General features: G+C 43.8%; 49 protein-coding genes and 1 tRNA gene (2 of these 50 cut by a window edge). 24 read left to right on the top strand and 26 right to left on the bottom strand.

The features are described 5' to 3' along the window. Positions 1–86 carry the final stretch of a ligase-associated DNA damage response DEXH box helicase gene (locus tag SNE26_RS21060; RefSeq protein ID WP_321555865.1) on the top strand. 2,893 nt of this gene lie to the left of the window's left edge, so the window shows 86 of its 2,979 coding nt (coding positions 2,894–2,979); its start codon lies off the left edge, out of view; it ends in the stop codon at positions 84–86. A gap of 69 nt (positions 87–155) precedes the next feature. Here SNE26_RS21060 and abc-f read toward each other — a convergent pair whose 3' ends face one another. Together abc-f and SNE26_RS21050 are read right to left on the bottom strand one after the other, a co-directional pair. Next, positions 156–1,745, bottom strand: coding sequence for a ribosomal protection-like ABC-F family protein (gene abc-f, locus SNE26_RS21055; protein ID WP_321555864.1), 1,590 nt, complete (start codon positions 1,743–1,745; stop codon positions 156–158). A 242-nt stretch (positions 1,746–1,987) separates the two neighbouring features. Continuing rightward, positions 1,988–2,602 carry a DUF1349 domain-containing protein gene (locus SNE26_RS21050; RefSeq protein WP_321555863.1) on the bottom strand — a complete coding sequence of 205 codons (615 nt, stop codon included), beginning with the start codon at positions 2,600–2,602 and terminating at the stop codon, positions 1,988–1,990. 159 nt (positions 2,603–2,761) lie between these two features. Here SNE26_RS21050 and SNE26_RS21045 point away from each other — a divergent pair, with 159 nt between their 5' ends. The 3 genes from SNE26_RS21045 to SNE26_RS21035 all read left to right on the top strand — a co-directional run bounded on the left by SNE26_RS21045 (position 2,762) and on the right by SNE26_RS21035 (position 4,311). Beyond that, on the top strand, positions 2,762–3,019 hold the full coding sequence (locus tag SNE26_RS21045) for a hypothetical protein (protein WP_321555862.1): 258 nt from the start codon (positions 2,762–2,764) through the stop codon (positions 3,017–3,019). A gap of 108 nt (positions 3,020–3,127) precedes the next feature. Further along, positions 3,128–3,448, top strand: a complete 321-nt coding sequence (locus tag SNE26_RS21040) for a hypothetical protein (protein WP_321555861.1) — start codon at positions 3,128–3,130, stop codon at positions 3,446–3,448. An 86-nt stretch (positions 3,449–3,534) separates the two neighbouring features. Beyond that, a complete protein-coding gene (locus tag SNE26_RS21035; RefSeq protein WP_321555860.1) occupies positions 3,535–4,311 on the top strand; it encodes an SDR family oxidoreductase in 777 nt (258 codons plus the stop codon). Positions 4,312–4,369: 58 nt separating this feature from the next. On the opposite strand, the gene SNE26_RS21030 is transcribed toward SNE26_RS21035, so the two are convergent. After that, positions 4,370–5,410, bottom strand: coding sequence for a methyltransferase (locus tag SNE26_RS21030; protein WP_321555859.1), 1,041 nt, complete (start codon positions 5,408–5,410; stop codon positions 4,370–4,372). Between the two features lie 441 nt (positions 5,411–5,851). Between SNE26_RS21030 and SNE26_RS21025 the strand changes: the two genes are divergently transcribed. The 4 genes from SNE26_RS21025 (at position 5,852) to SNE26_RS21010 (ending at position 10,298) form a co-directional block, all read left to right on the top strand. Next, the gene (locus SNE26_RS21025) at positions 5,852–6,616 is read left to right on the top strand and encodes a DUF4382 domain-containing protein (protein WP_321555858.1); all 765 of its coding nucleotides are present in this window, start codon (positions 5,852–5,854) and stop codon (positions 6,614–6,616) included. Between the two features lie 253 nt (positions 6,617–6,869). Further along, entirely contained in the window at positions 6,870–8,504 is a 1,635-nt protein-coding gene (locus SNE26_RS21020) for an ABC-F family ATP-binding cassette domain-containing protein (RefSeq protein ID WP_321555857.1), read from the top strand. A gap of 172 nt (positions 8,505–8,676) precedes the next feature. Further along, the gene (locus SNE26_RS21015) at positions 8,677–9,258 is read left to right on the top strand and encodes a DUF6438 domain-containing protein (protein WP_321555856.1); all 582 of its coding nucleotides are present in this window, start codon (positions 8,677–8,679) and stop codon (positions 9,256–9,258) included. Between the two features lie 251 nt (positions 9,259–9,509). Further along, a complete protein-coding gene (locus tag SNE26_RS21010) occupies positions 9,510–10,298 on the top strand; it encodes a hypothetical protein (RefSeq protein ID WP_321555855.1) in 789 nt (262 codons plus the stop codon). A 100-nt stretch (positions 10,299–10,398) separates the two neighbouring features. On the opposite strand, the gene SNE26_RS21005 is transcribed toward SNE26_RS21010, so the two are convergent. Continuing rightward, positions 10,399–10,470: transfer RNA gene (locus SNE26_RS21005), tRNA-Arg, on the bottom strand. A gap of 137 nt (positions 10,471–10,607) precedes the next feature. Then, positions 10,608–12,680, bottom strand: a complete 2,073-nt coding sequence (gene metG / locus SNE26_RS21000) for a methionine--tRNA ligase (RefSeq protein ID WP_321555854.1) — start codon at positions 12,678–12,680, stop codon at positions 10,608–10,610. Positions 12,681–12,817: 137 nt separating this feature from the next. Here metG and SNE26_RS20995 point away from each other — a divergent pair, with 137 nt between their 5' ends. The 4 genes from SNE26_RS20995 (at position 12,818) to SNE26_RS20980 (ending at position 17,186) form a co-directional block, all read left to right on the top strand. Continuing rightward, a complete protein-coding gene (locus SNE26_RS20995) occupies positions 12,818–13,720 on the top strand; it encodes an LD-carboxypeptidase (protein WP_321555853.1) in 903 nt (300 codons plus the stop codon). 243 nt (positions 13,721–13,963) lie between these two features. Continuing rightward, positions 13,964–15,049, top strand: coding sequence for a ligase-associated DNA damage response exonuclease (locus tag SNE26_RS20990; RefSeq protein ID WP_321555852.1), 1,086 nt, complete (start codon positions 13,964–13,966; stop codon positions 15,047–15,049). Next, complete coding sequence (locus SNE26_RS20985) at positions 15,046–16,662, top strand: ATP-dependent DNA ligase (protein WP_321555851.1); 1,617 nt, start codon at positions 15,046–15,048, stop codon at positions 16,660–16,662. Before SNE26_RS20990 ends, SNE26_RS20985 begins: the two co-directional genes overlap by 4 nt. A gap of 62 nt (positions 16,663–16,724) precedes the next feature. Beyond that, positions 16,725–17,186 carry a MaoC family dehydratase gene (locus SNE26_RS20980; protein WP_090534746.1) on the top strand — a complete coding sequence of 154 codons (462 nt, stop codon included), beginning with the start codon at positions 16,725–16,727 and terminating at the stop codon, positions 17,184–17,186. Positions 17,187–17,470: 284 nt separating this feature from the next. On the opposite strand, the gene nadD is transcribed toward SNE26_RS20980, so the two are convergent. The 3 genes from nadD to SNE26_RS20965 all read right to left on the bottom strand — a co-directional run bounded on the left by nadD (position 17,471) and on the right by SNE26_RS20965 (position 19,691). Further along, complete coding sequence (gene nadD, locus SNE26_RS20975; protein ID WP_321555850.1) at positions 17,471–18,043, bottom strand: nicotinate (nicotinamide) nucleotide adenylyltransferase; 573 nt, start codon at positions 18,041–18,043, stop codon at positions 17,471–17,473. A gap of 92 nt (positions 18,044–18,135) precedes the next feature. Continuing rightward, the gene (gene gmk / locus SNE26_RS20970) at positions 18,136–18,717 is read right to left on the bottom strand and encodes a guanylate kinase (RefSeq protein WP_321555849.1); all 582 of its coding nucleotides are present in this window, start codon (positions 18,715–18,717) and stop codon (positions 18,136–18,138) included. 98 nt (positions 18,718–18,815) lie between these two features. Then, complete coding sequence (locus tag SNE26_RS20965) at positions 18,816–19,691, bottom strand: YicC/YloC family endoribonuclease (RefSeq protein WP_321560049.1); 876 nt, start codon at positions 19,689–19,691, stop codon at positions 18,816–18,818. A gap of 247 nt (positions 19,692–19,938) precedes the next feature. On the opposite strand from SNE26_RS20965, the gene SNE26_RS20960 reads away from it, so the two are divergent. Next, complete coding sequence (locus SNE26_RS20960; RefSeq protein ID WP_321555848.1) at positions 19,939–20,748, top strand: hypothetical protein; 810 nt, start codon at positions 19,939–19,941, stop codon at positions 20,746–20,748. 21 nt (positions 20,749–20,769) lie between these two features. On the opposite strand, the gene rnc is transcribed toward SNE26_RS20960, so the two are convergent. Genes rnc through SNE26_RS20945 form a run of 3 tightly spaced genes read right to left on the bottom strand, consistent with a single transcriptional unit; the run spans position 20,770 to position 23,015 of the window. After that, positions 20,770–21,495: a ribonuclease III gene (gene rnc, locus SNE26_RS20955; protein WP_321555847.1), complete on the bottom strand. Its 726-nt coding sequence runs from the start codon at positions 21,493–21,495 to the stop codon at positions 20,770–20,772. Positions 21,496–21,505: 10 nt separating this feature from the next. After that, the gene (fabF, locus tag SNE26_RS20950; RefSeq protein ID WP_321555846.1) at positions 21,506–22,759 is read right to left on the bottom strand and encodes a beta-ketoacyl-ACP synthase II; all 1,254 of its coding nucleotides are present in this window, start codon (positions 22,757–22,759) and stop codon (positions 21,506–21,508) included. A gap of 19 nt (positions 22,760–22,778) precedes the next feature. Continuing rightward, positions 22,779–23,015, bottom strand: a complete 237-nt coding sequence (locus tag SNE26_RS20945) for an acyl carrier protein (protein ID WP_031266521.1) — start codon at positions 23,013–23,015, stop codon at positions 22,779–22,781. 154 nt (positions 23,016–23,169) lie between these two features. Between SNE26_RS20945 and SNE26_RS20940 the strand changes: the two genes are divergently transcribed. Together SNE26_RS20940 and pyk are read left to right on the top strand one after the other, a co-directional pair. Next, complete coding sequence (locus SNE26_RS20940) at positions 23,170–23,589, top strand: IPExxxVDY family protein (RefSeq protein WP_321555845.1); 420 nt, start codon at positions 23,170–23,172, stop codon at positions 23,587–23,589. 65 nt (positions 23,590–23,654) lie between these two features. Continuing rightward, positions 23,655–25,094, top strand: coding sequence for a pyruvate kinase (gene pyk, locus SNE26_RS20935; protein ID WP_321555844.1), 1,440 nt, complete (start codon positions 23,655–23,657; stop codon positions 25,092–25,094). Positions 25,095–25,785: 691 nt separating this feature from the next. Here pyk and SNE26_RS20930 read toward each other — a convergent pair. Further along, complete coding sequence (locus SNE26_RS20930; RefSeq protein WP_321555843.1) at positions 25,786–28,512, bottom strand: ATP-binding protein; 2,727 nt, start codon at positions 28,510–28,512, stop codon at positions 25,786–25,788. A gap of 352 nt (positions 28,513–28,864) precedes the next feature. On the opposite strand from SNE26_RS20930, the gene aroE reads away from it, so the two are divergent. The 3 genes from aroE to SNE26_RS20915 all read left to right on the top strand — a co-directional run bounded on the left by aroE (position 28,865) and on the right by SNE26_RS20915 (position 30,993). After that, positions 28,865–29,671, top strand: coding sequence for a shikimate dehydrogenase (aroE, locus tag SNE26_RS20925; RefSeq protein ID WP_321555842.1), 807 nt, complete (start codon positions 28,865–28,867; stop codon positions 29,669–29,671). Beyond that, positions 29,635–30,246, top strand: coding sequence for a gliding motility lipoprotein GldD (gldD, locus tag SNE26_RS20920; RefSeq protein ID WP_321555841.1), 612 nt, complete (start codon positions 29,635–29,637; stop codon positions 30,244–30,246). Before aroE ends, gldD begins: the two co-directional genes overlap by 37 nt. A gap of 186 nt (positions 30,247–30,432) precedes the next feature. Beyond that, positions 30,433–30,993, top strand: a complete 561-nt coding sequence (locus SNE26_RS20915; protein WP_321555840.1) for a hypothetical protein — start codon at positions 30,433–30,435, stop codon at positions 30,991–30,993. Between the two features lie 81 nt (positions 30,994–31,074). Here SNE26_RS20915 and SNE26_RS20910 read toward each other — a convergent pair whose 3' ends face one another. The 13 genes from SNE26_RS20910 to SNE26_RS20850 form a co-directional block, all read right to left on the bottom strand. Then, positions 31,075–31,593: a dihydrofolate reductase family protein gene (locus tag SNE26_RS20910; protein ID WP_321555839.1), complete on the bottom strand. Its 519-nt coding sequence runs from the start codon at positions 31,591–31,593 to the stop codon at positions 31,075–31,077. A gap of 4 nt (positions 31,594–31,597) precedes the next feature. Then, positions 31,598–32,986 (bottom strand): LutB/LldF family L-lactate oxidation iron-sulfur protein, encoded by a 1,389-nt coding sequence (locus SNE26_RS20905; RefSeq protein WP_321555838.1) that lies wholly within the window; start codon positions 32,984–32,986, stop codon positions 31,598–31,600. Positions 32,987–33,201: 215 nt separating this feature from the next. After that, entirely contained in the window at positions 33,202–34,761 is a 1,560-nt protein-coding gene (locus SNE26_RS20900; RefSeq protein ID WP_321555837.1) for a M28 family peptidase, read from the bottom strand. Positions 34,762–34,869: 108 nt separating this feature from the next. Continuing rightward, positions 34,870–35,307: a ribose 5-phosphate isomerase B gene (rpiB, locus tag SNE26_RS20895; protein ID WP_321555836.1), complete on the bottom strand. Its 438-nt coding sequence runs from the start codon at positions 35,305–35,307 to the stop codon at positions 34,870–34,872. Positions 35,308–35,474: 167 nt separating this feature from the next. Then, on the bottom strand, positions 35,475–36,341 hold the full coding sequence (gene tatC, locus SNE26_RS20890) for a twin-arginine translocase subunit TatC (RefSeq protein WP_321555835.1): 867 nt from the start codon (positions 36,339–36,341) through the stop codon (positions 35,475–35,477). 74 nt (positions 36,342–36,415) lie between these two features. Continuing rightward, positions 36,416–37,750 carry an acetyl-CoA carboxylase biotin carboxylase subunit gene (gene accC, locus SNE26_RS20885; RefSeq protein WP_321555834.1) on the bottom strand — a complete coding sequence of 445 codons (1,335 nt, stop codon included), beginning with the start codon at positions 37,748–37,750 and terminating at the stop codon, positions 36,416–36,418. A 141-nt stretch (positions 37,751–37,891) separates the two neighbouring features. Continuing rightward, entirely contained in the window at positions 37,892–38,365 is a 474-nt protein-coding gene (gene accB / locus SNE26_RS20880; protein ID WP_321555833.1) for an acetyl-CoA carboxylase biotin carboxyl carrier protein, read from the bottom strand. Between the two features lie 257 nt (positions 38,366–38,622). Beyond that, the gene (locus tag SNE26_RS20875; RefSeq protein ID WP_321555832.1) at positions 38,623–39,612 is read right to left on the bottom strand and encodes a beta-ketoacyl-ACP synthase III; all 990 of its coding nucleotides are present in this window, start codon (positions 39,610–39,612) and stop codon (positions 38,623–38,625) included. Between the two features lie 10 nt (positions 39,613–39,622). After that, positions 39,623–40,561, bottom strand: coding sequence for a phosphate acyltransferase PlsX (plsX, locus tag SNE26_RS20870; protein WP_321555831.1), 939 nt, complete (start codon positions 40,559–40,561; stop codon positions 39,623–39,625). Positions 40,562–40,577: 16 nt separating this feature from the next. Further along, positions 40,578–40,769 carry a 50S ribosomal protein L32 gene (rpmF, locus tag SNE26_RS20865; protein ID WP_090534782.1) on the bottom strand — a complete coding sequence of 64 codons (192 nt, stop codon included), beginning with the start codon at positions 40,767–40,769 and terminating at the stop codon, positions 40,578–40,580. Positions 40,770–40,785: 16 nt separating this feature from the next. Further along, on the bottom strand, positions 40,786–41,310 hold the full coding sequence (locus SNE26_RS20860) for a DUF177 domain-containing protein (protein ID WP_321555830.1): 525 nt from the start codon (positions 41,308–41,310) through the stop codon (positions 40,786–40,788). 162 nt (positions 41,311–41,472) lie between these two features. Next, positions 41,473–43,122 carry a S8 family serine peptidase gene (locus SNE26_RS20855; protein ID WP_321555829.1) on the bottom strand — a complete coding sequence of 550 codons (1,650 nt, stop codon included), beginning with the start codon at positions 43,120–43,122 and terminating at the stop codon, positions 41,473–41,475. A gap of 325 nt (positions 43,123–43,447) precedes the next feature. Further along, complete coding sequence (locus SNE26_RS20850; RefSeq protein WP_321560048.1) at positions 43,448–44,989, bottom strand: aldehyde dehydrogenase family protein; 1,542 nt, start codon at positions 44,987–44,989, stop codon at positions 43,448–43,450. Positions 44,990–45,227: 238 nt separating this feature from the next. Between SNE26_RS20850 and SNE26_RS20845 the strand changes: the two genes are divergently transcribed. The 6 genes from SNE26_RS20845 to SNE26_RS20820 all read left to right on the top strand — a co-directional run bounded on the left by SNE26_RS20845 (position 45,228) and on the right by SNE26_RS20820 (position 55,124). After that, on the top strand, positions 45,228–46,631 hold the full coding sequence (locus SNE26_RS20845) for a tetratricopeptide repeat protein (protein ID WP_321555828.1): 1,404 nt from the start codon (positions 45,228–45,230) through the stop codon (positions 46,629–46,631). Positions 46,632–46,925: 294 nt separating this feature from the next. Beyond that, entirely contained in the window at positions 46,926–47,687 is a 762-nt protein-coding gene (locus tag SNE26_RS20840; RefSeq protein WP_090534791.1) for a phosphosulfolactate synthase, read from the top strand. 470 nt (positions 47,688–48,157) lie between these two features. Then, positions 48,158–51,487 (top strand): vitamin B12-dependent ribonucleotide reductase, encoded by a 3,330-nt coding sequence (locus SNE26_RS20835; protein WP_321555827.1) that lies wholly within the window; start codon positions 48,158–48,160, stop codon positions 51,485–51,487. Positions 51,488–51,671: 184 nt separating this feature from the next. Beyond that, the gene (locus SNE26_RS20830; RefSeq protein WP_321555826.1) at positions 51,672–52,685 is read left to right on the top strand and encodes an LLM class flavin-dependent oxidoreductase; all 1,014 of its coding nucleotides are present in this window, start codon (positions 51,672–51,674) and stop codon (positions 52,683–52,685) included. Positions 52,686–52,841: 156 nt separating this feature from the next. Continuing rightward, the gene (locus SNE26_RS20825) at positions 52,842–53,576 is read left to right on the top strand and encodes an acyl-CoA desaturase (protein ID WP_321555825.1); all 735 of its coding nucleotides are present in this window, start codon (positions 52,842–52,844) and stop codon (positions 53,574–53,576) included. Positions 53,577–53,867: 291 nt separating this feature from the next. Then, on the top strand, positions 53,868–55,124 hold the full coding sequence (locus tag SNE26_RS20820; protein WP_321555824.1) for an aminotransferase class I/II-fold pyridoxal phosphate-dependent enzyme: 1,257 nt from the start codon (positions 53,868–53,870) through the stop codon (positions 55,122–55,124). Between the two features lie 140 nt (positions 55,125–55,264). Here the strand turns inward: SNE26_RS20820 and SNE26_RS20815 are convergent, their stop codons facing one another. Next, positions 55,265–57,671: the 3' portion of a DEAD/DEAH box helicase gene (locus tag SNE26_RS20815; RefSeq protein ID WP_321555823.1), read on the bottom strand. Its footprint extends 488 nt past the window's final position; only the last 2,407 of its 2,895 coding nucleotides appear in the window; its start codon lies off the right edge, out of view — the gene reads right to left on this strand; it ends in the stop codon at positions 55,265–55,267.

The raw sequence follows: 57,671 nt of genomic DNA, 5'->3' as shown, positions 1-57,671 counted from the left end.
CCCGCAGCTACGGCGCCGAAGGTGTTCCTGAACCGGCAGAACGCAAAAGCAGGAAGCCGGGGATCACAAGGAAGAAGGGTTTTTAAATAAATGAAAAGCAAAAACAGGCCAGCTGTATGCAAAACAAACCGGTAGCCCCTCTTTTTTCTATCTTTTTACCCTATCAAAATCTCCCGTTCCACGCTTATCTCCTTTAAAAAATATTCATCATGAGATACAACGATGAGCGTTCCCTGGTAATCGTTAATAGCAGTTGTTAAAATTTCGATGTTTTGAATATCGAGGTTATTGGTGGGCTCATCCAGGATGATCATATCGGGGGCCTGGTTGCTGATGGTTAACGAACAGAGCATCAGCCGCATTTTTTCGCCGCCGCTCAGGGCGCTGCATGGTTTATTCCAATACTCTTTAGTAAACAAAAATCTGTTGAGGCGAATTTTGATATCATGTTCCTGCAATACGCCCGAGTTATATTCTTCCGCCTGTTCATAAACACTGAGCTTGTTGTTGATGAGTGAATAATCCTGGTCGATATAAATGGCTTTAACCGCCGCGCGTTCTATTGTGCCGGATTGCGGTTCCAGTGAGCCCAGCAGCATCTTTATCAGCGTTGTTTTGCCCGAGCCGTTTGCCCCTTTGATCACCAGCCTTTCGCCGCTGGTGATTTGAAAACTTAACGGCGACATCCAAAGCTGCTGATCCCCGTATCCAAAGTTGAGGTCCTTAGCGGTAACCAGCACCTTTCCTTTATGAAGTGCCGAATTGTCAAAACCCATCTTCATTTTATCAATATCCGGCAACCGTGTACGCAGCTGGCTCAGTTCCTGTGCAATAGCATCAGTTTTTTCGGCATGGACACCCTTCATCTTCGAGGTGCTTTTTTCGGCACTGTTTTTAAGCGTTTTCATCATGATGGTTGGCACACCGGCTTTTTCCTGTTTCTTTTTACCGCGGGCATCCAGCTTTTGCTGCCGTTCAACCGATTCCCTTTCTGTTTCCTTAGCCTTGCGGAGCGCTTTCTCCCTGCTTCTTACATCCTGGTTCAGGGCATCGCTCTCCATCATTTTTTGTTCGGCATAAAAATCGTAATTGCCGCCGTAAACAGTTATGCCCCGCTTGCTGAGTTCGCAAACCGTATTAAGTAAGTTGAGTAAGGTTCGGTCGTGACTAACCACCACGAGGGTATTATTGGTCGACCGGATATAATTATACAACAGTTCCCGGCTTGTGTTATCCAAATGGTTGCTCGGCTCATCCAGCAAAACTATTTCGGGGCGATGAATGGCGATGCCTGCTAAAAATACTTTTGTTTTTTGCCCGCCGCTAAGTGTACCCATTTTTTGCGACAGATCAATATCCCTAAGCTGCCAATGGATAAAAACTTCCCGGCAGCGTTCCTCAATAGCCCAATCGTCATTGAGCAGGGCCATATTTTCATCGGTAACATTGCCTTCAAGGATCTGCTTTAAGGCGTTTAGTTTATCGGCTATTTGCAAGGCTTCGGCAACGCTGAACGCATTGTACTGTCCAAAAATCTGGGGTACATAATATGGCTTAGAGCCGGTTTTTACTACACCGCTTGCGTGTCGTAAGTTTCCGGCTAATATTTTAAGCAGCGTTGATTTACCGGTGCCGTTGTTGCCTATTAGTGCAATTTTATCATGTTTGTTGATTACGAGATCAATACCGGCAAATAAAAGATCACGGTTGGGGTGTATATAGGTAATATCGTGAAGAATAAGCATAATTTCTTTCTTTAAAGCGTGAATAATTACAGCGTGCGTTGTGGTAACGGCGCTGTTTATTTGTCCTGAAAGAAATTTTTATCACATAGAGGGAATGGTTGGTTACCGGGGCAAAAATAATAAAAATGGTGGAAATATAATGAGGGAGATATTCATTGCTCTTTCTGCCACATTGGTTTCAAAATAAAAAAGCCTTCAAACTCCCGTTCAAAGGCCTAATTGTATATCGATCTCCGGCACAATTACTTGACGATCTTTTGTACTTTAAAATCTTCAAACTTTACATCAAAGCTTTGTTTGCCGGGTGCTGCCGCTACCATGCCTATCATCGCTTTTACATTGGGCGGGAAGTAAGCCAGGCGGAGCATATCATATTTTTGACCGTCGAACGAATATTTGATCTCCACAAAATCACCTTTGCGCAGCAATTTCAGCCAAACAGATTTGGGGCTGTCATGCCTCGGCACTACCGACCAGTCCGAAACTTCGCGGGTAACCACGGCACTTACGTTTTGCACGCCGTCAACATACTCAATCCCGGTTTTTATCCAATTTTTGTTATCTATCCTTACCATTAACCCGGCTTGGTGAAACAGCTCTTTGTAGGTTCCGGTAATTTTTACGCTGGCTTCAAAATCGCCGTCCTGTTCGGTAAAATAAAATGGACCGTTATCCCTGATAAAGCCATAATGTGTTACCCGCCAGTAATCGGTTGCGGGGTCAACGGTCATGTGCAGCGTACTGCCTTCTATAAATGATTTTTGAGGTTTACTGTACCACTGCATACTGTTTAAGTTTTGTGCGAAACCAAATTTGCTGAGCAGGGCAAACAAGGTTAAAAAGGTTAGTTTTTTCATGGAGGTAAATTTATGATAATAAGAATGAAGGTAGTTTTACTCTATAACTTTTGTTTGATCAGTCCGGATCACGCCTGCCTGATAAGGCCTGAGAGGGTGTGATATTTATTAATTGTTAAAATATACTTAACTTAGTATTAAACAACATAAGCAAAATGTATGTCGAAGAACAAACTGCCGCTTTATGCTATAGTTGAATTATTGATGCGCGTTACCGGCATTAATCCCCAGATTGGGAATTATAAAAACCATGCGGAACGCGGGGAACAAGTAGTTGTTAAAACCAGTAACGGCACTATTCAACTTTCAAGAGCCCTTGTTTTATCCCAGTTTCATAGGCCTGAAGACATTGAGAAACGCGATCTGGAGTCCTTAGCTTCAAGGTTTAGAAGGAAACTGAGCAGAGCAAACGGCTGAAAGGGTTAGTTATTATCCGTTAGAATTTAATCAGCCGGTTACCGCATTGTTTTATTTCTCATTTAGCCTGCTTTCAATTATTATAAAGAAACACGCTAAATTTATGGCATGAAATTAAGCAATTCGTTTAGCGGCGCATTAAGAACATTTACCTATTTCATGGCAAGCGGTAGTCAGTATACACTTGAAGGAATTGATTATCTTACGTTATATGGTAATGAGCCAAGCGCCATTGAACAGGTATTTGCAATTTATGCCAATGTGATTGAACTGGATGATACCGGAAAGGTACTGAACGCCAAATACGCAGAAAAAAGGGCAACGGATTATCTTCGGGCATATTGTGATCCCTCTTTTGTTGTAGGGCCTCCGTTTGAAGATTGGGAACTTGCGCTTCATGAGCCGCCACCATTAAAAGATCAAATCTAAGTAGTGATGGTATTCGAATCATTTTTTTGGAACAGCAGGCCTTATAACTAAAAATTCAAGAAATTTGCTTCTTAAAAGATTTGCTTATGAACCTCGGATTAGATCAAAAGGTGGCTGTCGTATTGGCCGCAAGTAAAGGATTAGGAAAAGCTTCGGCAATGGCTTTATCAGCAGAAGACGCAAAAGTCATCATTGGCTCCCGTAACGCGGCAGAACTGAACGGAGCCGCAGAAGACATCAGATCAAAAACGGGCAATGAAGTGTCCTGCTTCCCGGTAGATGTTAGCGATAGCGAACAATTGACCTCTTTTATTAACCAGGCAGGGAGTATATACGGGCGGATAGATATATTGGTTAATAACGCCGGCGGGCCGCCCTTTGGAAAGTTTGAGAGCTTTGACGACACACAGTGGCAGCAGGCCTATGAACAAAACATGCTCAGTTTCGTCCGGACATCCCGGTTGGTATTACCATTCATGAAAACGACAGGCAGCGGCCGTATTATCAATATCGTTAGTGGTTCGGTTAAGTCGGTATTGACCAACTCGGTGCTGTCTACCGCAATGCGTATGGGTGTAGTTGGTACGGCAAAAATGCTGGCCGACGAACTGGGCGTTTATGGAATTACCGTCAATAATATTGCGCCGGGCCTTATTTTGACAGACCGGATCAGGCACACACTGCCCCAGGACCTGGACCCCGAAGAGGCAATTAAGGAAAAAGCTAAAAGTATTCCGCTCGGACGCATTGGTAAGCCGGAAGAGTTTGCAGCCCTGGTAGCATTCCTTTCATCTGCCCAGGCAGCATACATCAGCGGGACAACCATACAGGTAGACGGAGGCGCCAGTCGTGCTATTTTTTAATAAAATTCGAACTTGTTGTCTGTATTTCTTTTTCCTCTCAGTAATATCGACCCCTGATCTATTTGTATGCGATTGCCGCGCCTGATGGCCCGGTTAATGGAATAATTGAAGTTGATTTAAACCCGGCAATATTTGCCCACCTGTTAAAATCGGCAAATGTGTAATCAAATCCGGTACCTGTTTCAATAAGCATATTCAAACTCATCATCATTCCAAAAACATTTTGCTTTCGCTCATCATCTATTATGTTTTCGATAGCTACAAATGCCCCGTTGGCGGGGAGCGCATCATAAGCTTTTTTCATTAATGATATTTTATTTTCCTCGTCCCAATCATGCAGGATATTTCCCATTACAACAATATCTGCATTGGGTATTGGCATAGTGAAAAAGTTGCCGCTTGCTGCTTTTACCTGGTCGGATAGCCCGAATTGCTGTATAGTTGCGTTTGCAACGGGCTCAACCGGCGGCAGGTCAAAACTGGTGCAATGCATATGGGGATTATGCCTTGCAACCATCAATGAAAGCAGCCCGGCCGAACCGCCTACATCAATCAGCGTTTTATATTTGGTAAAATCAAATTTTTGAGCAAATGCCATAAAGTTTCCCATTTGAATGCCGCTCATTGCATTAATAAACTCTTTCAATTTTTCAGGATCTGAATATATTAAGCCAAAAAAATCCTCGCTCTTTTTTATTTCGTTTTGCGGAAGCCCGGTAAGCAGCCCTTCGCCAAGGTTGCCCCAAAAGCCATATAACCTATTGTTCATCATTTCAAGGATGCCTCCGATATATGACGGCTTGTTCTTATCCAAAAATGTATCCGTATCGATGGTATTTGAATAGATAGCCGTATCCAGAATGCCTTCACGCTTTAAAAAACCAAACACCGTTAAAGCATCTAAAAAATCATAAACATTCCTGTCGGTGCATTTAAGCCCTAATATGTCTTTGACCTCTTTACCTGTCATGGCTATCTTTTCGGCAAGCGTTGTGAACAATTGAAAACTTACGGCTGTTAAAAGAATTTTTGAAGCCCAAAAGCCTGTGCCAATTTTCATAATGTTTTCGGGTGATGGCTGGTTAGGTTGCTGTTCCATTTTTTCAGTAATTATCGGTTTAAAATTGGTGATGCCTTTCGGCAAATTCTACCCTGGCGGGTGAAATAATTATCTAAAATACAGGTATTTAATTTAAGAAGAAATAGGGTCGGTGATTATGAAGAATGTATTTATCTTAATTAAAGATTATACTTTTTCTGTTCGGGGCAAATGGGGACATAGCATGATGATTTTTTTGCGAAAAGAAAGAGATCTTTTATAAGCCGGGCTTCTATTGCTTAAAATTATATCAGCATTTATTGAAGTACCCGCTATGGATGAAGGGGGTACTACCGGGTTGAGCAGGGCTTGCGGCAAAAGATGATAAAGCATTGCTGCAAACTGCTGCGAGCCTATTCGTCGACACAATTACATCATTCATCGTCACATTGGCACAAAAAATACGCGGATTTGTTCCTTCAATAAACAAACTTTTTAATTATGAAAAAGCTATTTTTATTTACTACAGCCCTAAGCCTTATGCTCTTTTCCTGTAAAAAGGATAGTACCAATAACGGGGGTACCGCCCACGTGACCGTGAAAATGACCGATGCGCCCGGCGCTTTTGATGCCGTGATCCTGAATATCAAAAGTGTGATTATTGTAACCGACAAGGGTGAACAAACGCTTAATGTGGATGGAGGTGCTGTTGATATCCTGCGTTTCCGTTCGGGCCGTGATACTGTGCTGGCCGACCAGGATATCCCTGCAGGGACCATTCAGCAGGTGCGCCTGGTATTGAACGACAGCGGTAACCGCGTGATTGTAGCCGGTGTGTCATATGACCTGACCACCCCAAGCGGGCAGACCTCCGGTGTGAAACTGAACGTTCATGATAACCTTACCGCCGGTATTGCCTATACCATGCGTTTGGACTTTGACGCCGCGCAATCTGTTGTGCTGACCGGTAACGGCAAGTATATTCTCAAACCGGTGATCCGCGCAATTGCCACCGCCGCCTCCGGTGCACTGACCGGTGTAGTCAGTCCGGCAGCATCCTCACCGAAGGTATATGCTATTATGGGTACTGACACCGTTGGCTCAACTACAGATGCCACCGGTAAATATTACTTTCCCGGCCTCGCAGCGGGCAATTATCAGGTTAAATTTGTGCCGGTTAGTCCCTATGCAATCAAAACTGTAACCAACATTTCCGTAACAAATGGCACAGTCACCGATATGGGAACGGTGAATATTACCCAGTAACCCTGCTCTATCATTAAAGGAAAACAGCGGAGATCCAGCGGATGGTTAGATGATCTCCGCACTATTAATCTATATCAGTAAAAAGCCTTTAATCTTCGCATTAAAGGCTTTTTACTTGAAATTTGGCCTCAATAGGATATTTCTAAGCTCATAAGCGGAACTCCAAACGCCGTCCGATAGCGTCTCTTTATACTTCCTGCCATAATTCTATGTCTTTCGCTTATCTTTGCGCGCAATTCAATATTAGCATACAGTGATTAATGTCAACAACATCTCCGTTTCATTTGGCGGAACCACCCTATTTAGTGACGTAACCTTCTCTATAAACGAGAATGATAAGATAGCCCTGATGGGCAAAAACGGCGCAGGCAAGTCGACTATCCTCAAGATCATCGCCGGCGCCGCCAAACCTACTACCGGCAATGTAACCGGCCCCAAGGACGCGGTAATAGCGTATTTGCCGCAGCACCTGCTTACCCAGGATAACGTTACCGTTTTTGAGGAAACAATGAAAGCTTTTGACGAGGCCAATCAAATGCAAAAAGAACTGGACGAAGTGAATGAGCAGCTCAACATCCGCACCGATTATGACAGTGACGACTACATGAAGCTGATTGAACGGGTATCGGAACTGAGCGAAAAAGTTTATTCGCAGGAAGAGGTGAATTATGATGCAGAGGTAGAGAAGGTACTGAAAGGCTTAGGTTTCGAACGCAAAGACTTCAGCCGTCAAACTTCCGAGTTTTCGGGCGGTTGGCGCATGCGCATCGAGCTGGCCAAAATTCTGTTAAAGAAACCGGACCTGATCTTACTTGATGAGCCTACCAACCACATGGATATCGACAGTATACAATGGCTGGAAGATTTCCTGGTCAACTCGGCAAAGGCAGTCATGGTCATCTCCCACGACCGTACTTTTGTAGATAACATCACCAACCGTACCATTGAGGTAACGATGGGCAGGATCTATGATTACAGGGCCAAATACAGCCATTATCTTCAGTTGCGTGCTGACCGCCGGGTACATCAACTCAAAGCCTACGAGGAACAGCAACGTTTTATTGCCGATAACCAGGAATTTATTGACAGGTTCAGAGGTACGTACTCTAAAACTTTACAGGTACAGTCGCGCGTGAAAATGCTCGAAAAACTTGAGGTTATCGAGATCGATGAAGTGGATACTTCTGCATTGCGGTTGAAGTTTCCACCGTCACCACGTTCGGGCCAATATCCGGTAATGGTTGAGGAGCTGACAAAAACCTATGGCGATCATGTGGTGTTCCAGAATGCAGCTATGGTGATTGAACGGGGCGAAAAAGTGGCATTTGTTGGTAAAAATGGTGAAGGTAAATCAACCATGATCAAAGCCATCATGGGAGAGATCGATTTTGAAGGAAGTTTAAAAGTAGGTCACAACGCCAAAATCGGGTACTTTGCCCAAAACCAGGCGGCTTTATTAGACGAGAACTTAACAGTATTTGAAACCATCGACCAAATTCCCCTAAGTGACGGCACCGTAAAGATCAAAGATCTTTTGGGTGCATTTATGTTCAGCGGCGATGATACCACCAAAAAGGTTAAGGTACTTTCGGGTGGAGAGAAGACCCGTTTAGCCATGATCAAGCTGTTGTTGGAGCCTGTAAACGTATTGATCCTGGATGAGCCGACAAATCATTTGGATATGAAGACCAAAGACATCATCAAAGACGCCCTGAGGGATTTTGACGGGACACTGATCCTTGTATCTCACGACCGTGATTTCCTTGACGGACTGGTACAAAAAGTATTTGAGTTCGGCAATAAACGCGTCCGCGAACATTTTGAGGATATCAAGGGCTTTTTGGCTTATAAGAAAATGGATAGTTTGAAGCAGATTGAGCAGGGGTAAGGATGGGTTCGGTCATAAATAAAAACCTGCAATTATTTGATTTGTAGGTTTTTTGTTTTTATGTAGCCCGTAAGACACCAACGTGAAACACATTCGAAGCAGCCTTAATAATATTGATTTCGATGCGCAAGGGTGAACCAATAAAATCCTAACTTAGTATCTACCTACAACCATGAAGCACAATATTCTATTTCTGATTTTTATAACTTTTGTGTTATCCTCTTGCCATAGTAGTAATTATGGGCAAAGAAAAAATGAGATTACTAAAATCGAGATAGCTACCGGTGGATGCTTCGGCCCTTGTCAGTCAACTGTAACAAGCATTGACAGTTCGCTCGAATATAGATATTTTGGTGGAGATACTTACTTTTCTTTGCCACCAGATGGGGCTAAAGAAGGCAAACTTAAAGGATTCTATTCAGGCAAAATAAGCCAGGGATTTTGGGATACTTTAAATATTAAATTTGAGAATATCAATTACAAGCATCTTGATACCTCTTATCAGCATTCTGTAGATGATCAAGGCTTAGAGATATTCATTCATTACGGCAACAAAGTCAAACATATAATGGCCCAGTCGGCCAGTTTGCCAAATACTGCAGCTGAGGTATTTTATTATGTGATTAATAGCTATAAAACTGTAAAGCCTAAATTGCCCAAGGATACATTTCTATTCGAATCACAAGTGCAACGTCCTATTCCGATGCCGGACGTTCGTAAGGTTAAGTTCCTACCTCCATTAAAAAAGAATTAAGCCAAAAGCCTTCAGGCTTCCGTCTAAAGGCTTTTGTCTTAAAATGTGGTCCTTAGACTACAAAACTCGAACTCTTTTGAGACTGATTTGTATTGTGCTGCGGGTTTAGAGGATGATTACTGAAATTTTTGATAATTCAAACTCTTTCGTTTTAGGAACAACACGGTGAGGGGGTTCGCAACTAAGACGTCGCTGGCATGGCAATCGGCGGGAGAGATAATAAAATCCTATATTTGTTTAAATAACGAGGTATGGAACAGCAATTTACATTAGAGTATTTTTTCTTTGATTTACCAATATATACACAAATTCAATTAACGAATCATAATCAGCCTATATTTCACAAAATATGCAATTTAAGTAATATAAAAATTGACGGTTTTAACCCTAGAATAAAAGAAAAAACAACTTTTAACGGTCTAACAACTACTACCACAGCATTTGACTCTAATGGAGGTTTTCATACGATTATTATTCAATGTATGCGAACAGGATTTAATTTCTATTATTATTTATTTTTGGATAAGGAAGCAGGTGTATTTACAAAGGTTGGACAATACCCTTCTATAGCCGATTTCCATCTTAGCGAATTAAATAAGTATAAAAAGGTCATTCCCAATGATAAGCTGAAAGAAGTTGCTAAAGCAATAGGTTTAGCGGCAAATGGCGTAGGTGTCGGGTCTTTTGTATATCTGCGCCGAGTTTTTGAATATTTAATAGAAGATGCAAAGTCGCAAGCTATAAAAGACAGTGCCATTAAGGAAGACGATTTCGTAAGACTAAGAATGGATGAAAAAATTCAAGCATTAAAAGATTATCTACCCGAATTCTTAGTTGAAAACAAACAGCTTTATGGTATTTTGAGTGTTGGCATACATGCTTTAGAAGAAAACGAATGTTTGATGCATTTTGAAGCTGTCAAAGTGGGTATCGAATTAATTTTAGATGAAAAATTGGAGTCTCATCTAAAAAAGGAAAAGATGGACGCTGCAAAAGCAAAAATTGCTCAATCTCACGCTCAAATAGCTTCCAAAAAGTAATGCAATTGATGTACATCGTTGCGAATTATAGCTAACCGAAAAAACATCGTTTCACAAAAAAAGCCTCCAGACTTACGACTAAAGGCTTTAAACTGTTTTGTGGTCCCGACGAGAATCGAACTCATATCTAGAGTTTAGGAAACTCCTATTCTATCCGTTGAACTACGGGACCTTTTAAAAATCAACCCCCAAAAGAGCCGATCTTTTATTTAGTTTGCAAAGGTGCAATTTTTCATTGAAAAATCACACCCTAAAATCAAAATTTAAACATACTTCATTTGCACATCTGCAAACCTGGAATCTGCACATTTAGCGAATCACTGCGCCGTTGTGAAAATCTTCGGTTGGAGCAACAAAACTTAGCTTGCCTTCGCTGTTTTCAGCCATCAGGATCATGCCTTGCGATACGATGCCTTTGATTTCCCTTGGCTCCAGGTTTACCAGGATGCTTACTTTTTGTCCGATGATGTTTTCCGGCTCGTAATATTCGGCAATGCCCGATACTACGGTGCGCTCGTCGATGCCTGTGTCAATGGTCAGTTTCAGCAGCTTTTTGGTTTTGGCAACCTTTTCGGCGGCTAAAATGGTACCGGTGCGGATATCCATGGTAGCAAAGGTTTCGTAATTAACGTTTTCCTTTGCGGGCAACACGTCGGCCGATTTTGGCGGAGCGGCAGCGGCTTTCTTATCAGATAGCTTTTTAAGCTCTGCTTCTATTACATCATCCTCTACCTTTTCAAACAGCAGGGCTGCGGGGTTTAACTGGTGACCGTTGTTGAAATACATTTCCTGGTCGTAAGCTATTGGCTCGTTAGGCAGGTTAAGCATGGTAATGATCTTTTTAGCTGTAGCCGGTAAAAATGCCTGCGCGGCAGTAGCCAGATGACCAATCAGCACCAAACAGTTGTGCAACGCTTCTTTAGCAGCAGCAGGATCTGTTTTAATGGTTTTCCATGGTTCTTTTTCGGTAAGGTAGCGGTTACCTAAACGGGCCATATCCATTACGGCCTGTAAAGCCTGGCGATAACGGTAAGCCTCAAGGTTTTTCTCTATCTCATCATAATATTCGCCGATGCCGGTGCTCAGGCTTCCGTCGGTAAATTCAATCCTGTCGGTGTCAGCTTCAATTTTACCACCGTAAAACTTATGCATCAATATCATTACCCGGTTTACGAAGTTACCCAGGATAGCTACCAGTTCATTATTTACACGGGCCTGGTAATCTTTCCAGGTAAATTCGCTGTCGCTGGTTTCGGGTAGGATAGAGGTTAGCACGTAGCGTAATTCATCCTGTTTGCCGGGGAACTCTTCAAGATATTCATGCAGCCAAACCGCGTGATTGCGCGAAGTTGAAAGCTTATCACCCTCTAAATTTAAAAATTCGTTGGCAGGCACATTTTGAGGCAAAATATATTCGCCGTGCGCGTGCAGTATGGATGGGAAAATAATACAGTGGAATACGATATTATCTTTACCAATAAAATGCAGCAAACAAGAATCATCCTGCTCGTCGGCCTGTTTTTTCCAGTATAGCTTCCAGTCTTTATTATGGTCAATAGCCCATTGCTTGGTTGCCGAAATATAGCCGATAGGCGCATCCATCCATACGTAAAGCTTTTTGCCTTTGGCTTCGGCCAGCGGTACATCGATACCCCAGTCAAGGTCGCGGGTCATGGAGCGGGGCTGGAGGCCCGATTTAAGCCATGATTTGCACTGGCCAAAAACGTTCACTTTCCAGCTGCCTTCCTTGGCGTCAATCCACTGCTCTAACCATGGCTGGTATTTATCAAGCGGCAGGTACCAGTGTTTGGTTGATTTAAGCACCGGGGTTTTACCGCTCAGGGTTGAGATGGGGTTGATGAGGTCGGTAGGGCTAAGTGAGGTACCGCAACGCTCGCACTGATCGCCATAGGCATTTTCATTACCGCAATTAGGGCAGGTACCGATGATGTAACGGTCGGCCAGAAACTGCTGGTAGTCCTCGTCAAAATACTGGTCGGAGAATTTCTCAACAAACTCATCCTTTTCGTATAAGTTCAGGAAAAACTCCTGGCTCAGCTCATGATGAATGGGCGATGAGGTGCGGTGGTAAATATCGAAAGCAATCCCAAACTCCTCAAAACTATCTTTTATTTGTTTGTGATATTTATCGATGATGGCCTGCGGGGTAGTATCTTCTTTTTTGGCTTTGATGGTAATGGCCGCGCCATGCTCATCCGAGCCGCATATATACACTACATCCTTTTTTTTAAGCCTTAAATACCGCACAAAAATATCTGCCGGCAGGTAAGCACCCGCCAGGTGACCGATATGTAAGGGGCCGTTTGCATAAGGCAAGGCCGATGTAATGGTGAATCGTTTATATTTGTTGAGTTGTGACATTAAATATCGCCTTGGTAAATAGTGTGCAAAGATAAATTTTTTAAGTCGGAAAAATACCTGAACCGTGATGCTCATGATTCAAGGATTTCTTGATTTTTTGTTTATTATCATCAAGGCAATCGTTCAATCTTTAAATCATGGTTCAAACTCAACCTCCGTACCTTAAAAAAGGCGACAAAATAGCCATTACCTGTCCTGCAAAAAAACTCCCCAACCCGATGACCGACGCGGTGGAACTACTACAAAGCTGGGGCCTGGAAGTTGTGTTGGGTGATACCGTAGATGCTTCATTTCATCAGTTTGCCGGTGATGATGATTTCAGGGCAGCCGATATGCAGCGATTTATTAATGATGATAGCATCAAAGCCATCATAGCGGCTCGTGGCGGTTATGGAACCGTGAGGATGATTGACAAGGTTGATTTTAGCCGTTTTGCACAAAATCCTAAATGGCTCATTGGCTTTAGCGATATAACATTGTTACATGCCCATCTGTTCACCAACTATGGTGCCCAAACCATTCACGGGCAAATGCCGATTAACATCCCTGATGCATCCAAACATTCGATAGATACTTTACGGAGAGCCCTGTTTGGCGAAGAATTAAGCTATGAATTTACTACACATGGCACCAATAAGTCCGGTGAAGCCTCAGGCCTGATAGTGGGCGGTAATTTATCGCTGCTGGTAGCATCTGCAGGTTCGGTATCTGATTTAAATTATGCAGGAAAGATCCTGTTTATTGAGGATGTCGGCGAGTACCTTTATTCGGTAGACCGGATGCTGCGGATGTTGGACAGGGCCGGTAAACTAAGAAACCTCTCCGGCCTGGTAGTAGGCGGCTTTACTGATATTAAAGATAACGAAATCCCCTTTGGCCAAACAGTGCCGCAAATAGTGACGGAGATTGTCAAAGATTATGGTTACCCGGTATGTTTCGATTTCCCGGCAGGGCATATCCCGGATAATAATAGCCTGGTGCTCGGGCGGGAGGTCGGATTGCAGGTTGATGAGAAGCAGGCGAAGTTGTGGTTTAAATAACCCTCAAAATAAAAGAAATGTCATTTCGACGAACATGCGAAGGCAGTGCGGCAGCGAGAGGAGAAATCTTATACGCCATGCATAGCCGCTGGCAGGGTGTATAGGAGATTTCTCTTTCGCCCCCCGGCCTTCGTTCCCTTCCCGCTGCTCACTCGAAATGACATTTTTTTTGAATTTTAAAGCCCCCCTTTAAGGGGCCGGGGCGCGCTCCAAACCAATTTGCTTATCAGTAGTTTATATAGCATGGCTAAAAAACCGCTGCTTGAGTTTACTGATAAAGGGATCTACTGCGCGCAGGGAAAATTTTATATAGACCCCTGGAAGCCGGTTGATGATGCAGTAATAACACACGCCCATGCCGATCATGCTTATTGGGGGCATAAACATTATTTAGCACACCATCTCTCACGCGAGGTATTACTATATCGTCTTGGCGAAATCAACCTCCAAACTGTGGAATACGGCGAAATTATTCACAAGAATGGTGTAAGTGTATCTTTATATCCTGCCGGCCATGTAATAGGTTCAGCCCAAATTCGTGTCGAGCACCAGGGTGAGGTTTGGGTAGTATCCGGTGATTATAAGGTAGAAAACGACGGGATCTCCACACCTTTCGAGCCGGTTAAATGCCATCACTTTATCTCAGAGTGTACTTTCGGGATGCCGGTTTATCAATGGAAGCCACAAGTGCAAACTTTTAATGAGATCAATAACTGGTGGCGCGGTAACCTGCATAGTGGGATGGCTACTGTATTGGTGGGCTATTCGTTAGGAAAAGCCCAGCGCATTTTGCAAAATCTCGATTTGTTTAACGGCAAGGTTTATACGCACGGCGTTATCGAAAATACCAACGAAGCCCTGCGTCGTAATGGCGTATTGCTAAACCCAACCGAGCGGATAACCCCTGAAAGTTCGAAAGAAGAGGTACGCAAAGGCATCATTTTAGCGCCGCCCTCATCGGTAGGCACGCCCTGGATGCGGAAGTTTCAACCGTATAGTTTTGGTTATTGTTCTGGTTGGATGGCTATCCGTGGTGCTAAACGCCGTCGTGCTGCCGACAGGGGCTTTGTGCTTTCTGACCATGCCGATTGGGATGGCCTCATTAGCGCTATTGACGCTACTGGTTGCGAATGCGTTTACCTCACCCATGGATACACAGCCTCGTTTTCAAGATATTTAAATGAGATTGGTTTTAATGCCCGGGAGGTGCATACATTGTATGGAGGGGAGGAGGACCCCTCCAACCTCCCCGAAGGGGAGGCTTCCAACGCCGGAGAATCAGAAAAGAAAGTCCTCCACCTCGGGGAGGATTTAGGAGGGGTATCATGAAAGCCTTCGCCCAACTCTTCCTCTCGCTTGATGAAACCAACAAAACCAACGAGAAGGTCAAAGTACTAAAAGACTACTTCAACGCTGTCCCCGATACCGATAAAATGCACATGCTTGCCCTGTTCACAGGGAGGCGGCCAAAACGGCAGATCAACTCAACCTTGGTGCGTAACTGGGCTATCGAGGCATCACACATCCCGGCCTGGCTGTTTGAAGAAAGTTATCATGTAGTGGGCGACCTGGCTGAAACTATGGCGCTACTTATGCCTCAAAGTGATGCAGGCAGCAGCAAAACACTTACCGAATGGATAGCCGAGATCAATGCCCTTAACGATAAAACCGAAGAGCAGAAAAAAGAATGGCTGATGGGATCATGGGCAATGCTGGATAGCCAGGAACGCTTTGTATTTAACAAATTGCTTACCGGCAGTTTCAGGGTAGGGGTATCGCAAAATTTGGTAATCAAGGCACTCGCTGATATCTCCGGACTGGAACCTGCCGTACTTACCCATCGCATTATGGGGAGTTGGCTGCCCGAAACTTATCAGTTTTCGCAATTAATGGAGGAGCAGGATGCCGAAGCAAATATCTCCCGGCCTTACCCATTCTTTTTAGCTTATCCTATCCAGGAAACGTCCGAAAAACAAAAAACACCTGCCGAAGTAGGGATCGCCCTCGGTGATGCCGCCGACTGGCAGGCTGAGTGGAAGTGGGATGGGATCCGTGCACAAATGATCAAGAGGGGTGGTGAAATATTTATCTGGAGCCGTGGGGAAGATCTGGCAACTGAAAAGTTTCCTGAGTTGCATCTCTTTTTAAATGCCCTGCCCGATGGTACGGTGATTGACGGCGAGATCCTCAGTTTCCAAAATGGCTTGCCTATGCCTTTTAATGTGCTGCAAACGCGTATCGGCAGAAAAAATCTCAGCAAAAAGATCCTGGAAGAAAGCCCGGTGGCCGTTATTGCTTATGATTGCCTGGAACATAACGGTGAAGATATCCGCTATAAAACCCAAACCGAAAGAAGGGAAATTTTGGAGCGGTTACAAACAGAAACACTATATTCCGAAGTATTCCGTATTTCATCGCTGATTCAGTTCGAAAGCTGGGAGCATCTTGGAAGTATCAGGGAACAGTCGCGCGCTATGATAGCCGAGGGGATCATGCTGAAACGCAAAAGCGCGGCCTACCAGGTGGGCCGCCGCAGGGGCGATTGGTGGAAATGGAAGATCGATCCGCTATCGGTTGATGCCGTGATGATTTACGCCCAAAAAGGTCATGGCCGCCGGGCTGATCTATACACCGATTACACCTTCGCTGTTTGGGATGGCGATAAGCTGGTGCCTTTTGCCAAGGCTTATTCGGGCCTTACCGACGCGGAGATCAACAAGGTTGATTATTTTATAAAACGCAATACCATCGAAAAATTCGGGCCGGTACGCACCGTAAAGCCCGAGCTGGTGTTTGAGATAGGCTTTGAGGGCATTAACAAATCAACCCGCCATAAATCGGGCATAGCATTGCGTTTCCCGCGGATCCTGAGGTGGCGGCATGATAAGCCCAAAGAAGAGGCTGATACACTGGAAAGCTTAAAGGCATTACTGGGCGAATAAACACTATAATTTAATACCTTTGCGGCTTCAATATAAAAAAACCTAACTATCAATAAACCAATATGATTGTAATTAGCAGTTTTCAGGAGTTTGAACAGCAGGTTGGTAACGACCTTGGCGTATCATCATGGCACACTATTACGCAGGAGCAGATCAACAAATTTGCCGATGCAACCCTCGATCACCAATGGATCCATACCGACCCTGAAAGGGCAAAAACCGAAAGCCCGTTTAAATCAACCATAGCACATGGCTACCTTACACTTTCACTCATTCCTCACCTATGGAAAGAGATTGTGAAGATTGAAAACCTGAAAATGGAAATTAATTACGGTATCGAAAACCTTCGTTTTGCACAGCCTGTGCTGGTTGATAATGAAGTACGGTTAAAAGTAAAGCTGACCAGCTTGCTTAACCTTCGTGGCACAACCAAATCCACCATGGCCATCGAACTTGAAATAAAAGATCAGCGCAAACCGGCGTTTACGGGCGAAGTTGTGTTTTTATATCATTTCATAGGGTAAACAGAGGCTCTATACCCCCCGTTGGCCGTGTCCCACGGCCAACCTAATATACAATAAAAAAGCGTTCGTGAGGATACGGACGTGGGAATAGCTTCTTAACCCGTCATTGGAGGCACGAAGCAATCCCCGAGAGGCAGAGCGGCTCTGTCTAATTCGCGATTGCTTCGTACCTCGCAATGACCGGGGGATAAACCATATAATCCCCCTGTTGGCCGTGTCCCCGCGGCCAACCTGTATACAATAAAAAAGCGCCCGTGAGGACACGGACGTGGGAATGGTTATATCTATCTGTACAAACTCTTGCTCTCAATAAATTTTAAAACCGGATCTGGTACAAAGAATTGAACATTCTTTTTTTCGGCAATTGATTTGCGGATAAATGTTGCCGAAAGTTCCATAAGCGGGGTCATGGTAATGGTAACCGAAGGGTGATCGGCCAGTTCGGCGTTTTCATAGCCGGGGCGCGGGTACACATAAATGCGGTAATCGCGCAGGATAAGCTTATAGTTTTTCCACTTATGCAGTGAGCCAAGATTATCCGAACCCATGATGAGGGCAAATTCATGCTCAGGATATTTTTCCTTTAAATGAGCAAGCGTATCAATGGTATATGATGGCTGGGGTAATTTCAGCTCAACGTCGCTCACACTAATGTTGGTTGCATTATCAGTAGCCAGGCGGGCCATCTCCAATCTGTCATAGGTGTTGATCAGGTCGCCATACTTTTTTAGCGGATTTTGGGGCGATACCACCAGCCATACCTTATCAAGTGAAGTATGGTTTGCCATATAATTGGCTATGATCAAATGCCCTATATGTATAGGATTAAACGAACCAAACAGTAAGCCTATCTTCATGTTGTGCCCCCTAACCCCCTAAAGGGGGAATTAAAAAAGTTTTATAGATTAAGCTAACCCGGTGTACAAAATGAGTTTTTCGCACTCCCCCTTCAGGGGGCCGGGGGGCTAATAAAGTTACTCACCAATTCTTCCGCCTCTGTGCAAGCCGTTTCAAGATCGTAATTTTTGAGTATAATATCAAATTGCGGAGCGTATTTAAGCTCTTTTTCTGCTTTGGCAAAGCGTTCTTTCAGTTTTTCTTCGCTATCAGTGCCGCGGCCGGTCAATCTTTCAATTAAAACTTCAAGTGATGGTGGCTGTACAAATATGGCCAGCGCCTGGGGGCCATATTTGCGTTTAAGGTGAAGTCCCCCTTCTACGTCTATGTCAAATATTACCGTTTTTCCTTTTGCCCAGATGCGCTCAATTTCGGTACGGAGCGTGCCATAAAAAGTACCGGTATAAACCTCTTCAAACTCAACAAACTGCTTTTTGGCAATGCGGTGCAAAAATTCTTCTTTGCTTATAAAATAATAGTCCTGCTCATGCACTTCATCGCCGCGGCGCTCACGCGTGGTGGCCGAAATGGAAAATTCAAGCTCAGGGATCTTCCCCAGCAAATGATGTACTATGGTTGTTTTACCAGCACCCGACGGAGCCGAAAATATGATGAGTTTACCTTCTTTGGTCATTGGTCAATACGTCATTAGGTCATTAAGTCATTGCCTCATTTTTCAAAATCGCCGGCAAAGCAATAATGACTTAATGACCCAGTGACTTAATGACTATACTACAATACGTTTAACAGTTGTTCTTTAATTTTTTCAAGCTCTTCTTTCATGCCTACTACCAGTTTCTGGATGTTGGCATCATTGGCTTTTGAGCCTAATGTATTGATTTCGCGGCCAATTTCCTGCGAAATGAAACCCAGTTTTTTACCGTTTGCGTCGGCATTTTTTAGGGTTTCGATAAAGTATTCGCAATGCGCTTTGAGCCTTACCTTTTCTTCGGTTATATCAAGTTTATCAATATAGTAGATCAGCTCCTGTTCAAACCGGTTTTGATCTATAGCTTCGCGGCTTGCGGCTTCGGCTAAAAATGTATCGAGGCGCTCCCTGATCAAAGGAACCCGTTTAGGATCTTCCAGCTCAACAAGGTCAAGGTTTTTTAATATGGTGTTAATACGCCCTTTAATCTCCAGTTCAATAACATTGCCTTCCTGTGCCCTGAAATCCTGGAAAGCCGCCATAGCTTGTTGAAAGGTTTTCTCAACGGCTTTCCACTCATCTTCGGATATGGTATCTTCTTCGTATTTCACTACTTCGGGTAAGCCCAATGCCAACTGAAGCAGGTTGCCGGTTGGCTCACCCAACTCTTCACTTACCGTTTTAAGCTGATTATAATAATGTTTAAGCAGGTCTTTATCAATGCCGGCTGCTTTTATCGCCTGGCTTACCTGTTCGGTATTGATAGATAAATTAACCTTACCGCGTTCGATAAGCTTGCTGCAGTCATTACGCAGCTGAAACTCTTTTTCGGCAAAAATCTTCGGCAAACGAAGCGATAATTCTAAAAATTTGCTGTTCAGGGATTTAACCTCTACGGTGTATTTTGTACTGCCCGAATCAAAACTGGCAATTCCATACCCTGTCATGGATTTTATCATGCGCAAAGATAGCAATTTTAGTTAGAGGTTAGAGATCGGAGATTAGAGGTTAGGCTATCTCGGATTTCGAATGTTCGATTTCGGATTTGAAATAAATTCAATAGCGAGAATGGAGAGAATTCATCACTTAAAAAAAGAAAAAACTAACCTCCAATCTCTAACCTCTAACCGCCAGAGCGAAGCTCTTTAACACTTTTTCACATTTCAAATAAAATACAGTTCCTATATTTACGTTCAATTATCACTGATGCGCAACTATTTATACCTGCTTGTAACAGGCGTTCTATGCCTCATTGCCGTTCATGTTTCGGCCCAGGAGTTTACGGTAAAGGGTGTTATCTCAAAAAAGGTGACCAATGAGCGTGTAGGACAGGTTTTTGTTAAAGATCTGAATACCAAAACACTGATACTTAGTGATGATGTAGGCTGGTTTAGTATAAAAACCCGTGTTGGCGATACCCTGCTTTTTACCCGGGATGACTACACCCCCCAAAAAGTAGTGGTGCTGAATAATAGCGACATGCCTGTTTACATGCAGCCAATTATAAAACTTGACGAGGTAAAAGTGGTTGGCCAAACCAAAAGGCAGGAGATAAACCAGGTATTGAATGATTATAAGAAACAGGGGACTTATTATAATGGAAAGCCGCCTGCATTATCTTTTTTGAGCAACCCCGTAACCGGCCTTTACGAGCTTTTGGGAACGACTCCTAATCGTGCACGCCGCTTTGCCCAAAATGCTCAAAGCGAGCTGGAGCAGGCCGAAATTCACAAACATTACAACATCCCATTTGTGAAACAATATACCGGCCTGGCTACCGATAGCCTGGCGCGTAAGTTCATGAATTATTACACGCCCACATACAAGGATATCAAAGCCTGGACTGATTATGACCTGATTAAGCACACTATACGCGCATATGAATATTATAAAAGCAGTAGTGACAAAGATAAGCTTGAGAAGTTAAACAGCCCGACATTCATCGTGCCGGATTCAACTGTTAAACTGGGTGAGGGGCCGGTACAGCTTAAAAAGGAAAAGCAACCACCGCTATAATCATCAAAATAACTTTTGGAATCAGATGCCTAATGCTTCGCAGGCTTTTTCTGCAGCAAGCTTTTCGGCATTCTTTTTACTGAACTCTTTACCCGAGCCCATAATTTCGCCATCAACATTGGCCTGTACGGTGAAAAGCTTGGTGCTTTCACCATCCTGGTTGGTTACCAGTTCAAAAATAATATCGCGGCCATGGCGCTGGCACCATTCAATAAGCTTGCTCTTAAAATTGGTTTCCGTTTGCTCAAGCTTATGGATATCAATATGAGGTTTTATGATGTGGTTGATCAGGAAATTTTTGGTAAAGTCATACCCCTTATCCAAATAAACCGCTCCTATCAGGGCTTCAAATGCATCGCCCAGCAATGACCCCTGCCTGCTTGAGTTAAGCATGCGGTTATCATACTCAATAAGCTTATCAAAGCCAAGTTTTTTGCCGAGTGCGTTAAGGTTTACGCGGCTTACAATTTTTGAGCGTAATTCAGTTAAAAAGCCCTCATCTTCAAAAGGGTATAATTTAAAAAGAACTTCAGCCACAACACTGCCCAGTACGGCATCGCCTAAAAACTCAAGGCGTTCGTTACTGTTCTTCACCCCCTTCTTGATGTTTTGTGCTACCGACTTATGACGGAAAGCCATGCGGTATAAAGACAAATTGCCCGGCACAAAGCCGAGCAAATTCTTTAAAATTTTAACATACTTTCTGTTGGGTGATATATAAAGCTTGTAGAACCGACTTATAGGCATCAAACCACAATTAATCTTCGTACTTTTTAAATATTACAGAAGCATTGTGTCCGCCAAAACCAAATCCGTTGCTTTGCACTATATTAATATCGCGTTTTTGGGCGGTATTAAAAGTGAAATTGATCTTAGGATCAAACGCCGGATCATCAGTAAAGTGATTAATGGTTGGAGGGATGATACCATGTTTTAATGCCAGTATCGATGCAATAGCTTCAACCGCACCGGCAGCACCCAATAAATGGCCTGTCATTGATTTGGTTGAGCTGATGTTGATACGGTAAATATCATCGCCAAACACATCCTGTATTGCTTTAATTTCCTGCGGATCACCGATTGGGGTTGATGTGCCGTGAACGTTCACATAATCAATATCGGCAGGGCTAAGGTTAGCATCTTCGAGGGCTGCGCGCATTACAAATGCGGCACCTAAGCCATCGGGATGAGGTGCTGTCATGTGATAGGCATCGGCGCTCATGCCGCCACCCACCATTTCAGCGTATATTTTAGCGCCGCGGGCTTTAGCATGTTCTAATTCCTCTAAAATAATAGTACCTGCTCCTTCACCGGCCACAAAACCATCCCTGTCCAGGTCAAACGGACGTGATGCTGTTGCCGGGTCATCGTTACGGGTTGATAATGCATGCATGGCGTTAAAACCACCTATACCGGCTTCGTTGATGATAGCTTCAGAACCACCGCTGATGAACATATTAGCTTTACCCAAACGGATATAGTTAAAAGAGTCGATCAGTGAGTTATTTGATGAAGCACATGCCGAAACGGTAGTGAAGTTAGGGCCGCGCAAACCATATTTAATAGATATATGGCCGGGGGCAATATCGGCAATCATTTTAGGGATGAAGAACGGGTTAAAACGTGGAGAGCCATCGCCTTTGGCAAAGGCCATCACCTCGTCAAGGAAGGTTTTTAAACCTCCGATACCCGAGCCCCAGATAACGCCAATGCGGCTGGTATCCAGTTTTGAGAAATCTAATCCCGCGTCTTTTACGGCTTCTTCGGTTGAAAATAAGGCGTATTGTACAAAAGGATCTAATTTGCGGGCGTCTTTACGGCCCAAAAAACCATCCGCGTCAAAGCCTTTAACTTCGCACGCAAACTTAGTTTTGAATTTTTCGGTATCAAAACTTTTGATCAAGGCAGCGCCACTTACTCCATTGATCAGTCCGTTCCAATAATCTGAAACAGTGTTGCCAATAGGAGTAAGTGCTCCAAGCCCGGTTACTACAACTCTTTTAAACTCCATTTAATCCAGTTAGGGAGTTTTATTTAACGTTTTTTTCAAGGTAAGCAACTGCCTGGCCAACAGTACCAATAGTTTCAGCCTGATCGTCAGGAATAGCCACGTTAAATTCTTTTTCAAACTCCATGATTAATTCCACGGTGTCTAACGAGTCGGCACCAAGATCATTGGTGAAACTCGCTTCTGGCGTAACTTCACTTTCGTCAACACCCAGTTTTTCTACGATAATAGCTTTTACTCTTGAAGCGATATCAGACATAGTCTTTATAGTTTAATGATTAATAAAAATTCAGTGCAAAGAAAAATAAATTCTGTCAATAAACAAATCTAAAACTTTTACAATATAAATCTCTAAACAAAATTTTATTGAAACGGTTTGTATTAGTAATTTTGACGGCGTAAAAGTAATGATTTTGAACAGGAAATTTTTAAAGTTTGAGATCGATTTTGATTTTGTGCTCATTGCAGTAACAAGCTCACTTAAAGATTACCGGGTTTGTTTTCTTATAAACAAGTACTTGAATTTTAATTTCGCAAAAACTGATGACCTGGAAGTAGATATTTACCCCGGGGCTGAACCTGTTTTGTTTTCATTATACCGCTACAGCTGGGAAACCACCGAAACAGATTTCTTCTTTATAGGCAATAAAGGCTCAGATGGTTACCTGGTTCCTGAAATAAAAAGTGCCGACTATTTTTTAATGATCCGTAACTATATAGATGATAATGAGCTTGATACGATCATCTCATCGCTCAATAAAATACCTGAGATAGTTGCAGCAGTAAAGATTGACCCAAAAAAAATAAAATCACGGGAAAATCTGTTATTTTAGCGCCGAATTTAAAAAGGTGTTGGTTTTACAATCATTAAATATCCTCCAGTTTTAACCCGAATAATATGGAACTATACTATAATCGTACAAAAATTGTTGCCACCATGGGGCCGGCATCAGCTAAAAAAGATGTTTTATTAGCGATGATCAAGGCAGGTGTTAACGTTTGCCGTCTTAATTTTTCGCACGGTAAGCCCGAAGATCATAAGGTAGTGATCGATCTTATCCGTGAGATTAACGAGCAATACAAAACCAACGTAGGCATCCTGGCCGACTTACAGGGCCCAAAGATCCGCATAGGCCTGGTAAAGGATGGCGGTATTCATTTAGTAAACGGAACGCACATTAAAATTACCACGCATGAATGCATTGGTAACGATGAGCAGATCTATATTACTTATGATACCTTTCCGCAGGATGTACAGGCAAACGAAATTATTTTGCTTGACGATGGTAAGTTGCAATTAAGGGTTATTGAAACCAACAAAATTGATACAGTTATATGTGAGGTTGTTCATGGTGGTATCTTAACATCACGTAAAGGTGTTAACCTGCCAAACACCAAAGTATCTATCCCAAGCTTAACCGAAGAAGATTTGATCAACCTTGAATTTGCCCTTAAACAGGATGTTGAATGGATCGGTCTTTCTTTTGTTCGTACAGGCGAGGATATTATTGACCTGAAACGTATTATAGCACGCAACGGCTCGGCAGCTAAGGTGATTGCCAAAGTTGAAAAGCCGGAAGCTATTGATAATATCGATGCCATTATTGCCGCAACAGATGGTGTAATGGTTGCCCGCGGTGACCTTGGTGTTGAAATGCCGCTTGAAGAAGTGCCATTACTCCAAAAAATGATCGCCCGTAAATGCCGTGCCGCTTCAAAACCAGTTATCGTTGCTACCCAGATGCTGGAGTCAATGATCACCACACCACGCCCGACCCGTGCCGAAGTGAATGACGTTGCCAACTCTGTACTTGATGGTGCCGATGCGGTGATGTTAAGCGGTGAAACATCAGTTGGCGAGTTCCCGGTTATTGTTATTGAAACTATGGCCAAAATTGTACGCAATGTGGAAGAATTAGGCTATCCGTTTAACGCTCCTAAACAAGCAACAGCCAAAGATCCGTCATCTCCGGATTTCCTGATCAATGCACTTTGCGAATCTGCCGTGCATATTGCTGAGCAAAGCAATGCGGTAGGTATTGTTTCCATGACAACTTCAGGTTATACTGCATTTGAAATATCAAGCCACAGGCCTAAAGCCAGTACCTATATCTTTACATCAAACAAGCAATTATTGAACGCGCTTAGCCTCGTTTGGGGTGTGAGAGCGTATTATTATGATCAGTTGGAAAGCACCGATCAAACCATTGCTGATGTTAATGACACTCTTAAAGCCGAAGGCCTGATTAAAACAGGCGACGTAGTTGTTAACACTGCTTCTACGCCTATTATTAAACAAGGTAAAACCAATACGCTTAAATTAAGCGTTATTGAATAAGGTTATTTAAAATCTTACTTTTAATGAAGAAGGCTCGCCGGGATAACTGGCGGGCTTTTTTATTTGATGTAATTCAACAAAAAAAGCATTTTATCGCCTTATACCATTTTTTGTAGAGACGTTTCATATCCATCTCTTGCCCGCACATGCGATCCGTTTTCTGCAAACGGATACAAAAAACAATGCCGGCTACCCGAAGGTAAACCGGCAAAGCACAATTAAAATCAGGCATAATTCAGGTTTAAGTTGAAAGGCTGATTTCTCTTGCTATCCTAAAAAATAAAAGGTAGATGCTTCTTTAAAATAAAATTTATCCGCGTTTATAAAACCGGTTTGAACACCTGCTGCAGCGATAGCGTTTTACCGCAAGCCGGGGAAGCAACAGTTTAACAATAGCGCCTCTTTTTATCCGGTCGCAAAATTTGTTTTTACATCTTGGGCATATTGCATCAGGTGCTTTGCCGATAGTTGGTATTGTATCAGTTTGGTTGTTATCGGTACTGAGCTTATCCTCATTAAAAGTCACAATCATTGTTTAGGGGAATTGTATCTCACAAAACTGCCCAAAAGCAATGTAAAAAAACTGCCATTTAGCTTTACAAAACCGCCATTTGCGATAAAAAAGCATCCTTTGTCGATAAAAAGCCCTAAAAACTAAAAAGACAATTAAAATGATAGCCAACCGTAAGGTTTAAAGCAATTCGTTAACGTCACGGCCATAATGTTCCTTAAATAATTTGCCAAAATATGTAGGCGTATCAAAACCCGCGGCATATGATACTTCGGCAATAGTGCGGTACTTGCCGCTTTCAATGGCTTCGCGTGCTATTTGCAGCTTAATAGCGCGGATGTATTTATTGGGTGTAAGCCCGGTAATTGATTTTATGCGGCGAAACAATTGCCGCTCGCTGATAGCCAGTTCATAACTCAATGCGGCAAGGGTAAGGTCCGTTTTCCCGGTATGTTTTCGTACCTGGGCTTCCAGTTCCTCAAGCCAGGATAAATCGGCTGGCGAAAGTATCAGACCGGAGCTTTCTGCCGGTTGTTCAAGCTGCTGACCGTTGTTACAAGTGTTTAGCTCATCTTCATCCGGAATAGTGATCCCCGAGCGGGCGGCGGCGTTATCAATAAGGTTGGCAGTACGTGCAAGCAATTCGCTGCTTAAAAAGGGCTTGGTAAGGTAATCATCAACACCAATATGAAGCGCTTTAAGCTTATGCCCTGTATCCGCCAGCGCAGTGAGCATAATCACCGGAATGTTGCAGTAAGCAGTGCTTTGCTTCAGGGTTTCGAGCAGGGTAAAGCCATCCATTTCGGGCATCATCACATCTGATATGATCAGTCTGGGCATTACCGGCATATTTTGCAGCTTTTTCAGGGCTTCGCGGCCATTACCGGCAGTGATGAGCCGGTAAAGCGGCCGTAAAATATCTGCAATATAAGCAGCCATTTCATGATGGTCTTCTACCAGCATAATAAGCTCCCCATTAGTGTTTTCCACGCTGGTTTTAACAGACGAAACAATTACGGCTTCTGTTCCGGGTACTTCAGTTGCTGGCTTTTCAGCTGCCTTAAGCGGGATATCTATCTTAAAAAACACGCCTTTTCCCCAGTCGTTATCAACAGTAATACGCCCGCCCATCAATTCTGTAAGTTCACGTGCTATAGCAAGGCCTATGCCCGTACCTCCTTCTAAGGGCGTGTTATTACTTCTGCCCTGATAATAGCGGTCAAAAATATTGGGGAGATCATCCGGATGAATACCCATACCGGTATTAGATACACTAAACTCAATCATTTCCGGCTTTATATCAGCCGTAATAGTTATAGTACCGGCGTAAGGCGTAAACTTAATGGCATTACTGATGAGGTTATTAGCCGTTTTTTCAAACTTTTCCTGATCAAGCAAAACAAATAGTATTGGATCAATGGAGTTGAGCAATCTGTAATCGATTTGCTTATATTCAGCAGCCGATGCAAAGCCCTGGTATAATATCTTAACAAATGACAATAGTGCAACCGGCCTAAGTTGTAATGTTAATTTCCCTGCTTCCAGCTTGCCAAGATCAAGCAATTCGTTAGTCATATTGAGCAGCTTTTTGCTATTGCGTAATATTGAGTGCAGCATGTTTCGCTGTTCGTCTTCATAATTATTAAAAGCCATTAGCTGAGCCGCCGGCCCCATGATGAGCGTTAGCGGGGTGCGTAATTCATGGCTTATGTTGGCAAAAAAGCGTGTCTTCATAGCATCCAGTTTTTCCAGCTGGCTATGTTCTTCGGCCAGTAATGCCGTCTCTCTTTTCTTTTTAAGTATAAACCAGCGATAACTGATAATTGATGTCATCACTATAAACAGCGCAAGTACAATTAAAAAATTCCGTTGTACTTCAACCAGCTTAGTTTGGCCGGCGGCTATCAATAATCGCTTATCTGCCTGGTATTTTTTATCCAGTTCGGAAGCATCCCGTACCTTATCGAGCTCGTTGATGCTGTCATTAAGCCTCCGGTACAGATAACTATACTTAAAAGCATTTTTATAATCGCCAATACCTTTATATGCATCGATTAAATGATTATAGATGTTTTTTTGCACCGTAATATTACTTTGTGCTTCGGGTTGGATAGCAACAGCTATTTCGCCGTATTGTGCAGCCTTTTTAAACTCTTTATGATCAACATACATGGTCATAAGTTCGTTAAGGTTATGCTTTTCGAGGGTTTTGAAATCCCCTTTGCGGGATAATTCCAATGATTTCATCAGGATCTCCTCTGCTTTTTTATCCTGGTTGGTCATGAGGTAAAGCCTGCCCAGATTACCCTGGTAACGGGCTATGCTAAAGTCTGAAAGAAAATGAGCATACTTTTTATCAAGTACCTGTTCCATTAGCCGGGTAGCTTTTACCAGGTTACCCGGCGACGATATGCTCCGTTCGGAAAGGATGTTGGATATGTTGCTCAGCGCAAAAATATAAGAAGCTGTATCCTTTATGCTCAAAGCATCTTTTGAAGCCTGCTCTGCGTATGGCAGGGCTTGTTTTGGGTTATCAATCGATCTGTAGATATCAGCAATACAAGCGCGGCAGTCGATACTCAAACTTTTCCATGCCCGGTTATCGCACTCTTTCAGTATTTTAAAAGCAACGTTTAAGGCTTCAACCGTTTTGGCTTCGCGGCTAAGCATGTAGGCTACCATTATCGGTGCTTTTTCGTAAGTAAGTGAATCGGCCGGGGTGGCAAGTTTGGTAGCTTCGCGGCCAAAAGTTAAGGCATCATGTTCATTACCTATGCCGTAAGCCTGGTAGGCCTGGGCCAGTAAGATCCGCGCTTCAAACAGTTTATTGTGATTTTTCCTGGCCGAATCCACAAGCCTTTTTGCAAGCATAGCTGCCGAATCCTGGCTTTTCATGCTTCGGAGCATTTTCAGTACAGGTTCTTTAGCAGGTCGGGACTGACTTTGAGCCTGTGCAGTAAAACTGCATAAAACAATAAAACAAAAAGGGATGATCCTCCTAAAAGGATGACTGAGGTAAATTGTAATAGGGGTCATGATATTGAAGCCCAAATTACAACTTTATCACTGCCCGGAATTACCTAATTTGAAATAAACTTCCTTATAAATAATTTTTATCCAAAGTGTTTTGTGGCTTATTCTTTTTAAATCTATAGTTAAAATTGCCTGTTTTGTTGCTAATATTACGCCATTAAAGCTATATGCCGGCTTAAAGCTATAATTGATTACTTTAGCAGCTGGTATCGTTATAAAATTGACCATGAAACACTACGGACTAATTGGTTTTCCGCTTTCTCACTCATTTTCAAAAAAGTTTTTTACCGAAAAATTTGCAGCCGAAGGTATTACAGATGCACGCTATGATCTTTATCCCATTGAGCATATCAAGGACCTGCAGAACTTGCTTGATGAACATCCGGATATTTGTGGTCTTAATGTAACCATTCCCCATAAAATAAATGTATTGCCTTTTTTAGATTGGATAGAGCACGACGCCCGTACTGCCGGTGCCGTAAACTGTATCAGGGTAACTGCCGAAAGCCCGATCGAAGCCGCGTTTTCGGGCGAGATAGGAGTTAAAGATCATGATTTCAGGTTGGAGGGGTATAATACCGACATTTACGGATTTGAGGAATCATTGAAGCCTTTAATTGGCGATGGAAATGATGACGCCCTGGTTTTGGGTGATGGCGGTGCCGCAAAGGCTGTAAAGTGCGTACTCGAAAACTTAGGTATCACTTATAAAGTTGTTACCCGCAAGCCCACGCACCATGCGGATAATATATTATTCAAAGATCTTCAGCCGCACCATATCCTGCAGCATAAACTTATCATCAATACAACCCCGCTGGGTACTCATCCCAATGTTGATGAATGCCCGCCTATACCTTATGATTTTATTGGCGAGAATCATATTTTGTACGACCTGATCTATAACCCTGAAGAAACCCTGTTTTTAAAACGCGGTCGTGAGCGCGGTGCGGTCACTAAAAATGGCTATGAAATGCTGGTTTTACAGGCCGAAAAATCATGGGAGATCTGGAACTCAAAGGAGAAGCATCCATGAAATATGTAAGTTTACTGGTAGTAGTGCTATTGTTTTTGGCGGCGTGTGGCGGCAATCATGATTATGCACCCAAGCCGCGCGGCTACTATCGCATAGCATTCCCTAAAAAAGAATACCGTGATTATGCTGCCGGGTGCCCATATACTTTTAACTATCCCAAATACGCCTTTATTGAACCCGATAAAAAGCGTGAGGCCAAACCTTGCTGGGTAAATATGCAGTTCCCGCAGTTTAATGCCACGCTGCATTTAAGCTATCAGCCCATCACCTCAAAAAAAGAGTTTAATGAACTGGTGGAGGATGCCCGCACTTTCGCCTTTAAGCATACGGTAAAAGCCACATCTATTGACGAAGGCATCATCCATTATGCCGATAAGAAAGTTTATGGTATTTATTATACAATAGACGGCAATGCCGCTTCATCGGCGCAGTTTTTCCTTACGGATAGCGTACATAATTATATGCGTGGGGCGCTATATTTTAACAGTGAACCCCGGCTTGACTCCATACAGCCGGTGCTTAATTTTATAAAGCAGGATCTGGCTGTGATGATCAAAAGTTTTAAGTGGAAGTAAAGGGCCGGAAGCAAGACTTTAAGAATCAAGAGGCAGGATACTAATCAGAGGAGTTGAAGGTTGTGTTAACACGGCCATTCATTCAAATTAATTATTATCTCTATTTCGAGTTGCGGCAAAACAGGTCTTGGCATCCGTTGTTACTGATATACGCGGGATTACAATCCTGCATTTAATCAGCAAACAATGAAACTCATCAAACTCAATAAAATACGTACCGAGATCCGGTTACATACCGAAAGCCTTGCCCATATGGGGTTTAGGAAAATATTTGAAGGCATTGATCAGCTTAAAATAAAAAACGGCGTTGATAAACTCGGCCTTGAAGGTTTTATTAACCAATGCGCCTGTCTTGCAGCAGGTTCGGGCGCTATGGCCGGCAGCGGGGGGATGTTTACCCTCGTAGCAGGGATCCCATTTGATTTTATCAATTTGATCACCCAGCAGTTTAGGGCTATTATGGGCATTATGTATTATTATCGGGGCACGTATGACAATGGGTTCGACGATTTCATGTCGTTAGTGGCAACATCCGTAAGGGTGGAAGCTGGTGTGGCTATCACCAAAACCATGATGGAAGGCATTGCCGAAAGGATGCTTATGATATTAGGCACCCGAACTGCCGAACGCCTGGTACCCGTTGTTGGCGCGGTTATTGGCGGTACGGCAAATTACCTGTTTATTAAACGCATGGCCGAACAGGTGAAGCGGATGCAAAAGGATTTTGTGGTTATTGAAGTAGGGTAGGGTACTTAAGCGCAGAGCGGACATATGGCGTTTACCTTTGAGCTTCCAAATTACAATGCCATGAAGTAACCCCAGATTGAACTACGGTTTGATGATATACCTGAGCTGAATAAGTCCGCTTGAAAATTGCTCGGCGCCAAGCAGTATCAGGTTAATGCGCTCTTTTATATTTGTAAAAAGTGGTTTTCCACTACCTAAAATTACGGGGTGTACTGATAATAATAATTCGGAGATCAGGTTTTTTTTGATAAACGCTTCAACAAGTTCTGCCCCGCCAAACAACCAGATATCCCGTCCTTCCTGGCTCCTGATTTCTTCGATCCTGCTTTTAAAATCAGCAGACCTCAGTATTTCAACATTATCAGCTTGCGGATCATGAAGTGTATCCGAAAATACATACATTTTCATGGCGGCAAACATTTTTGGATCGGTACGCATAATCAGTTCATAACTTTTGCGCCCGATGAAGACAGCATCACAAGCTTTAAAAAAATCGGTAAGGCCATAATCCTGGTCGTCAAAGCACCAGTCGTATTCACCATTAGGGCCTTCAATATAGCTATCGAGACTAACAGCGAGGTTTAAGATTATTTTACGCATAGCACTATTCTTCGGGTGTGTTATTCATTTCCTGCCATTGCTTGCTGAATGATTTATCAGCCACACGCGGCATCTCGCGCAGATGACCCCAGGTACGTTTAAAGAAGGTTTTAAGCAGGAAGTTTTTCATGCCGCCGCCAAAAAAATCGGTAAGCTTGCGTTTAATCATTCCCTTTTTCCAGATGGCCCAGCCCCAGCGTTCTTTATTGGTAACCAGGTTTTCGTTCACCGCATCACGGCGGTTGAGGAGTAGCATTTTATGGATATCGATCTTAACCGGGCAAACCTCGGTACACTTACCGCACAGGCTTGAAGCATAGCTCAGGTGTTTAAAATCTTCCATTCCCTGGGTGTGCGGGGTAATGATAGAACCTATCGGGCCACTATAGGTGGTAGCATAAGTGTGGCCGCCAATGTTTTTATAAATAGGGCAGCCATTAAGGCAAGCCCCGCACCGGATGCAGTAAAGGCCCTGGCGCTGGTCTTTTTTTGCCAGCAGATTGGTGCGGCCATTATCCAGCAGCACTACGTACATTTCCTCAGGCCCGTCGGTTTCATCCGGCCGGCGCGGACCGCTTAATATAGTATTGTAAACGGTAAGGTTCTGTCCTGTACCGTGGGTAGACAGCATGGGCCAAAACAAATCCAGGTCGGTAATGGAAGGGATGACCTTCTCGATCCCCACAATGGCAATATGGATTTTAGGGAATGTAGTACAAAGACGCGCATTGCCTTCATTTTCGCTGATGGCGATGCTGCCGGTATCGGCCAGCAGGAAATTGGCACCGGTGATACCCACGTCGGCCTGTACATATTTTTCACGAAGCAGCTCACGGGCTTTGAGGGTAATTTGCTCGGGCGTGGCATCAATGGGGATACCAAACTTTTCATGGAAAAGCTTTGCGATATCCCCCTTGCTCAGGTGCATGGCCGGGGTAACAATATGGTATGGCTTTTGACCTAACAGCTGCACTATGTATTCACCCAAATCGGTTTCGAGCGATTCTATTTGATTGCTCTCTAAAAACTCGTTCAGGTGAATTTCTTCGGTAACCATTGATTTGGATTTCACCACAGTTTTGGCGTTGGCCTTTTTGATGATGTTCAGGATCTCACGCTGGGCCTCTTCTACATCGTTAGCCCAGATCACCCTGCCGCCGCGTTTCTGAAAATTGGCTTCAAATTCCGGGAGGAATTTATCCAGGTTTTCCATCACCTTCCACTTAAGCACATGACCTTTCTTTTTGGCGTTATCCAAATTAATAATGCGTGAAAGACCCCGCGATACCGCTGTATTGTACCGGTCAATATTGAAATTGATAATCCGGCGATGATCAGCATCAAATGCCTTCTCCTCCGATTTTACCAAAAATTCTTCAGCGGTTGCTCCCATATATGCGAAAATAGACTTTTTGTTTTATGTTTTTTGGTGAGTGGTTGATTTAGTTGATTAGGTGAGTGGTTTTTTATTTTTTGAACATTTTATTGGGCGTATGGTTTCAATAAATCAATTTTTCTTTAACAAAAAGAGGCGCATCACATGCGCCTCTACATAGAAATATTGTCCGTGAGCGAACCACTCACCTAATCAACTAAATCAACCTCTCACTACTTACCAGCAGCATCAACTACAGGGCGCTTATCGCGGTTGGCAAGTTCCCAACCGGTATAAAATACCAGTTGAGCGCGTTTAGCTAACAGTGGGAAGTTGATCTTGCTTACTTCATCCCCCGGTTGGTGATAATCGGCATGTACGCCGTTAAAGTAGAAGATAATTGGTACGCCATGTTTTGCAAAATTGTAATGATCACTGCGGTAGTAAAACCTGTTGGGATCATTTGGATCGTCATACTTGTAATCAAGCTTTAATTTGGTGTAAGTATTATTGGCATTCTCGCCAATGTCATGCAGTTCCTTGCTTAACATGGCCGAACCGATAGGGTACACATAGTTTGCAGAATCAGGCTTGCCGATGTACTCTTCACCAACGCGGCCAATCATATCGATGTTTAAATCGGTAATGGTATTAGCCAGCGGGAATACAGGATGATCTGAATAATACTCAGAACCCAATAAACCTTTCTCTTCGCCAACGTTACCTAAAAACAGGATGCTGCGGCGTGGCCCGTGGCCGTCTTTTTTAGCTTTAGCAAAAGCGCGGGCAATTTCCAGAACGCCGGTAGTACCAGAGCCATCATCATCGGCTCCGTTGTTTACTTTATCTTTAGCCTTTTCATCAGGGTTTAAACCGATGTGGTCGTAGTGTGCCGAAAAGATCAGCACTTCATCTTTCAGGTCGGTGCCCGGCATATAGCCTAACACGTCAACCGCCTTTACATCTTTTTTTGTAGTAGCGTAATTTATAACCACATTGTTTTTAATAGCTGCTGCAGGGGTAGTAGCTGCTGCCGAAGCAGATTTAAGATCGGCAAAGGTTTTACCTGTCGGTTTTACCAGCTCGTCGGCCAGTGCCGTGGTGATGTTAATTACCGGGGCGTTGGTGTTTGCCGGCTTAGCTATTCCATCCTTAATAGTTAACTTCGGGCTTGTTACGCTTTTGCCATAACGAGTTAGCGCGTCTGCAATACCCGGGTTAGCGGCTAATATAATAGCAGGGTTTTTGCTTTGTAAGTTTTTTATAACCTTCATGCGCGCGTTAGTCATACGGTAACCGGTATTAGGTGTGGTACCTGCTTCGGGCTTGTCTTCGTTGATCCAAAGGATAATTTTGCCTGCCAGATCAGTGCTGCCTATTTCGGTATCGGTACCGTAACCAACAAAAACAATATCGTTTACAGATGTGCTTTTATCAGGGAATGCGCCGCCTAGATAGAAATCGGTACCATACTCAAATGATTTACCGTTAACGGTGAATGCTGTTACTTTCAAAGCATTTTCGGTAAGGGGAACATCAAAAAAGTATGATCCGTTAACCGGGGCCTGAAGCCCTAATTTTTTAAATTCGCCGGCTATATAGTTAGCGGCTTTCTCCGCGCCTGGTTTACCCGTTTCGCGGCCTTCAAAGGCATCCGAAGCCAGGATGCTCAGGTGCTTTTTCGCGTCGTCGGCAGTAATCAGCCCGGCGTATTTCATTGCCGTGGCATTCTGCTGGGCACAGGCCGTCGTTGCCGAAGCCAGCGCGATGAGCAATAATGGTAATTTATTCATTCTTTTAGTTAATAGTTCGTTGTTAGTTGATGGATCATAGTTAATAGATCATAGCCATCAGTTGGAACGAACCAACTAATCTCTGATCTCTAACCTCCAGTCTCCGGCTTAAGCGCAGGCTATCTTTTCCACACGGTTAGCATGTCTGCCGCCTTCAAATTCCGTATTCAAAAATGCAGTTACTATGGCCTTCGCTTCTTCGGGGGTAACAAAGCGGGCAGGTACGCAAACTATGTTGGCGTTGTTGTGGCTGCGGGCCAGTACTGCTATTTCTTCTTTCCAGCAAATGGCTGCGCGAATGCCCTGGTGTTTGTTGGCAGTTATGGCTACGCCATTGGCTGCACCGCAAATCAGAATCCCCAGATCGCATTCACCGCTTTCAACGGCATTGGCTACAGGATGTGCAAAATCAGGATAATCAACCGATTCGGATGAATAAGTGCCGAAATCTTTTACTTCGACAGATGACAGCGCCTCTGTTAAAATTTGTTTGTAATCATACCCGGCGTGGTCCGAACCGATAGCGATTTTTAATCCTTGCTTCATTTATCAAAAGTATAACGTTTTATCACTTTTTAAAGGTAAATAATTTGTTATAAACCGGCCAATTTGTAATTGCTCAAAAAAAGAAATTACCCACCCAAAAAGTATGTGGATCTCACTTATTTATTGTCTCATTCAATAAAACAGCATGTAATCGGGTTAAAAAGCAATTATGCTTTATCTAACTCCTGTTCTTTTTTAATCCTCCGTTTTTCAACAAGACCGGCTACAACTATACTAACCTCGTACAATACAAACAGCGGAATACTAACTACGGTCATGGTAAGCATATCAGGAGTAGGGGTAACCACGGCGGCTATCACCAGGATTACCACAATGGCATACCGGCGGGTTTCTTTCATGAACTTAGGCGTCATGACACCCAGGTTGGCCAATATGTAAACAATGATAGGCAATTGGAAAACAACACCTGTAGCAAGGGTAAGAGTAGCTACTGACGAGATATAAGAATCGATATCAAATAAATTTTGGATAACTGTGCTCACCGTATAACTCGACAGGAAATTGATTGACATCGGTGTAATCACGAAGTAACCAAAGGTGATACCTAAAAAGAAAAGCACACAGGCATAAAACACAAAGCCGGTAGCGGCTTTACGTTCAGCATCGTGCAGGGCCGGCTTGATAAACCGCCAGATTTCCCATATCAGGTACGGGACGCCCAGTGTAATACCTATAATTAATGCCGAGTTGATTTGGAGGGTAAACTGCCCCGCCATTTCGGTATTGATGAGCTTGATGTTTACTTTGTCAATGCAAAAACCGTCACGGTGCAGGGCAGCACCGATTTTGCAAAGCATCCGGTAAGTCCAGAAGGTTGATTTACTGGGGCCCATGATAATGGTATCAAAAATCCAGTCGTAGTAGTAAAACACAACAGCGGTAAATATTACAATTGCTACCGAAGCTCTTACGAGGTGCCATCTCAAGGCTTCGAGGTGATCAAAGAAAGACATTTCTGCCTCTAACGTTTTTCCTTTATCCTTTATGGCCTTGATGATCTTGTTCTCGCTCATTGTAATATATACCGCTGTATCAACGCTATGATGCTAAATACGTTTTATAGTATGAAGATAGTTTGAATTTATTTTTATAATTCAAATGTATCCATAAACTTGGTGGTAAAATTACCAGCGCGGAAGTTAGGATCCTTCAATAATTTTAAATGGAATGGAATGGTAGTTTTTACGCCTTCTATCACAAATTCGCTCAATGCGCGTTCCATAGTGCTTAAAGCTTCATCGCGGGTTTGAGCCACGCAAATAACTTTAGCAATCATTGAATCGTAATTTGGCGGAATAACATATCCTGTGTACACGTGTGTATCGATACGTACGCCATGACCACCTGGTGAGTGGAAATTGGTTATCTTACCAGGTGACGGGCGGAAACCGTTAAACGGATCTTCGGCATTGATACGGCATTCAATGGCGTGCATGGTTGGCTCGTAGTTTTTACCTGAGATAGGGATACCTGCAGCAACTTTAATTTGCTCTTTGATCAGATCGAAGTTGATCACCTCTTCGGTAACCGGGTGCTCCACCTGGATGCGGGTGTTCATCTCCATAAAGTAGAAGTTGCGGTCTTTATCAACCAAAAACTCTACTGTACCTGCACCTTCATATGAAACAGCTTTGGCACCTTTAATAGCAGCCTCACCCATTTTTTTGCGAAGCTTTTCGGTCATGAAAGGTGAAGGTGATTCTTCAACCAGTTTCTGGTGACGGCGCTGGATGGAGCAGTCACGTTCAGACAAATGGCAAACTTTGCCAAACTGATCGCCCACAACCTGGATTTCGATGTGGCGCGGGTCCTGAACATATTTTTCAAGATATAAGCCATCATTACCAAAGGCTGCACCAGATTCGGCACGGGCCGAATCCCAGGCGTTCTCAAACTCCTCGTCTTTCCAAACAATGCGCATACCACGGCCACCACCGCCGGCGGTAGCTTTCAATATAACAGGGTAACCTATTTTATTGGCGATAGCAATCCCTGATTTTACATCGCTAAGCAAACCATCAGAACCGGGAACGATAGGTACACCCGCTTTTTTCATGGTATCCTTAGCCGAAGCTTTATCACCCATCTGGTTGATCTGCTCGGCAGTGGCACCAATAAATTTGATACCATACTCAGCGCAAATGGCAGAGAACTTGGCATTTTCAGACAGGAAGCCATAGCCAGGATGGATAGCATCGGCGTTGGTTAGTTCGGCAGCTGAAATGATATTAGGAATATTTAAATAGGAATCGCGGCTTGGCGGTGGACCGATACAAACAGCTTCGTCGGCAAAGCGAACATGAAGGCTATCGCGATCTGCAGTTGAATATACAGCTACCGTTTTAATACCCATTTCCTTACAGGTACGGATAATACGGAGGGCGATTTCGCCACGGTTAGCTATTAATATTTTTTTAAACATAAGTATATGTTAGTTAATGGTTGATTGAGTTAAGTGGTTGATTAGGTTATCAAACACTTATAAGCTTAAACAATGAAAGGTTGATTTATAAAGCAGTAAAACCACTCACTTAATCAACCATCCACTTAATCAACTTAACAATTAAACTGGTTCTACTAAAAACAAGGGTTGATCGTACTCAACAGGTGAAGCGTTATCAACAAGAATTTTTACTATACGGCCTGAAACTTCTGATTCAATTTCATTGAACAGTTTCATTGCTTCAATGATACATACTACAGAACCTGGTTTTATCTCGTCGCCAACGTTAACAAACATAGGTTTATCCGGGCTTGATGAGCGGTAAAAAGTACCGATCATAGGCGATTTAACGGTAATGTATTTCGATGTATCAGGACCGGCTGGTGCAGCAGGCTCAACAGGAGCCGGAGCTGGTGCGGTTGGCAATACCGGCGTAACAGGTTGTGTAACCGCAGGAATTGTAGCATGAACCACCGTAGGCTGTACCTCGTTGGTTTTTATGGTGATCTTGAAATCTTTTTGCTCGATTGATACTTCGTTCACGCCCGATTTGGAAACAAAGCGAATAAGGTCCTGAATTTGTTTAATATCCATGTTGAAGGATTAATTGGTTTTGGACAAAGTTTATATCTAAGTTATAGTCAAATGTGCAGATATGCAAATGCGCAGATATGCAAGTTATGTGTTGATTAATTAGCTTTTAAAATGACCGGCTATGGTAGTTAAGCGGTCTGTTTTTCAATTCCTTTAAGCAGATAACATGTACTTTTTACAGATGTTTTAAATTTCTGATATGATGAATGTACATCCTTTATGTAAATTGGCACATCCGCACATCTGAAATCAGCACATCAATAAGCCCATTTTAAATATACCGAACCCCAGGTAAAGCCGCCGCCAAAAGCCGCCAAAATAAGGTTGTCCCCTTTTTTAAACTTGCTTTCCCACTCCCACAAACAAAGCGGGATGGTGCCGTTGGTTGTATTACCATAGCGCTCGATATTAACGATCACTTTATCTGAACTGATACCTGTGCGGTTTGCCGTAGCATCAATAATGCGTTTGTTGGCCTGGTGTGGCACCAACCAGGCAATATCATCACCGGTAAGCTGGTTGCGTTCCATTACTTCGTGCGCAACATCGGCCATGTTGGTTACTGCAAATTTAAACACAGCCTGGCCTTCCTGGTAGGCGTAGTGTTCTTTAGCATCAACCGTTTCATGGCTTGCCGGTTTCAATGAACCGCCGGCTTTCAGGTTTAAATACTGGCTGCCCGCGCCATCACTTTTTAAAATAGAATCGATAACACCGTTGCCTTCTTCATTGGGCTCAAGTAATACCGCGCCGCAGCCGTCACCAAAAATGATGCAGGTAGCACGGTCCTGGTAGTTAATAATGGCCGACATTTTATCGCCGCCAACAACCAGCACTTTTTTATGCTTGCCGCTTTCAATAAATTGGGCGCCTGTTGTTAAACCATATACAAAGCCTGAGCAGGCTGCCTGTAAATCAAATCCCCATGCGTTTTTAGCACCAATTTTATGCGCTAAAAGGTTTGCCGTAGCCGGGAAGATCATATCAGGGGTAGTAGTACAAAAGATGATAAGATCGATCTCATCTGCGCCGATGCCGCGTTTTTTGAGCAGCTCGGTAACGGCCGGGACCGCCATATCAGATGTAGCAAGGCCTTCGCCTTTTAATATGCGCCGCTCTTTGATACCGGTACGGCTGGTTATCCATTCGTCATTTGTATCAACCATTGTTTCCAGTTCCTGGTTGGTTAATACATAGTTGGGAACGTAACCATGTACTGCGGTAATAGCGGCATGAACTTTACTCATCTTTATAAAATTACTGGAATGCTTGTTTTATTTTATCAACGAGGTTACTCTCCACCATGTTCCTTGATAAAAGGACCATGTTTTTTATTGCCTCGGGGCTCGAGATGCCGTGACCAACAACAACGGGAGCATTTACACCCAGTATTGGGCTGCCACCGTATTGTTCATAATTAAACCTGTCAAAAAACTCGTCCTTTAGCTGTTTCTTCCGCGTTATAACATAGAACGATTCGGCAAGCTTTAATATTACATTGCCGGTAAAACCATCGCATACATAAACGTCGGCGCTTTCACTAAAAAGATCGCGTCCTTCAACATTACCTACAAAGTTAAACAGCGTTGTAGCTTTCATTAATGGGTAGGTGGCCTGGCTAAGGATATTACCTTTTTCTTCTTCCTCGCCAATGTTTATAAGTGCAACCCGGGGCTTAGCTATATCATAAACGGTTTGGGCAAATAAGCTGCCGAGTACGCCGAACTGAACAAGCACATCGGGTTTGCAATCGGCATTGGCACCTACATCCAACAAAATACCCAAACCGCCTTTTAGTTTGGGTACAATAGTAGTCATAGCCGGACGTACAACACCCGGAATAGTTTTTACGCTGAACATGGCGCCAACAAGCATGGCACCGGTGTTACCAGCCGATGAGAATGCCTGGATTTCGCCGCTTTTTAACAGTTGGAAACCAACCGATATGCTCGAATCAGGCTTCTGAACAATAGCTTTGGTAGGATGCTCGCCCATGCCAATAACCTCCGTTGTATGTACAAACTCGAAGTTATCAGGGCTTACACCATTTTCCTGAAGAATACTTACTGTAACTTCCTTATCGCCAATAAGTACCAGTTTCTGGTCGGCAGATAAAGTTTTATACGCTTCGATAGCTCCTAAAACAGCTGCTTTGGGAGCGTAATCACCGCCCATAATATCTAAGCCAATCTTCATTTTCAGAAAATTAAACTTATGCTACTGCTGCTTTCTCAATAAGAACTTTACCGTTGTAGTAAACATTACCATCAACAGTATACGCTCTGTGCGGCAAATGCACAGCGCCTGTAGTTTGGCAGGTAGTTAAAGTTGGAGCTTCCGCTTTGTAATGCGTTCTGCGTTTATCTCTCCTTGATTTCGAAAATTTCCGCTTTGGATGTGGCATAATATCCTAATATTAATTATTTATTCATTTTCCTGAGCGCATCCCACCGTGGGTCTGTTTGCTCACTTTGTTCACCATTTGCCGAAAAACTATTTAGTTTTTCAAGCATTTCTTTATCACAATAAGGGGTTTCGCCCTCGTTATCGCAAACCGATATAAACGGCACTGCAACGTTAATATATTCGTAAATCAGCCCGGCTATATCAATCTCATGATCGTTTTTACCAAGGCTAATGATCTCCTCGTCTTCATCTATCAGCTCGTCGCTGAACTTAGCTATCTGCTGTTCAGTAATATCAACCTGCTGCGGCAGTTGCGATAAACACCTGTCGCAGGTAGTATCAATTGTGCCGTCTATCTTAAAATTCAGGATCAGCATAGTTTCCTGCTTATCCAGTTCAACCTCACAATGCAGGGTTGCTTTTTTAACGAGCGAATATTCAAACTCATCAAAAAAGTCATCCTGTATGTCATACTCAAACTGGTGTTTCCCCAGTTTAAGCCCCGTAAAGGGAATCGAATATTTTTTAAGCGATTTCAATGAGCAACAATTAGCCCGCAAATGTAGAGAAAAATACCATAACTGGAAAGTGTTTTTTTATTTTGCTCTTTTGGCAAGGTGAAAGGCGAAGGGTTAAAGGTAAAAGGTTGTATGACAGTGATTTTTACTCTGTTTTAAAATCACTGTCATATTAAATTGAAATTAGTTTGGCAAAACCTCACTTTTCATTTTCGAGGCCAGTTGCAAGGCTTTGTATGCATTTACAATGCCGCCTGTTTTTGAAAGCGTTGTAAAATCAACCTTTTCGGTTTTGCTACCGGGCTTTAATACCAGGGTGCCGTTAAGCGGTGTAGCCGAACTTAAAATGGCTTCCTTTACCTGTTTAGCACTCAGGGTTGGATAGTACTCTAATATTAAAGCAGCTATGCCTGCTGTTATTGGCGATGAAAAGCTGGTGCCGTCTTCAGTATCAACCTCAGCATCGGTAGTAATGGAGGTAACTTTTACCCCCGGCGCAAAAATATCCACGCTTTTTTTGCCGTAATTAGAAAAATCGCCGGCAAGGTTTTGCCCTATCCTGGGCCCCGAAGCTCCGACGCTGATCACGTTATCAGCATCGCTTGATGAGCCATCTAAAAAAGTATCGTTTGGAAATTCCGGCTGGGTATCCATATCCTGGCTATCGTTACCGGCAGCCATCACCAGTAATACATTTTTTGAGGCAGCATATTTAAAAGCGGCGTCAACCCATTCCTTATGCGGCGAGATCTTTTTTCCAAAGCTCATATTAACCACCCTGGCACCATTGTCAACCGCATAGCGGATAGCGTTGGCCACATCCTTATCATATTCATCACCATTGGGCACGGCCTTAATGATCATCAGTTTAACGTTGTCGGCTACACCATTGATACCGTAATTGTTATTCCGCACCGCGCCAATGAGCCCGGCTACCCCTGTGCCATGTGCCGCATCGGCAAATTTCACCAGGTTATTGCCATATGGTTTGCCGTCCATGGTATCAGGATCATCGCCTACAATGCGCTTCCGCGAAGTAAGATCGGGTGATACATCGTTATTAAGCTTTGCAAGATACTCGCTCAGGTCTTTAATGATCTTGGCATTGGTCGACCCTACACCTTCCTGCGAAAACACCGATTCCCAAACATATTTGCTTTGGCTTAGGGTGTCATTGGTGGCTTTTACCTTAACAAGGTCCGCCCGGGTAAAAGTGCCGTTGGCTGGTAAATTAAGACCGCGTTTAATATACCCGCTGGTAACCATCAGCGCGTTCATTACCGGCGAAAGCTGGCCAATTTCAGTATTAGCCTTGTTTGCCGTTGAATCATAAACCGTTTTAACACGCAGCCAGTAAGCATACTCTTTTTTATTGGTAGCAGTTGAATCTGTAACCGAAGCATATTTACCTTTCAGTTTATTGTATTCACGTACCTCTTCTGTGGTTTCGGTAAAGTCGGCTTTGCCGCCTGGGCCGCCCAAAAAGTTCCATCCGTGTATATCATCAACGTAACCGTTATGGTCGTCATCAACACCATTTCCCGGAATTTCCTTTTTATTTACCCATAACACTGTTTTCAGGTCCGTTTGCAGGGTGTCGGCACCGCTGTCGATAGTGGCAACCACAACAGGCTTGCTTTTTTTGCCTTGTACAAACAAGTAAGCCTGCTTTAAACTGATGCCGTAAAAGCCGCTTTCCTTTAAATCAAGCAGGTGCCAGGCTTTTGGCGGGGCGGGGTCGGCTGCGGGCATTTGCTGTGCCGATGCCGGTAAATTAACTAATAATGCTGCTGATAAAGTGGTTGCGCTTACGTACTTACAAAATTTGAACATGAACAGTATTTAATATTATATAGCGTCTTTAAATTGAAAGACTTGAATGAATCGTTTTTAATTTTTATTTTAATTCTTGCTTTTACGTGTCATCTAACATTAATGTTAGTCATCATTTTTTGGGCGTTACCTTCGGCCGGGCTATCCGCTCATACGCCTGCAGGCATTCCGCTCGTGGCAGGTATCCGCTACTATCCCTAACGCTGTGTGAACCGGGATTTGGGTAGATTGTGGGGATGGACAGGATTTTATTTCTTATCCTACTTATAAAATAGGGCAAGCAATCCCATAAATTCTAAAATTCCCCCAAATCCCGGTTCGGAAACTACAAATCAAACTTGATCCCCTGGGCTAAAGGCAACGTTTTTGAATAGTTAATAGTATTGGTCTGTCGCCTCATATAAACTTTCCAGGCATCCGAGCCTGATTCCCTGCCGCCGCCTGTTTCCTTTTCACCACCGAAAGCACCACCTATTTCAGCCCCGGATGTGCCGATGTTAACATTGGCAATTCCGCAATCAGAACCTGCGTAGGATAAAAATTGTTCTGCCTCACGCAAATTATTGGTCATAATGGCCGACGATAAGCCCTGCGGAACACCGTTCTGCAACTCAATTGCCTCCTCAATAGTGCTGTATTTAATGAGGTAAAGGATAGGCGCAAAGGTTTCATGCTGCACTATCTTAAAGTGATTTTCAACCTCGGCAATGCATGGCTTTACATAGCAACCCGATTCATACCCAGCACCTTCCAGCTTACCTCCCTCAACTACAAAGTTGCCGCCTTCGGCCTTGCATTTTTCAATCGAATCAAGGTATAAGGCAACAGCATCGGTATCAATCAGCGGCCCCATATGGTTGTGTTCATCCAATGGGTTTCCAATCCTGATCTGTTTATAAGCGTTAACCAGTTTTTGTTTAAAAGCATCGTAAACACTTTCGTGAATAATGAGCCTGCGGGTACTGGTACAACGCTGCCCGGCAGTACCCACCGCGCCAAATACCGCCCCGATGAGCGACATATCCAGGTCGGCATTTTCGCTGATGATGATGGAGTTATTACCGCCAAGCTCCAGCAGGCTTTTGCCCAGCCTCGCGCCAACAGCGGCACTTACCGCTTTACCCATGCGGGTTGAGCCGGTAGCAGATACCAAGGGAACGCGGATATCGGCGGCCATGAGCTCACCAATGTTGCGGTCGCCGATAACCAGGCATGAAACGCCCTCTTCAATATTATTCTTTTTAAAAATTTCCTGTGCTATGTGCTGGCAGGCAATGGCCGTTAACGGTGTTTTTTCGGATGGTTTCCAGATGCATACATCACCGCAAACCCAGGCCAGCAGCGAGTTCCAGCTCCAAACTGCCACCGGGAAATTAAATGCCGAAATAATACCAACAATACCCAGTGGGTGATATTGCTCATACATGCGGTGCTCAGGTCTTTCGCTGTGCATGGTTAAACCATATAGCTGGCGGCTTAAGCCTACGGCAAAATCGGCAATATCTATCATTTCCTGCACTTCGCCCAGGCCTTCCTGCAGGCTTTTGCCCATTTCGTAGGATACCAGGGTGCCCAGGTCCTGCTTGGCTGCGCGTAAAGCTTCACCAATCTGGCGTACTATTTCGCCGCGTTTGGGTGCCGGGGTTTTGCGCCATGTTTTAAATGCTTTGGCGGCTTGTTCAACTGCCTGGTTATAATCTGCTTCGGTTGCCAGCCTTACCGATGCTATTTTTTTGCCGTCGACCGGCGATGTTATATCTTTTACTGCGGCACTGGCGCTGCTGCCCCAGGTGCTGCCTGTACTAAAGGCATCATTAATATCGTTTATATGTAAACGTTTTAGGATATCTGAAATATTAGGTTCCATAATTGTTACTTTTGCCAAAGGTAGAAATCTTTAAGGCAATTTTTCAGTATCACCCATCCGTTGCCTGTTGTATCCATTGTCATTAATTATCAATGCTTTGTATTGAACAGTTGTTAACAATGTTTGAATGTTGAAAACTAAATTGCATTTTGGAGACTTACTTATTGTAATTTGAACTCAATAAGTCTTTACAAGGCAATTTGTCAACCTAAAGCGGATGTTCTGCAAACAAAATTGAATGGAAGAAGAATTTGAATTTGGTTTTACCGAAGACCCAAAATTCTCGGTAGAACGGTACGAGGAAATGATCAGAAATCAGGACTTGTACTTTTTTGATGCCCAGGCGTTTGAGAACATTATCGACTACTACATCGAGAAAAATGACCCGGCCAAGGCATTACAGGTAGCAGAGTACGCGCGAAACCAGCACCCTTTTGCGGCAATTTTCCTGATCAAACAGGCCCAACTGCTTGTGGTAAGCAACAAAGTTCCGGAGGCTTTTGCCGCCCTGGATAAAGCGGCCATGCTTGAAGCATCTGACGCGGATATCTATATTATCCGCGGTAACCTGTATGAAAGCCTGGAACGTTATTCTGAGGCGCTGGAGAACTACGAAAAGGCCCTTGACCTTGCCGAAGAGACCGACGAGATCTTGCTGCACATTGCTTATGTTTATCAAAACATGGGCGACTATGATACTGCCATAACCTACCTGAAACTTTGCCTTAAGCAAAATATGGAAAACCAGGATGCCCTTTACGAACTGGCTTTTTGCTACGACGTAATGGACAACCAGCAGGAAAGCGTGCAGTTTTACCAGCAATACATCGATAACGAGCCCTACAGCTACGCGGCCTGGTATAATTTAGGCAATGCCTATACCAAACTAAGCCTGTTTGAAAAAGCTATCGATGCCTATGATTATGCTATATTAATTAAGGACAGCTTTGCTTCGGCCTATTTTAACAAAGGCAATGCACTGGTTAACCTTGAAAAATATGCTGAAGCTATAGAAGTGTACCGCCACACCTTTGAGTACGAGCAACCCAATGCCGATACTTATTGTGCCATTGGCGAATGCTACGAAAAGCTGGAGCAAATGGATGATGCGCGTGCCTTCTATAAAAAATCGGTTAAGATGGACCCGAAACTGGCTGATGCCTGGTTTGGGATTGGCGTAACCCTTGATTTTGAGGAACGCTATTTTGAGGCCCTGCACTTTTATAAAAAAGCGCTCGACCTGGATATCGCCAACGCAGATTACTGGTTTGCCATAGCCGATGCCGAATACAAGCTTGGGCATTTAGATGAAGCAGAAAAGGCTTACGAAAAGGTGGTTGAGCTAAACCCGCTTGATATTGATGCCTGGCTGGACTATTCGTCGATACTTTATGAGCAGCAAAAGCTTAATGAAGCTATCGAAATTATAGCTCAGGCCATCAAAAACAACCCCGAAGCCGCTGAACTTTACTACCGCATGGTAGCTTACCTGTTTGCTAAAGGCGAATATAACGAAGCCCTTAACAACCTGGAATACGCGTTAGCGGCCGATCCGGAAAAACATTATATCCTGTTTGATTACCTGCCGCAATTGCAAAAAAATAAAGTGATTGTGGATATTATTAACAGGTATACTAAGTAGGGAGACTGGTGAATGGTTGATTAGGTGAATGGTTCTATCTCTTAAATAAGGTAAAGCATGAAAAGACGCATAAAAATATGTGTCTTTTCGTGTTTTAAGATAAACGCATGGCCGCAAGATCAAAGCATATCAAACCACTCACCTAATCAACCCAATCAACCACTCACTATCAACAACAATGAATTTACCATGAGCTTTAAAATCATTTAACATTTGAAATTTGCACATCTGCATATTTGTTGCGACCTTTGCCCCGTTAGAACTTTTAGTTATAGGCTATAACAAATAATTACAATGAACTACACTATCAATCATCTTCCTGATCGTACAACTAAACCACGTGATAAAGGCATTACCATGGTGATGGATAAAGGCCTCAGTTTGCGCCAGGTTGAAGATTTTATTGAAGTTGGCGGCCCGTACACCGACATTGTAAAATTAGGTTGGGCTACGTCATATGTAACACCTAATCTTGAACAAAAACTAAAGCTCTACCGCGAGGCCGGGATCCCTGTTTATTTTGGGGGCACCTTGTTTGAGGCCTTTATAGTGCGTAACCAGTTTGACGATTACCGCCGTTTACTGGATAAATACCAGCTGGAACATTGCGAGGTATCCGACGGTTCGATCACGATAGAGCATGATGTAAAATGCAACTATATCAGCGAGCTGGCCAAACAGGTTACAGTAATATCCGAAGTGGGCTCAAAAGATGTTCAAAAGATCTTCGCTCCTTATAAATGGATCAAACTGATGAATGCAGAAATTGAAGCCGGCTCATGGAAAGTTATTGCCGAAGCACGTGAAAGCGGCAACGTGGGTATCTATCGTGATTCGGGAGAGGTACGCCAGGGGTTGATTGATGAGATCCTGACCCAGATTCCCGAAGGGACTATCATTTGGGAAGCCCCTCAAAAAGCACAACAGGTTTGGTTCATTAAACTGATTGGTGCAAACGTGAGCCTCGGCAATATCGCACCTACTGACATCATCCCATTGGAAACCTTAAGGCTGGGTATCCGCAGCGATACTTTCGACCATTTTTTAGAGATGTAATTGTTGACTGATCTTAATATAACAATTAACCCAAGCCCTCGGAGTAATTCTGAGGGCTTTTTGTTTTCATCTCCGCAGGAAATACATTTTTAGCGCAAGTCTTGAGCAGAGATCTAAGCGGTTGGTGACTTGTGCGTTGCGTAAACTTATAATAGGATTTAGCGTTCTGTCTTGTCCTAAAAATAGTTTAAAAGTCACAAGTCAGCTGCTCTCCAAGCCACCACACAAGACTTGCGCCAGCAGGTGCCTTTTTTCTTAAAAAGTACATCAATTCTTAATTATCAACACTGCAAGTGTTTAAAAATCAATTAAATTCTCTTGCATAAGAACAAGGGATGCATGTTATTCCAACCCTGTGGAAAACTCCGGCTATTATACTATTTAGCATACTAATAGATTTGACTTAAAACCCCCTAAACCTTTTTAGTGTTGGATCTACTTAGTTAATTTTATCATAATCTGTAAAAACTATGGCTAAAAACATTACCAGGAAGACGCCCGCAACAAGCGGAGAAAAGGGGCTCAGAGCCGAACGCTATTTCAGCAAAGATGGTACCAGCGTTTATGACCTGTTTAAATATGAAAAACGCTCATCAGTGATCCGCAATCCATCCGGCGACGCTGTGTTTGAAATGAACGATGTTGAAGTACCGGCGGGTTGGTCGCAGGTGGCTACTGATATCCTGGCTCAAAAATATTTCCGTAAGGCAGGCGTACCTCAGGCCGATGGTACAACCGGATCAGAAAAAAGCATTAAACAGGTTGCCCACCGCATGGCCAACTGCTGGAAGGACTGGGGCATGCGATATGGTTACTTTGCTTCACCAAAAGATGCCGAGATCTTTTATGATGAAATAGTTTATACTATTGTTGGGCAACTGGCCGCCCCAAATTCGCCGCAGTGGTTCAACACAGGGTTGCATACCTCATACGGAATTACCGGCAAACCGCAAGGGCACTATTATGTCGACCCGGTAACAGAACAGCTGAGTAAATCAACCTCAGCATATGAACGCCCGCAGCCTCATGCATGCTTCATCCTTTCTGTTGATGACGATTTGGTGAACGAGGGCGGCATTATGGACCTGTGGGTTCGTGAGGCCCGTATTTTTAAATACGGATCGGGCGTAGGCACAAACTTTTCTAAAATCCGCGGCGATAACGAAAAGCTATCAGGAGGAGGTTATTCATCAGGCCTGATGTCATTCCTGAAAATTGGAGACAGGGCAGCAGGGGCCATCAAGTCGGGCGGAACTACCCGCCGGGCAGCCAAAATGGTTTGTCTTGATCTGGACCACCCCGAAATTGAGGGTTTTGTGAACTGGAAAGTAGAAGAAGAAAAGAAAGTAGCGGCCCTTATAGCAGCCGGTTATTCGTCTGATTATGAAGGCGAGGCTTACCGCACGGTATCCGGTCAAAATTCCAACAACTCAGTACGCATTCCTAACAGTTTTTTTACAGCGCTTAAAACCGGCTCGGCCTGGAATTTAACCAGCAGGATGAGCGGCAAAACTGTTAAATCCATATCGTCGCAAAAACTGTGGGATGATATCGCATTTGCAGCATGGGCCTGTGCCGATCCGGGTGTGCAGTTTGATAGTACCATTAACGAATGGCATACCTGCCCCGAAGGTGGCCGCATCAACGCTTCTAACCCTTGCTCGGAGTATATGTTTTTGGATAATACAGCCTGCAACCTGGCATCCATCAACCTTGCCCATTTCTTTGATGCGCAAACCCGCGTATTTGATGTAAAAGGTTTTGAACATGCCTGCCGCATCTGGACTATTGTACTGGAAATCTCTGTATTGATGGCGCAATTCCCATCAAAAGAGGTAGCACAATTATCCTATGATTACCGCACACTTGGCCTTGGTTATGCCAACCTGGGCTCGGCCCTGATGGTGAACGGTATTCCTTATGACAGCGATGAGGCCCGTGCTATTGGCGGTGCCATTACCGCCATCATGACTGGTACTGCCTATGCAACCTCGGCCGAAATGGCCCGCGAGCTGGGTGCTTTCAGCTGTTATAATGATAACAAGGAGCACATGATGAGGGTGATGCGCAACCATCGCTATGCCGCCTATAATTCTACCGAAAACTATGAGGGTCTGGAAATTGCCCCTCCGGGCATCAACCAAAAGATCTGTCCCGATTACCTGCTTTCGGCTGCCTGCAACGCCTGGGACAAGGCCGTTGAAATGGGCGAAAAATATGGCTACCGCAATGCGCAAACTACTGTTATTGCCCCTACGGGCACTATCGGTTTGGTGATGGATTGCGATACTACCGGTATCGAGCCGGATTTTGCGCTGGTAAAATTTAAAAAGCTATCGGGAGGCGGTTACTTCAAGATCATTAACCAAGCCGTACCCGAGGCTTTGCGCAATTTAGGTTACCAGGATCATGAGGTTACCGCTATTGTTAATTATGCTAAAGGTGCAGCAACCCTAAAAGGCGCGCCGCATATCAATATAGATACGCTTAAAGCCAAAGGTTTTAATGATGATGAGCTGGAAAAATTGGACAAGGGCCTGGTATCTGCCTTTGAGATCAGCTTTGCCTTCAATATCTGGTCGCTGGGCGAAGAATGTTTGAAACGGTTGGGGATCACGGCCGAGCAGTATAATGCGCCGGATTTTAACGTGCTGCGCGCACTTGGTTTCAGCAAAAAACAAATTGCAGAAGCTAATGAGTATATCTGCGGTACCATGACCATTGAAGGAGCCCCGTACCTGAAACAACATCACTATCCTATTTTTGATTGTGCCAACAAATGCGGCGCAAAAGGAGAGCGGTACATCCATGCCCATGGGCACATCAAAATGATGGCTTCGGCGCAGCCGTTTCTTTCGGGTGCTATCTCCAAAACCATCAACCTGCCCAACGAAGCTAAAGTTGATGAGATCAAAGATTGCTATGAGCTTTCGTGGAAGCTGGGCCTGAAAGCCAACGCACTTTATCGTGACGGTTGTAAACTATCTCAACCGCTCTCAACCAAATCAGATGTTAAGGAAGAAGCTGATGACAAGCTGGATACGGTTGAAGAAGTATTAGGCGAAGCTGCCAACGTAAAACTGAGCGACCTGACACCCGAGCAGGTTATTGAAGCAGCTATGGCCATCATGGAAAAATCAAAGGATACTAATTTTATGCGCCAGCTTTCGCGCGTGGTGCAAAAGAAACACCTGCCATACAAACGCCGCGGCTTTACGCAAAAAGCCAGTATTGACGGGCAAACCGTATTTGTGCGCACCGGCGAATATGAGGACGGCACCCTGGGCGAGATTTTTGTGGATATGCATAAAGAGGGTGCAACCTTCCGCTCATTGATGAACTGTTTTGCCATTGCAGTATCTATCGGCCTGCAATACGGTGTTCCGCTGGAGGAGTATGTAGAAAAATTCACTTTCACCCGTTTTGAGCCGGCCGGCATGGTGGTGGGGCATACCAATATTAAAAGTGCAACCTCCATTATCGATTATATTTTCAGAATGCTGGGCTATGAATACCAGGACCGCACCGACCTGGTACACATCATTACCGATAAAAACGGCGTATTGGGAAACCCGCAAATGGGTGATGAGGATTTTAATGCTGATGAAACCAATATATACCACCCATCAGCCCAATCTTCAGATAATTCTGTAAATGCTCAAAGAAAAGGCTTATCTTTCGATGTTAGTATGGGCGTACAAAGCGATGCTCCAAGCTGCAACGTTTGCGGGCATACCACAGTACGTTCGGGCACTTGTTATAAATGCTTAAACTGCGGCAACTCAATGGGCTGTTCGTAATCAATACGGATTTTTTCAAATCAATTATAAATAGTTAATTATGTTTAGCCCCGCCTCTCCGGCGGGGCTTGTTTTATTATCAGGAGCAAAATTGATGCAGCGGTAATAGTAATCGTAATGCCATAAAAGCCCTGGTATAAACCCCACCTGCAACCCGACGCTTATTTTTGTGTTCACAATACATATGAGCATAAATAAGATCAGACTAAGCGTGCTCGACCAGTCGCCGATAAGAAAAGGCGCCACTGCCGAGCAGGCCATACAGGAAACCATACAACTGGCAAAATATACCGATACCCTTGGCTATACCCGCTTTTGGATTTCGGAACATCATAATATGGGTATTATAGCGGGTTCAACCCCCGAGGTGCTACTGGCTCACCTGGCGGGCGAAACCAAAAACATGCGCATGGGGTCGGGCGGTATTATGATGCCAAATCACAGCACCCTTAAAGTTGCCGAAAACTTCCGGATGTTGGAGGCATTGTTCCCCGGCCGGATTGACCTGGGTATGGGCCGCGCTCCGGGTACCGACAGGATTACAGCAGCAGCCCTTAACCCTTCAAACCAGTTCAGGGAGCAGGATTTTGTGGAACAATTGGCCGATTTGCAAAATTACTTTCATGATACCTATGAGCCGGGAACCGTACAGGCACGTATCAGGGCTATCCCGCAGGTTAAAACCGTACCCGGTATGTGGCTACTGAGCTCGAGCGGGCAAAGCGGTTTATTTGCGGCGCATTTTGGTATGGGTTTTTCCTTCGCCCATTTTATTAACCCTAATGGCGGCCCGGAAAGTGTTAAAATGTACAAAGACCGGTTTCAGGCATCTGACGATCTGCAGCAGCCCCAGGCTAACGTAGCTGTATTTATTTTCTGTTCTGAAGATCCGGAAAAGGTAAGACAGCACCAGGCCGTTATGGACCACCGCTTTTTACAGTTTGAAAAAGGCGGGCCTATTGTTCCCTTAAGCTATGATGATGTAAAGGATGTGGAATATACGCCCGCCGAACAGGACCGCATCCGCTATAACCGTTACCGTGTAATTGCCGGCTCTCCGGCTGAGCTTAAGCTGAAATTAACCTGGCTTGCCAATGATTACGAGGTAGATGAAATTATGGCCGTTACCATTACCGAAAATTTTGACGACAGGCTGGAATCGTACCGTTTATTAGCCGAACAGTTTGAATTATTATAACCCCGGTAAAATAACTTTTTTAAGCAAATGCCGTTTCTATACCAGGAACGGCATTTTTTATTAGCGCTGTTATCATTATTCACATATTAAAAACTTTATAAGGCTTTAAATCGTATCTTTGGAAAGATTATAAATAAGTCTATTTTCTACAATTCAATGGTTATTATCATATTCTTCATAGCGCACTGGTTTCTGTCGCTATTCTTCCAAACGTTCTTCCTGCACAGGTATGCATCGCACAAAATGTTCACTACCAATAAATTTTACGAAGGAATGTTTTACCTGCTTACTTATGTTTGCCAGGGATCATCGTTTTTAAACCCCAGGGCCTATGCTATTATGCACCGTGAGCACCATGCATACAGTGATACCGAAAAGGATCCGCATTCGCCTCATTTTTTTAAGGATGTTTTCCAGATGATGATATATACGGCTAAAAGTTACAGCCTGCATGTAAAGAAACTAAAAGAGCCCGAGGAGCGTTTTAAAGGTAATATTCCTGAATGGCGCTTTGTCGATTTAATAGGTTCATCAATTGTATCCCGTATTTCGTTCGGTATTTTATACATTTTATTTTATGTGGAATTTGCTACTGCCTGGTGGATGTTCCTGCTGATTCCTATCCACTTTTTAATGGGGCCTATTCATGGAGCTATTGTTAACTGGTGCGGCCACAAGTACGGTTATCAAAACTTTGATAATGGTGATAAATCAAAAAATACAACCCCCTTCGATTTTCTGATGCTGGGCGAATTGTTTCAGAACAATCACCACAAACACCCCAACAAGGCCAATTTTGGTGCTAAATGGTTTGAGATAGACCCGGTTTACCCCGTGATGAAACTCATGCACTGGATGCGGATCATTAAACTGCGCAAAGCGTATCTTTAATCGCGTAGCGATTAGGTTAAAGGCGAAAGGTCAAAGGCAAAAGGTTTTCTTTTATGCTTTTGACCTTTCTTTTTAGGTTAATGGGGAAAGGATAAAGGCAAAAGGTTTTTGTATTTTTGACCATACTGCTTTTATAATAACCGGATCAACCTTTCGCCTTTTACCTTTTAGCTTTCACCTCTTTCCAACCTTTCGCCTTTAACCTTTCGCCTTCCTTCCCAACCTTTCGCCTTTATCCTTTCGCCTTTCACCTCAATCGGCTATCTTTGCCGCTCATAAATACATAAATCCATGAGTGTTTCTTTATTAGCTCAAAATTTACATGGCTCGGAGATCATCAAGATTGCGGGCGAGATCAACGAATTAAAACGACAAGGCCAGAATATCGCCAACCTTACCATCGGCGATTTCGACTCCAATATTTATCCTATCCCAACTCCATTAAAGGATAAGATCATCGACGCCTATAATCATAATCAAACCAACTACCCGGCTGCCGATGGTATGCTTGACCTGCGCGAGAGTGTAAGTGGCTTTTTGCAAAGAAGTTTAGGTCTTGACTATGCCCCTAACCAGATCCTGATTTCAGGTGGCTCGCGCCCGCTGATCTATTCTATATTTTTGGCGGTAGTTAACCCCGGCGAAAAAGTGGTTTTCCCTGCACCGTCATGGAACAATAATCATTACAGTGATTTGCTAAACGCAGAGGCTGTGATTATCCCTACCGCTCCCGAAAATAATTTTATGCCTACGGCAGATGATATCCGCCCGCATTTAAAAGGAGCAGCTTTACTGGCGCTGTGTTCGCCTTTAAATCCTACTGGTACTATGTTCAGCAAGAAAGATCTGGAAGAGATCTGCGATCTTGTAATTGCCGAAAACAAGAGCCGTGCTGCAGGTGAGAAACCGCTGTATTTACTATACGATCAAATCTACTCGCAATTAACTTTTGGTGAGCATAAGCATTACGATCCGGTAACCCTTCGCCCTGAATTAAAGGACTACACCATTTTTGTTGATGGCGGCTCAAAATGTTTTGCAGCTACCGGCGTACGTGTGGGTTGGGGTTTTGGCCCGGAGCTGGTTATCGAAAATATGAAAGCTATCGTAGGCCATATGGGTGCATGGTCGCCGAAGCCTGAGCAGATGGCTATGGCCAAATTTTTAACCAATGAGGCTGATGTAAACAGTTACCTTGATGATTTAAAAGGAAAGATCCAGGCAAGCCTGACCGCCTTACACGAAGGTTTCCAGGAAATGAAAGCCAGCGGATTAAATGTAGATTCTATTGAGCCTATGGGCGCTATCTATCTTACCCTAAAAATAGATTACAGCGGCAAAACCACTCCTGATGGCACAGTGTTGAAGGACTCGGCAGATATCAACTTCTATTTGATTAAAGAAGCAGGAGCTGCTTTTGTTCCATTCTCTGCCTTCGGTACCGGCGACGAAGTGAACTGGTTCCGTGCATCAGTAGGTGCAACGCCGCTTAGCGAAATTGAAGCCTTGATACCAAGGGTGAAGGCGGCGTTGAGTAAGCTGAAATAAAGCCCCCTCTAAATCTCCCCCTAAAGGGTGAGACTTAAAAAAACTGCGTGTTATCAGAAAAGAAAAAGCGATGAGCGTTAATTACTCATCGCTTTTTCTTTTAAAGCCCTCACCCTTTAGGGGAGGGTTTGGTAGGGGGCCTACCCCAATATCTCCTTAATGTCTTCCGCTGTAAGGGATTTAATAAAGCTTTCTTCCGTCGTGATCAGCGCCCGTGACAGGCTGAGCTTACGCTGTTGCAGGGCCAGGATCTTTTCTTCAACCGAATCTTTGGTGATAAATTTATAGATGAATACGTTTTTGGTTTGACCAATGCGATGCGTACGGTCAATAGCCTGCTGTTCAACGGCGGGGTTCCACCATGGATCGAGAATAAATACATAGTCGGCTTCGGTAAGGTTGAGGCCTACGCCACCAGCTTTTATCGAAATCAGGAACACGCGCGTTTTTTCATCCTCCTGAAATTGTTTAACCACATCGCCCCGGTTTTGCGTAGCACCATCAAGGTATACGTAAGGAATACCCTCCCGTTCAAAATGGTTGCGGTAAATGCTAAGCTGCTTTACAAACTGCGAAAATATCAGCACTTTATGACCACCGTCCAGCACATTGCCCAAGGTATGCACCACATCTTCAAATTTACCGCTGTCGCCTTCGTAATCCTTATCGATCATGATCGGGTGGTTGGCAATTTGTCTTAGCTTGATCAGGCCCTGTAATACCTGGATCTGCGTTTTGGCGAAAGTGCCGTCCTCCAGGCTTTTCAGCAACTCATTCCGGTATTCGGATTTTACCTCTTCATAAACTGACGACTGTTCTTCTGTCATCTGGCAGTAGAAAAGGTTTTCAGTTTTAGGGGGTAATTCTGTTGCCACCTGCTCTTTGGTGCGGCGCAACACAAAAGGCTTGATCAGTGCCTGGAGCTTGCGGGCTTTATCCTCGTCCTTTTTCTTTTCTATCGGAGCTACAAACTCGTTTTGGAAAAACTGTTGCGCGCCCAATAAACCAGGGTTAATGAACGACATTTGTGTCCACAGGTCATTAACCGAATTTTCGACCGGGGTACCGCTCAAGATCAATTTAAAGCGCGACTTGAGCTGCTTAACCGCCTGGTATGATTTTGACGACGGGTTTTTAATATTCTGGCTTTCGTCCAGGATCACGTAATCAAAAAAGAAACCTTTAAACATTTCAATATCAATACGGCTGATACCATAGGTGGTGATCACCACATCGTAATTGGCAAATACATCAGCATTGCGGTAACGCATGGTACCGGTATGTACCATCAACCTTAACTGCGGTGCAAATTTGCGGGCTTCATTAAGCCAGTTATATATCAGCGAGGTTGGCATGATCACCAGAGAAGTGGCTTTGCCTCCTGCGTTTTCTGTATCTTCCTTGTGCTTTTGCAGCAATGATAAAGTTTGGATGGTTTTACCCAAACCCATATCATCGGCAAGGCAGCCGCCAAAATGGTATTGCTTTAAAAAATGGAACCAGTTATAGCCGGCCTTTTGGTACGGCCTCAAATTACCCTCGAAATTAACAGGCATCGGCGCATCCTCAAGCTCATCAAAATTGGTAAGCTTTTGCAGTTTACGGGTCATGGTAACGCTGGCCATTTCGCCTTCGGCCAAATCGGTGACCAGGCCAATATGATGGCGGCGAAGTCTCAGTTCGTTGCTGCCTTCGGTAAAGTGTAACAGGTTGCCGTATTGTGAAAACCATTGTTCGGGAATGACGGCAATTTCGCCCGATGGTAAAGTAAACTCCTTTTTACGATTAAGGATATGATTTTTAAGCTGTATAAAAGGGATCCGGTATGGCCCGAAGCTTACCATGGCATTGATATCAAACCAATCGTTATTTTCGGTTACTACAAGTTCAATTTTACTGCTGCCAAATACGTAGCGTTTTTGCCCTTCGGGTTGTTCCAGTTCAAAGCCTTGTTCAATAAGCTGATCGTGGTGCTGGTTAAGCCATTCAAAAACCGAGAATGAGCGGTCGTCATCATCATCATGACCGGCAACTTCAAGGTTTTGGAACAGTGAAGAAGCAACTTTAAGCCCCAGGTGCTCCAATTGTTGCATTTTACCTTTTTCCCAGGTAGTTGAGCGCTTAATGCGATGAAACAGGTAATCATCGCCGGTTTTTTCCATCCGTACAGAAATATGCCTGCCATCGCCATAGGGAAATATATAGCCGGCATATTTAAAGGAAAGCTGCAATTGCGAAGTGCCGCCCTCGATATAAATGGGTTTAAGCACCGGGCGGGCATCATACTTTTCGGTGTTGATGGTAAAGCCTTCGGCGTAAACATTATGTTTTTCGATGAGCGGAGCAACAAATTTTTCGAAGTATGATTGCTCCGATGATTTAGGGATGGCAATGAAACGCTTGTTCAGGAATGGTTGCAGCTTTTTGCCTTCGATTTCCTTGTCAAAATAATACAGGGTATCGTCAAGCAACATCCAGGCCGGGTGATTGCAAATGATCTCTGCATTTTTAAACATGAACTCGATGCGCATGCCCTGGTATTTGATG

The sequence above is a fragment of the Mucilaginibacter sp. cycad4 genome (assembly GCF_034263275.1).
Classification (GTDB): Bacteria; Bacteroidota; Bacteroidia; order Sphingobacteriales; family Sphingobacteriaceae; genus Mucilaginibacter.
Note: the sequence above shows the minus strand (reverse complement) of the source record. Positions and strands in the feature narration are given on the sequence as shown.

What these genes read in the sequence shown, in the direction of transcription:
- abc-f (WP_321555864.1), bottom strand. Translation starts at nt 1,745, where the DNA reads ATGCTTATTCTTCACGATATTACCTATATACACCCCAACCGTGATCTT.
- SNE26_RS21050 (WP_321555863.1), bottom strand. Translation starts at nt 2,602, where the DNA reads ATGAAAAAACTAACCTTTTTAACCTTGTTTGCCCTGCTCAGCAAATTT.
- SNE26_RS21045 (WP_321555862.1), top strand. Translation starts at nt 2,762, where the DNA reads ATGTCGAAGAACAAACTGCCGCTTTATGCTATAGTTGAATTATTGATG.
- SNE26_RS21040 (WP_321555861.1), top strand. Translation starts at nt 3,128, where the DNA reads ATGAAATTAAGCAATTCGTTTAGCGGCGCATTAAGAACATTTACCTAT.
- SNE26_RS21035 (WP_321555860.1), top strand. Translation starts at nt 3,535, where the DNA reads ATGAACCTCGGATTAGATCAAAAGGTGGCTGTCGTATTGGCCGCAAGT.
- SNE26_RS21030 (WP_321555859.1), bottom strand. Translation starts at nt 5,410, where the DNA reads ATGGAACAGCAACCTAACCAGCCATCACCCGAAAACATTATGAAAATT.
- SNE26_RS21025 (WP_321555858.1), top strand. Translation starts at nt 5,852, where the DNA reads ATGAAAAAGCTATTTTTATTTACTACAGCCCTAAGCCTTATGCTCTTT.
- SNE26_RS21015 (WP_321555856.1), top strand. Translation starts at nt 8,677, where the DNA reads ATGAAGCACAATATTCTATTTCTGATTTTTATAACTTTTGTGTTATCC.
- SNE26_RS21010 (WP_321555855.1), top strand. Translation starts at nt 9,510, where the DNA reads ATGGAACAGCAATTTACATTAGAGTATTTTTTCTTTGATTTACCAATA.
- metG (WP_321555854.1), bottom strand. Translation starts at nt 12,680, where the DNA reads ATGTCACAACTCAACAAATATAAACGATTCACCATTACATCGGCCTTG.
- SNE26_RS20995 (WP_321555853.1), top strand. Translation starts at nt 12,818, where the DNA reads ATGGTTCAAACTCAACCTCCGTACCTTAAAAAAGGCGACAAAATAGCC.
- SNE26_RS20990 (WP_321555852.1), top strand. Translation starts at nt 13,964, where the DNA reads ATGGCTAAAAAACCGCTGCTTGAGTTTACTGATAAAGGGATCTACTGC.
- SNE26_RS20985 (WP_321555851.1), top strand. Translation starts at nt 15,046, where the DNA reads ATGAAAGCCTTCGCCCAACTCTTCCTCTCGCTTGATGAAACCAACAAA.
- SNE26_RS20980 (WP_090534746.1), top strand. Translation starts at nt 16,725, where the DNA reads ATGATTGTAATTAGCAGTTTTCAGGAGTTTGAACAGCAGGTTGGTAAC.
- nadD (WP_321555850.1), bottom strand. Translation starts at nt 18,043, where the DNA reads ATGAAGATAGGCTTACTGTTTGGTTCGTTTAATCCTATACATATAGGG.
- gmk (WP_321555849.1), bottom strand. Translation starts at nt 18,717, where the DNA reads ATGACCAAAGAAGGTAAACTCATCATATTTTCGGCTCCGTCGGGTGCT.
- SNE26_RS20965 (WP_321560049.1), bottom strand. Translation starts at nt 19,691, where the DNA reads ATGATAAAATCCATGACAGGGTATGGAATTGCCAGTTTTGATTCGGGC.
- SNE26_RS20960 (WP_321555848.1), top strand. Translation starts at nt 19,939, where the DNA reads ATGCGCAACTATTTATACCTGCTTGTAACAGGCGTTCTATGCCTCATT.
- rnc (WP_321555847.1), bottom strand. Translation starts at nt 21,495, where the DNA reads ATGCCTATAAGTCGGTTCTACAAGCTTTATATATCACCCAACAGAAAG.
- fabF (WP_321555846.1), bottom strand. Translation starts at nt 22,759, where the DNA reads ATGGAGTTTAAAAGAGTTGTAGTAACCGGGCTTGGAGCACTTACTCCT.
- SNE26_RS20945 (WP_031266521.1), bottom strand. Translation starts at nt 23,015, where the DNA reads ATGTCTGATATCGCTTCAAGAGTAAAAGCTATTATCGTAGAAAAACTG.
- pyk (WP_321555844.1), top strand. Translation starts at nt 23,655, where the DNA reads ATGGAACTATACTATAATCGTACAAAAATTGTTGCCACCATGGGGCCG.
- SNE26_RS20930 (WP_321555843.1), bottom strand. Translation starts at nt 28,512, where the DNA reads ATGCTCCGAAGCATGAAAAGCCAGGATTCGGCAGCTATGCTTGCAAAA.
- aroE (WP_321555842.1), top strand. Translation starts at nt 28,865, where the DNA reads ATGAAACACTACGGACTAATTGGTTTTCCGCTTTCTCACTCATTTTCA.
- gldD (WP_321555841.1), top strand. Translation starts at nt 29,635, where the DNA reads ATGGGAGATCTGGAACTCAAAGGAGAAGCATCCATGAAATATGTAAGT.
- SNE26_RS20915 (WP_321555840.1), top strand. Translation starts at nt 30,433, where the DNA reads ATGAAACTCATCAAACTCAATAAAATACGTACCGAGATCCGGTTACAT.
- SNE26_RS20910 (WP_321555839.1), bottom strand. Translation starts at nt 31,593, where the DNA reads ATGCGTAAAATAATCTTAAACCTCGCTGTTAGTCTCGATAGCTATATT.
- SNE26_RS20905 (WP_321555838.1), bottom strand. Translation starts at nt 32,986, where the DNA reads ATGGGAGCAACCGCTGAAGAATTTTTGGTAAAATCGGAGGAGAAGGCA.
- SNE26_RS20900 (WP_321555837.1), bottom strand. Translation starts at nt 34,761, where the DNA reads ATGAATAAATTACCATTATTGCTCATCGCGCTGGCTTCGGCAACGACG.
- rpiB (WP_321555836.1), bottom strand. Translation starts at nt 35,307, where the DNA reads ATGAAGCAAGGATTAAAAATCGCTATCGGTTCGGACCACGCCGGGTAT.
- tatC (WP_321555835.1), bottom strand. Translation starts at nt 36,341, where the DNA reads ATGAGCGAGAACAAGATCATCAAGGCCATAAAGGATAAAGGAAAAACG.
- accC (WP_321555834.1), bottom strand. Translation starts at nt 37,750, where the DNA reads ATGTTTAAAAAAATATTAATAGCTAACCGTGGCGAAATCGCCCTCCGT.
- accB (WP_321555833.1), bottom strand. Translation starts at nt 38,365, where the DNA reads ATGGATATTAAACAAATTCAGGACCTTATTCGCTTTGTTTCCAAATCG.
- SNE26_RS20875 (WP_321555832.1), bottom strand. Translation starts at nt 39,612, where the DNA reads ATGAGTAAAGTTCATGCCGCTATTACCGCAGTACATGGTTACGTTCCC.
- plsX (WP_321555831.1), bottom strand. Translation starts at nt 40,561, where the DNA reads ATGAAGATTGGCTTAGATATTATGGGCGGTGATTACGCTCCCAAAGCA.
- rpmF (WP_090534782.1), bottom strand. Translation starts at nt 40,769, where the DNA reads ATGCCACATCCAAAGCGGAAATTTTCGAAATCAAGGAGAGATAAACGC.
- SNE26_RS20855 (WP_321555829.1), bottom strand. Translation starts at nt 43,122, where the DNA reads ATGTTCAAATTTTGTAAGTACGTAAGCGCAACCACTTTATCAGCAGCA.
- SNE26_RS20850 (WP_321560048.1), bottom strand. Translation starts at nt 44,989, where the DNA reads ATGGAACCTAATATTTCAGATATCCTAAAACGTTTACATATAAACGAT.
- SNE26_RS20845 (WP_321555828.1), top strand. Translation starts at nt 45,228, where the DNA reads ATGGAAGAAGAATTTGAATTTGGTTTTACCGAAGACCCAAAATTCTCG.
- SNE26_RS20840 (WP_090534791.1), top strand. Translation starts at nt 46,926, where the DNA reads ATGAACTACACTATCAATCATCTTCCTGATCGTACAACTAAACCACGT.
- SNE26_RS20835 (WP_321555827.1), top strand. Translation starts at nt 48,158, where the DNA reads ATGGCTAAAAACATTACCAGGAAGACGCCCGCAACAAGCGGAGAAAAG.
- SNE26_RS20830 (WP_321555826.1), top strand. Translation starts at nt 51,672, where the DNA reads ATGAGCATAAATAAGATCAGACTAAGCGTGCTCGACCAGTCGCCGATA.
- SNE26_RS20825 (WP_321555825.1), top strand. Translation starts at nt 52,842, where the DNA reads ATGGTTATTATCATATTCTTCATAGCGCACTGGTTTCTGTCGCTATTC.
- SNE26_RS20820 (WP_321555824.1), top strand. Translation starts at nt 53,868, where the DNA reads ATGAGTGTTTCTTTATTAGCTCAAAATTTACATGGCTCGGAGATCATC.